Below are 56,732 nucleotides of genomic sequence, written 5' to 3' on the forward strand. Positions count from 1 at the left end.
CGCACAATCCAGACTCTTCTCGGCCATAGCGACGTAAGGACAACTATGATTTATACTCACTGCATTCCGAGCAGGACGTTAAAAGAGGCAAAAAGTCCGCTGGATTTCTAAAATAGATATCTCAATGTTTCTCCGTAATTTTCTTTGCGTCGGGCACCTTGTTCGTAGAGGTTTGTACTGCAATTATTCCCTAAAGAAATTATTACAGCTTACACAAAATTTTCCGGTGTTGACTTTAGGGAGACATAAAGACGAGTATTTTTCTTGCTCTAAATCTCTCTTTCTCTATGAAAAACACGTTCAGAATAACTATTTTAAAATTAACCTTGTCTTTTTCCACCACAATATTGATAATAAAGACATGAAAGTGGTGGAAAAAGACAAAGTCATCAGTGGAATGCTTCAGGACGAATTAAAGCGTTGTCAGGAGATGCTTGATGGCCTTAAGAAAGCTGTGTCAGACCTTCCTAAGGGGGTTATAAATGAGAGGAAGAAGCGCTATAAGGACAAGGTATATTCTTACTATTACCTCAAGTACCGTGAAGGCGAGAAAGTCTTCAACAAACATATTGTTAAGAAGGAATTACAGGATATATTGCAAAAACTTGAACTGAGGAAAAAATACGAAAAGGAAATGCAGTCATATAAGAGAAAAATCGTTTATCTGAATAAGATCATACATGTCAGGTGAATAGAAAACGTGAAATTTTTTTATGAACAGTGATCAGCTCTTGATTCTGTTCGATGGACTTCTATAAGGAACAATTTCCCGCTGTAATGATCCATATCGGTGTTGACAGTTAGATAATTCAGCAGTCTTTGCATGAGTTGTGGAATTATCTCCGGGTGATTTCTTATCTGTAATGCAAAAATCCCTTTATAGTGAGAAGGGGGAAGATCGGGAGTCTTAAAGTACCAGAGAATGGAGGGATAAGCCTATATCAATATCTTATTATTTCTACAGACAACGATCCCTTCTTTTTTAATAATCCCGCCGACAAAATCTAATTTATTCTTTGAAGAGTATTCCTCTACAGGATAACCTACAGGCTGGATATCGGCTTTTATGCCCCACAAATATTTCTGCAGCATCACCTGTGCAGTATAGTGCGATTTATTTTTAAATTTATGAGAAAAAACTGCGATATCAATATCACTATTAGGCCGGGCTTGCCCTTTTGCCTGTGAACCGTACAATATCGCCAAATCAACAGGAATATCTCTCTGAACTTTAATAAGATAGTCTCTCAGGACTTTCTTTACTTCTTTTTTGATTTGAGCCATTTATAGGCACTCCTTGTTTTTTCCAATAAAACATGCGCTTTCTTTTTGCTTATCGCTTTTCCTAATTTTTCTTTCATCTCAGGATACCGGGCCTCTATGTTGAGAGGATTTAATTTAACAAGAAAATCCTGATGTTCTTCAGTAAGAACAAGATTCAAATCTGCACAGAGAGTGAAAAGATTATGTGTATATGGAGGAATTCTGTTATGCTGTTTTACATATAAGCCTTTTAATGCCTTTTCAATTACCTGATGACACATAAAGCCGACGTACAGGTATCGTCCGCCATCAAGCATTACTTGAGCGGTTTTCAGATCATAATCCGCCATATTGAACCAGTAATTGATAGCTTTTTCTTTATTCATAGCTGTGTAACTGGTCCGCGAACCGCAAACTCATACCGCTACAGCTTCAAATTCTGATAAATCACGGGCAAAATCGAGACATGCAGAAATTTGCTCCCTGTTAAGATCCGGGAATTCCTGAATAATTTTTTCGAAGGTATTGCCAGCAGCAAAATATCCGAGAATCAAACTGACTGGTATCCTTGTGCCCTTAATCCGTGGCTTACCTCGAAGCACATCAGGAGTGCTTTCTATATATTCTCTCCAATTCATATGCTATGCCTCCTATAACTGTCTTTAGGAAATTATACCAAATATGACAGCTTTTCATAAAAATGCGACCATAAATACTGTAGTAAAATTGTCGTAGTCTTCTGCGTTTTATGCAGAATCGACAGCATCAGCCGGAATATATAGAAATGCCTTTTCTGCTTCATAATCAAGACGTTACGCTGAAACTGTTGCCAGGAGCCACTTTGTGAAAATTACTCTTTTAAAATCCTAAGTCCAGCGCGTCTGCCAGTTCCGCCACTCTCGCATGTTTGAGTTTAAAGGATATTTCGGCATTTCTGCAATTATTTTCCCCGAGTTGGTGAAAAGTCGGGTTCGCAGAAATATTCTGTGCTCAAGACCGGCTTGTTCACTCTTAATATCAAACCCTCAGGATTTACAAATTTGACCATGACATCTCTGTAGCTTCGAGAATACGCTCATTTGACGTCTGATACAACCTCAGACTTAATCCATTTCGGATAGTTCCTTCGAAAATCTTGAGATCTGTTGGGTCAAAAACTGCGGCTGTCCATATTAATTACAACAGTAAATACAATTGGATACGATCAGTCCTTAATAGCTCAGATAACGTTTATTGCATATGATGAGAACTCACCTGAAGTCATGACTTCAGTGGAAAGCGGTTCATCGCTATCGCATGTCATTCAATCGTGACAAAGCACTTTCCAGCGCCGACCAGTGGCAGTATCATCTCAACAGTGAATATTACAAGGTGTTTTGGCCCTTTCTGCTGATCCTCCTCAGACGTAAGGCTCCGTCTGGTCATCTGCGCGATTATGTCAGGATCATTGTCTTCCCGAATCTTCCTGAGAAAAAGCCTTATTCCCTGATAGCCTGTGTTTTCTTCAATAAACATAAACGCGGCATGCGGATTGGTTTGAAGGTTATGATACGTCAGCCGCTCTCTCATGATAAACGCTATGGTACTGTTTTCCAATACGCGTGGCTTGGAATATATTGCCGTTGTTAATTTGCCATCGCTGCCGGCAGTTGAAAGTATGCTTATGCCTTGTTTCGTCTCAAGATATTCTTTTAGCGTCATAATCTTTTTCCTTTTCCTCGAATAGTGTCATAGAAGTACCTTGCGGAAAGCATTTCTCTGAAAAGCAGCATATTATAATCCTAAGGCCTGCCTGATTTCGTTTTCTTTAAACCCCACGATAACCTTATCGCCGATGATAATGGTGGGAAATGAGCATTCAGGATTTAACTTCTTCACATCCTCAAGAATGGCTGTCCTTTCTTCGCCTGTAAGCAAATCGACGTCTGTGAATTCATATTTTACGGCGCACTCATTCAGCAGCTTCTTGGTTGCCTTGCAGTGGCTGCAGGTACTTAGCGTATAAATTTTCACAGGCTTGTGCATAGTATCCTCCCCTTATTAATTTGGATATAGGAATATATTACCTTTATGCTCGTGGAATTGCTCCATGAAAAGAGCATTCGTGTCATCCCCCTGGTACGCAATATAGTGTACAGTATATATATTTTGAGATACGCCTGTCTCTGTATGCCTGCATGGATGCCCTTCTGTTCCTGGTATTCAGCCAGAACTTCTTTCGTAATCTTCATGATTCCATTTATACACAGCGAAAAGATGCATTCTCATTATCATATTACCAAGCCAACGGGTTATTTTATCTATCATATTATCAATGCGCTGCGTTTTGCTGATACGGTGCCCTGAACCGTTTGTGATCTTGCTTCCTTCGTCATTTTCAAAAGTCTCTGCACTGTCAGATAGCCATATCACCCGGAAGAGGATATAATGAAAGAAAACGCCGTGAATCCGATCACACCAAAGCAAAGGAGGAGAGTATGCAGGAAATCGTTGCAAAAGGCATTTCTCATGGAGTGTATATCGTCACCACAAGGACAAAGGAAAAAATCAACGGGATGACCGCTGCGTGGGTAGCGCAGGTCTCGATGCAGCCCATTCTGCTCATGGTATCTGTCGCTCCTGCCAGGTATACTCACGGGCTCATCAAGGAATCGGGATACTTCGCGCTTAATGTCCTGGAAGAAGGACAGGAAAACATTGCGCAGATTTTTGGTTTCAGGTCAGGCAGGAAATTCGACAAATTCAAGGATATACCGTTTTTTGATGCACCCCACGGCTCGCCCGTGCTCAGCGATGCCATGGCATATTTCGAATGCAAATTGACAGACACCTTTACGGCAGGCGATCACTCTCTCTTTGTCGGAAGTATTGCAGATGCGAAGTTGATAAAAAGTGATCGAACCCCCCTGATTTTCCGCTGGGAGGATTATTTTTAACCCAGATTTTTCATGAAGTGTGGAATAGCAGAACAGATGCAGTTTCAGCGCGGATTTACAGAGTGTTCTTCGCTTTATGGCATCGAACACTCTGTACCTCGCTGGTCTGCAAAGCAGACCGAGAATGAGCGCAGATACCGCAGACACGTGCGGGGTCCATAGAACACGATAAGGAATAGCATGCATACACTCCTTGCTTCCATGCAGTCATAACAAAAAGATGCGTTTGTCATGGCAGTGCTTTTTGCCCTTGGCTGCCGAATAGCACAAAAAACCCTTCTGAGACAGCCTTTCCTCTTTAATATGCAACCATAAATATAAAGTATTACATTCTATTATTAGCATATCTTATTGTTATTAAAACTTAAACCATGTTTTTCGACTGCACCAGCAATGCTTTGTCAGGGCAATACCCCCTCAGATCATTTTTTCTGCGACAAGGCATCAGCAAGCATATCCGCGCTGTAGTAATGACCGTGTCCGGGGAAAATGGTCATCTGCCTGGCGGAACGTTTCAGACCCTGATCGAGATTCGTGATGAGTTCCCTGAGGGAATTCGTTTCATTTCTGAATACCTGGCTGTCGCTGTTCGGGTTCGTCAGAAGGTACCGGTACACACTCAGCACCGCCTTGTCTTCAGAGGAGAGGCTCTGCACATTGATCAGGAAATCAGAGGTAAATATGAGGCCATGTTCCCTGTTCAGAAAAAACACGTGTCCGGGAATATGTCCCCCGTGGCTTTCGAGCACATCAAACCTGAGGGAGCCTATCCTGAAGGTATCGATGATCCTGAACGCGCCTTCGTTCCCTAAATCAGAAATGCTGAAAAAAGTTATCTTCCGCGGGAACCGGCTCTCGGTAAACTTGTTGATCAGCCTTGTATAATACTTGTTCAGATTCGCCATCCTCCCGGTCGTTCCAAAGGCCCTGTTGCTATGCACGATTACATCCCTGCTGCCGGGATGCATGAATACTTCGGAAGAATATTCTTCGGCAAAAAAACCTGATGTTCCTGCATGGTCTGCATCAGGATGGGTGAGATAGATCCTCCTCACCCTTGAAGGGTCAAGCGACTTTGCCTCCATCAGCTTTTTTATATCCTGATAATATATGCCATACCCCGCATCGATCATCACAACCTCTTCTCCGCTTTCAAACAGGTAGATGTTTTCTGATGTCGGCAGTCTGAAACTGTGAAGAGTAACATCCGGGCCGAACTTTAAAAGCGGCATTTCCGCGACGGTAAAACGTGCACCCACCCGCGTTCTTGATTTCGATGCAAGCGTGAGTATCTTTTCGAAGACATCACCTGCTTCAAGATAGTTGCCTGCCTCTTCATAAAAATGGACAAGATCGGCAAACAGGTCCTGTGAAGAATCGACAATCGACTTTATTTCATCGAACTCTTTGTCCGGCAGCAGCCTGCGGATCTTCAGAAAGAATTTCTCAACAAGCTTCAGACCTATCATGTGCTCTGCTTCCCTGGCGTCAGCCCCTCTGTAGAGAACCCGGTAGTAATATCCGGATTTGTTGACGACATCGAGCAGACGGTCGATCTCTTTCAGGTCTTTGGTTGCAAGCGCAATATCCGAGGCTTCGGGATCGATATCTTCATCGTAGAGCATGTAAATCACATTGGCTCCGTGAGACTTCAGCAGGTTTGCAAAGGCAGCAAGTGTTCCGGGCTCGTTTTTCAGCCTCACCTTGATCTCAAGGACACTGTCAAGGCTGGTAATCTGAATGTCATCCCTAGAAGAAGGGCTCTCCTCAGGCATATATTGATTCTCCTGCAGGGATTGAAGCAGCGTGTCAATCGCTTCCTTCGTAGACATCTGCACTTCAGCCACCACCCTGTTGCTGTGAAGTGAACGGTCGTAGTGAAAAAAACTTATATTGCCGCCGCAGCCTGCGATCAGGGACGCAAAGTCTGCGAGTGAACCAGGACGGTCCTGAAGAAAAACTCTGAATTTTGCGATGAATTCCGCATATGCATGAACATGAGCGCCCGCTATCCGCCTGTATATTTTTACCGGCAGGACCGTATCATCCGGGATCGGAAGATCTTTTCTTTCGTTCACCATACAGGAAATCCAGGCACCTCTGCTTCTGAATTTATTACGCTATGCATCGGGGCATTATAACGACAACTCGACGAGGGACAAGGGGTTTACGTTTATCCCCTGCACTTTCACTCCGAAATGCAGATGTGGTCCTGTCGACCTTCCGGACGAGCCGACCAGCCCGATGATATCTCCCCCGGCAACCACATCTCCCGGCTTCACGCGCATTTGTGACAGATGCATGTAAATAGTATAGATGCCAAGCCCGTGATCTACAATAACCGTATTCCCCCCGAAGAACAGTTCCTCTGCCAGCACTATGCTCCCGTTGTTCGATGCCATTACCTCTTCTCCTTCCTGTCCCCTGATATCTGTTCCTTTGTGGACGCTTGTCCAACTGCTGTTCATGATGCGCCTTGTACCGAATTCAGTTGATACGTCATTTTCGAGTGGCAGGATAAATTCACCTTCCCATTGCTTCTCGGAATTTACCGCAAATACTCTTTGCAACCGCTCCTTTTCAGCATGAACGGTTTCAAGGTCATCCGGGCTGAGAAAGACCTTTTCGTCAGGCAGTTCAAGCCTGATTTCAGGAAAAGAGGCGCTCTTGACACGCAGCTTCAGATTTTTTCTGTTTTTTCCTGCCTTCACCTGAATCCTGTAAACCCCGGGGTCTGTCCCGATATCAACCGCACCTATTGCGAGAAAGCATTTTTTCCCGCACCCTGTGAAAAACAATTCTCTCCCTTCGAATACTGCAGAAGGCGGAGAAGAGGTCTTTGCACCTGTCACGCGGATAAAAAATGCGTCTCCCTGCAGTATATTTTTATGAGACAGCCTGACTTTGAAAGATGCTGCAGACGCACTGCTGAGGAAAGCAAAAAAAATCAGAAGCAGAAGCGAAAATACCGCAAAGGTTTTACTCTCGCATTTTTGTTTCATGTCATTATCCTGATGCAGAAAGGATAGTCTATCCTCAAATAGAGATGCATGTTCGCAAAGAATAACATACTATTTCCGGCTTGCGCCTCACAGTGGTGCCCCCGGTCTGAAGAGCAGGGAAAAAATCACTCTGTCTACTTCCGGAATTGTTTGCTGGAGAAATACCGCCCTGAGATCTATGTTAAGAGAAATTCCAAAAGCGCCTTTTGTGAATGCAGCCTGTTTTCTGCCTGGTCAAATACCGCGCTCTGGGGACCGTCGATCACCTCATCGGTTATCTCCTCTCCCCTGTGTGCCGGCAGACAATGAAGCACTATGGCATCCTTTTTTGCATGTGAAAGGAGCTGCCTGTTCAGTTGAAACCCTCTGAAAGCCCGCTTCTTCTTCTCTGCATCCTTTTCCTGCCCCATGCTGACCCACACATCCGTATAGACCACATCAGCCTGAGAGACGGCTTTTTCCGGATTGTCCGTGATTGAGATGCGGTTTTTTGCAGAGGCACGCGCATTTCCGAGAATCCCCGGTTCCGGTTCATATCCTCTGGGGCATGCCAGCGCAAGTGTCATCTCCATCATACCGGCAGCCTCAATCAGTGAGTGCGCCACATTATTCCCGTCGCCGACATATGCAAGGCGGACCTCCTTAATACGCCCCTTTCTCTCAAGGATAGTCATTAAATCCCCCAGAGCCTGACACGGGTGGTGCAGGTCACTCAGCCCGTTGATTACCGGTATCGAGGCATGAGAGGCGAATTCAGCAAGCGTATCATGACTGTATGTCCTGATAACAACCGCATCAAGATATCGCGAAAGGACCTTTGCGGTATCATGAATGGTCTCGCCTCTTCCGATCTGAATCTCCTTTGGATTCATATAGATAGCCTGGGCACCGAGCTGATAAATACCTGCCTCGAATGAAACTCTCGTCCTTGTTGATGCCTTTTCAAAAAGAAGCGCGACACTTCTGCCGATAAGAGGACACGCATTCGCATCCTTGCCTGCTTTTAGTTCCGAAGCCCTTTTCAGGAGTTTTTTTATCTCCTGTGCCGAGAGATCGTGTAATGTCAGAAAATCCCGTTTCATATGCATGCAGTGTAAACCGGCTCTCTATGGCAGCCGCGAAAAAACCCCGTACAGAATATCGGCAAGCTGATCAATCTCCTTCTGCTGTATGATGAGAGGGGGAACAAAACGCAGAACGTTTCCGGCAGTACAGTTAATGAGCACCCCTTTCTCAAGGCATGCCCTCACGATGCCGTCTCCCTCCCTTGTTAGTTCCATGCCCAGCAATAATCCCCTGCCCCTGACCTCCTTAATGATGTCCGGGAACTTGCTCTTCAGATGTTCGAGTCTTTCGATAAAATACGCGCTCATCCTGTTACACTGATCGAGCACAAATCCGTCTTCCAGTAACGTCTCGATCGTTGCAATAGCGGCAGCACAGACGAGAGGGTTTCCCCCGAACGTAGAGGCATGGTTTCCGGGCTGGAATGCAGATGCAACCCTGTCTGTCGCAAGCATCGCCCCTATCGGCACGCCGCCTCCAAGCCCTTTTGCGACCGTCATGATATCAGGCGAAATCCCGTAATGCTCATATGCAAAGAGCTTTCCTGTCCTTCCCATACCGGTCTGGACTTCGTCAAGGATGAGAAGCATTTTCATCTCATCGCACATCGCCCTTACTTCTTTGAGGTAATTCTGATCCGGCAGCCTGACACCTCCTTCTCCCTGAATCGGTTCAAGGAGAACGGCGCATGTGCGCTCTGTTACCGCGTTTTTGAGTGCGCTGATATCGTTGAACGGGACACGCGTAAAACCCGGCAGGAGGGGTTCGAACCCTTTATGGAATTTCTCCTGTCCTGTTGCCGTTAAGGCTCCGAATGTCCTTCCATGAAAAGAGTTCTCTGCGGTGATGATCTCGAAAAGCTCGGGGTTGATGGTGTCTTTCGCGTATTTCCGTGCCAGTTTTATTGCCGCTTCCACCGCTTCAGCCCCGGAATTGCAGAAAAAAACCTTGTCTGCAAAAGAATGTTTGACAAGAAGTTTGGCAAGCTTTATTTGGGGCTCTATGTGAAAATAATTCGATACATGGATCAGCCTTTGCGCCTGTTTCTGGATGGCAACGACAATCTTGGGATGACAGTGCCCGAGCACATTGACTGCAACACCACTTACAAAATCGAGGTATTCCTTGCCGTCCGCATTCCAGACCTTTACACCCCGCCCCTTCCTGAAGACAACGGGGTATCTGCTGTAGGTATTCATGATGTAACGGCTTGACTCTTCGAAATATTTCTTTATATCCATAAGTGTTGATAATAACGGAAAATCAGACCAAAAATCAAACATACCACTGGGTCCCCAAAAAGTCCTGCAGCCCGTGTGTCCTCGTCAAAAAAGCCGGGGTAATAATTGCACCTCTTGCTCCCCGGGAGCTTTTCGGACAGGGTTTACTTTACATTCGTGAATATATTAGAATTATAGACTTTTTAAGGAGGTGATGTTTTGGTCAAGATAAGACTCACAAGAATGGGAGCGCACAAAAGTCCTTTCTACAGGGTAGTGGTTGCCGATTCCAGGTCAAGAAGGGACGGCCCCTTTATAGAGATTCTCGGGACATATGATCCCCTGAAAAATCCTGCGGATGTGAAACTCGATCTGGAAAAGGCAAAACTATGGTTGCAGCGAGGAGCACAACCTACTGATATCGTCAAGAAGCTAATGCAAAGGGCTGGGATATAATCAGTTCATAACTCGCATGGAGGTAGAATGATGAAAGACTTAATCGAAAAGATGGCGAAAGCTCTGGTGGACAGACCTGAAGAGGTTAATGTAACAGAGGTTGATGGGGAGAAAACCACTGTTTTTGAACTCAGGGTTGCGCCAAGCGATCTCGGGAAGGTTATCGGAAAACAGGGAAAAACCGCTCGTGCCATGAGAACGATACTCAGTGCTTCAGGGACAAAAATAGGAAAACGCTGCGTGCTTGAAATCCTGGAATAATAGATATATGTGTGTGCATGACAGGCATGCATATTGAGCTTTTCTGATCTGCATTCCTGATACTTGCAGCTACAGAATAAAACAGGGGTAAGAGGAAAAGAAGGAACCTTTTACCCCTTATTGTTTTAATGGAACCAGTAGAAACAGTTTTTCACGGAATTCATCAATGAAATGCGACATAGTCACCATCTTTCCCGGCATCTTTGATGCATACCTGCACGAAGGAATGCTGAAAAGGGCTCTGCAGAAGAGTCTCGTTGAGATAGCAGTTCACAATCTCCGGGACTTTACCCGGGACAGGCACAGGACCGTTGATGACTATCCCTATGGAGGCGGCTCAGGCATGGTCATGAAACCCGAGCCTTTCTTCGCGGCTGTTGAGACAGTCTGCCCTGAACCGCACAACAGACGGGTAATCCTGCTCTCTCCCGCGGGCAGGAAGTTTGACCATGCGATGGCGCAGGAGTTTGCACAGGAAGAACGCCGTCTCGTATTTCTGTGCGGAAGATACGAAGCGATCGATGACAGGGTGAGAACCGCTCTTGCCAATGATGAAGTCTCGATCGGAGATTATGTGCTGACTGGCGGAGAACTGCCTGCTTTGGTTATAATAGACGCTGTTGCCAGATTGCTGCCCGGTGTTCTCGGTGATGAGCATTCTGCCGAAGAGGAATCTTTCTCGTGGGGGATACTTGATTATCCGCATTTCACAAGACCCCCCGTCTTCAGAGGATTGCCGGTTCCCGAGGTGCTGCTCTCCGGCAATCACGGGGAGATACTGAAATGGAGGCGCAAGGAAGCACTGCGGCGGACAATGCAGAGAAGACCGGAACTGATCGGTAAATCCGTGCTCAGCGACGAAGACCATACACTGATGAATGAAATAAAGGAGGAATTGCCATGAGTTTTATCCGTGCTGTTGAGGAAGGCTTCAGGAAGGACACAACCGACTTCAATGTCGGAGACACCATAAGGATTTCAGTGAAAGTTGTCGAGGGGGACAAGGAAAGGATACAGCCGTTCGACGGAGTGGTAATCGCTCGTCGCGGAGGATCCACAAGAGAGACGTTTACCGTACGCAAAATCTCCTTTGGTGTAGGAGTGGAAAGGATTTTTCCTCTCCTGTCACCCAATATCGACAAGATACAGGTGCTGAAAAGGGGAAGCGTAAGAAGGGCAAAGCTCTATTATCTGAGAGGCAAGAAGGGCAAGGCTGCCAAAATCAAAGAAAAAGAGAGAGTATTTGCCACTAAGCCGGCTGAAAGCAAAACGGCTGCTGCGGCAGAAGAATAAGACAGGCCGATTCATCTCATTTACCCCCTCATGATATTTGAGGGGGTAAACAGACTCTCCCTGCATGCTCCGAAGTAATCGCCCTATCCCCGTCCCGGATCTTTTTCCCTGATATTGTTTGATTTTCCCATGGCAAGCTTCAGAACATGATTGCCGCCGTCATTTCTCACCAAAGACCAGATATCCTGAATTCGGGGACGGCTTTCCGCATTCTCTGTCATCACTGGTTCCTGCTGCGCAGGGCGTCCCAGCAGAACTTTTGCAAGAATACTGTTTCTGGCCTCTCTCTGCATCTGTGCCGCACCTGTCCTCGCACTGCTCTTTAAATATTGGTACGCATCTTGGTAGTGGCTCTGCTCGCTTTCCTGCAGCAATTTCTCCATATTGTCCGCTTTTGACAATGCAGTAACCTTTTCCATAAATGCAGAATATCTTTCGGCAGTTTTTTCCGGGAGGTCTGCGCTCTTCCGATTCAGTGCAACAAATGCCCACAGGCTGTAAAAATTTCCGAACCCTTTCGCATGGTTCGTAATCGCTGCATTGTGTGCCTCCATCCGCAGAATATAGTCTTTTGTAAACGCCAGATCTTTCCTGAAATCTTCCTCCTGAAAATCCGGCAATGTCTCGTGCGGCGAATCATACTCTGCATATATGTCATCGAGTCTGTCCTGATCATAGCCAAGGACGCGATTTTTCAGAAAGACGATCAGAATCTCTGATATGCACTGCACGTCTTTCATTCTTCTCATTCTTGACTTGGTAACCACCCCTAAACGCTCCCATTCATCCTTTTCTGCCTCTGCCTCGGCAGTTCTGATAAACCAGCCGTCGTATTTGGCATGCCGCAATTCCTGCCTTTCGAGTTTCCGCGAAGTCCTGTTGAGACGCTCGAATACTTCATTGATAACGATACTGTCATCCGTGCCAATGAATTCAACCGGCACTACATAGTTATAAAAATGCTCCTTCAGATCCGGCTCATTCTCTATGCCGCTCCATTTCTTGCCATTCAACCGTGTGTCTCCGTAATCCCTGTCAATCGCGATATGATCATGCGCAAAGAGAAAAATGGTTTCGAGCCGCTGCTTTCCGTCAATTACATGATATTGCATCTTCACGGATTCCCTATCCAGCTCTTTATGGATAAACACCGCGGGAGAGGGATAATTCCTGAATATTGTATCAAGAAAATATTTTCTGTCTTTCAGTGTCCAGACGCTTCTTCGCTGATACGAAGGATCCAGATCCAGCTGACCGCCATCATAGAGATTAAGAAACCACCTGATACTCTGCTTCATCTTGCCCCCCTTAATGAATTATTTTTTTTAGAAAGAATTGCACTATATTAAATATCCGTTCAGGTATAGTCAATGTTTCCCAGGACACCTGCGATACAGGATTCCGCGTTATTGATCGCGGGATGACGCTGCACATGCACAGGGAATGGCAGATTTTCAGATTTTGGTTTATACTTTCTCAATGGCAAAACTGTGTTCAGTGCCGTCCGCACTGCTCCCGGAAAAATGGAAAATGGGGAAGACAGATGATCGTTGAATGCGGATGTGACGAGGCAGGCAGGGGATCAGGCGCTGCTGAAGTCTATGCGGGTGCAGTCATCCTGAATCCCGAGCATACGATCAAAGGGCTGGCTGATTCAAAGAAACTGACGGCGCGCAGGCGTGAGACCTTGAGCGATGAAATACAGCGGCATGCGCTCTGCTGGTGCGTTGCAAAGGCCACTCTGGAAGAGGTTGAAACATTCAATGTGCTTCAGGCGAGCCTTCTTGCGATGAAGCGCGCGGTGGAAGGCCTCGGGATAATGCCTGATAAGGTCTATGTGGACGGCAATCATGCGCCCAATCTCGATATCCCTGTCGAGGCAGTCGTGAGGGGAGATGACAGGATCCCTGCAATAAGCGCAGCATCAATACTCGCAAAGGTTGCCAGGGACGCGGCGATGACCGAATACCACCGGATATATCCTGAATACGGGTTCGATATGCATAAGGGGTATCTGACGAAGAGGCATATCAGAGCGCTTCTCAAATATGGCCCATGCCCTATCCACAGAAAGAGTTTTTGCAGGGTCATGTCGCCCGGACTTCCTTTTTGACTTTTGGCCGTTTATATAGTTAAATGTAACTATGGACAAGGAAAGAATAGATGAGGCTCTTGAGCTGATTTGGGTCCTTCACGAGGACGGGCATGAGGATCTGAACCGTTTCAGGCTGAGTTCAGAGGATGACGAAGTTGACGCGCTCATTCAATCCCTGAAAAAAGAAGGCCTTATTGCAGTAGAGGAAGACCGTGTCCGGTTCAGTGAAGAAGGCCGCACTATGGCGAAAGGCTTGATACGAAGACTGCGCCTTGCGGAACGTCTCTTTACCGATGTCTTCGAAATGCGGGAAGATACTGTCATAGCCGATGCGTGCAAAATGGAACATATCCTGAGCCAGGAACTTACAGACAGTGTCTGCACATTCCTGGGACATCCCCAGACCTGTCCCCATGGAAAGCCTATTCCGAGGGGGGAGTGCTGCAAGAAATACCGCATTGAAGTGGAACCGGTAGTCACCAGGTTATCTGATTTCGAAGTCGGCTCAAAGGGCAGAATCACCTTTATCGTGCCGACAAAGTCTTCGCGGTTGAGCAAACTGAACTCACTGGGAATCGCTGCCGGCAGTGTGCTCAGGCTTCTCCAGCGAAATCCCTCCTATGTGATTCAGGTGGATGAAACAACAGTGGCCATTGATCCGGAGATCGCAAAAGAGATATACGTCAAAAAGGCCCTTTAGTACTTCTGTGCTGCCTTGAAAGGGGCAGTTCAAGGCTGTTTTCCTGCAGCAAATCCTCATTCAGGAGTATCTCTTCCGAACGTCCGTCTGCGACAACCTTTCCGTCCCTGATAATAATGCATCTTTCGCAGACATCGAGTATTAAGTCAAGGTCATGAGATGCGATGATTTTGGTATGCCCGAAACCTTTCAGAAGCTCGATAAGCTGTCTTCTCGATTTCGGATCAAGGTTCGATGCCGGTTCGTCCATGATGAGGATATCAGGGTCCATCGCCATAACCGTTGCTATTGCGACCGATCTCTTCTGGCCTTCCGAAAGCCTGTGCGGTGGCCTGCTTTTGAGATGATAACACCCTACCATGTCAAGCGCGCTTTTCACCCGCTCATCGACTTTTGGCCCGCTTAATCCCAGGTTAATCGGGCCAAATGCAACATCCTCGTAGACTGTCGGCATAAAAAGCTGGTCGTCGGTCCTCTGAAAAACCACCCCGACTTTTTTCCTTATTTCCTGCTTCGTCTGCTTGCTGAGTGTCACTTCCCCTATCGATATCGTTCCCTTCACGGGAATAAGCTGTCCGCTCATGTTCAGGAGAAGTGTTGTCTTGCCCATACCGTTTGCGCCGGCAATCCCGACAGCTTCTCCGTGGAGTATCCTGAACGATACCCCTTTCAGTGCCTCTGTTCCATCCGGATAACTGAAGCAGACATCGATGAGGTCGACGATATGATGACTCATCTGATATGCCTGCTCACTGTTTCCCCGACGTAATACACGATGTTCACTTTCCTGAACAGCACAAAAAGTGCAACAGCGGTGACTGCGAAGAGGAAATCAGCAATCCCGGGCCTGTGACGTTTTGCAACGCGTATCTCTCCCCTGAACCCTCGGGAAAGCATCGCCTGGTAGATTCTCTCCGCCCTCTCAACACTCCGCACGAGTAAGACCGAAATAAGCTTTGTAAACGTCTTTATCTCCTTTCCTTTTTTCCCGAATGACCGTGCCTCCCGTGCACGCAGCATCTTTAATGCCACCTCAAGAAGCACAAAAATATACCTGTACAGGAACAGCAATTGAAGAACAAAAATTTTCGGCAATTTCATCCGTTCGAGTGCTTCGCATATCCCCGGGAACGAGGTAACGGCTATCAGGAGAAGCGCCGTGCTTACTGTCAAAATGAATTTCATGAGGATCGAGAGAAATGAAATCCACCCACCGGTGACAGGAATGCCAAAAGGGGTAACGAGAATATCTGTATCAAGCAGGGGATTGAATATCCCTATGAATACGGCAAAGGGCGATACAAAAAGTATTTTCTTGGATATCGCATGCAAAGGGATATTTCCCGCCGCGAGAAGAAACACGGGGTAGAAAAAAAAAGGCACAAGCGCCGAGAGTTCATATTTTGGAAAAGAGACCACTAATATGATAAAGAGAAACGAGACCGTTATCTTTATCCTCGGATCAAGTCTGTGGACCAGGGTATCTCTGTACGAAAGTGTATCGAGATAGCCTATGTTGAAGAATTCCGTTTCGAATTTCACATCTTTGACTTATGTCTGCTTATGAATTTAACCCCGAAACCGAACAGCACGACGATTGCAAGAACCATGAGGCTTCCCACAATACCCGAGAGCGAAGTGCGTGGGTCAATTGCAGGCCAGGGAGACGCATCGGTCTCCGCACTCTCTTCGCCACCTTTTGAAGGGAGTGAATAGTCGGGAAGTATCGCGGTTTTTTCCTGAAGTCTGGCAAGGTTTTCACCCACAGTACTCTGCTGGCCGGGCACTTCGGGTTTTCCGTATATTTTTTCGATCGACCATTCCAACCCGTCCGGATTCGTCGAAGCAAACCATGAAAACGCGCCTCCGGTAAGCAATGCGAGAACCGACATGATCATCACAAGCTTCCTCAGTGAACCTCCCGCTGACATGCTCTTAACTCCCTCGAGATTATCTACAATATCGGGACGCAGGCTTCTCACATAGACAACGATTCCTGCGGTCGCGAACCCCTCAATGAGGCCGATTGCCAGATGAATGGGCTGCATCATCAGGAGGAATGTGCTGAACGGCAGTTCGGTAATACCGGAAAGTTTTGTCTCGAGGACTACGGAAAGCGCCCCAAGCTGCAGACCTGCTACCACACCGAGGACCGAGGCGACAGTGATGGCTTTATTGGAAGCATTTTTCTTTGCAATAGCCCGGTAAATAATCGGGTACCCGATAAATGCCGGATAGATCCCGAGATTCCAGATATTTGCGCCGAGCGCAAGGAGCCCTCCGTCAGCAAAAAAAAGCGCCTGTATCACAAGAACGGACGCGATAACGAGAAACGCCGCATAGGGGCCGAGGAGAATTGCAAGGAGCAGCCCTCCCCCGATATGGCCGCTTGATCCCGTCATCGGAATGGTAAAATTTATCATCTGACCAGCGAAAATGAATGCACCAAGCACCCCCATCAGGGGTATAAGCCTGTCATCCATTTTCTCTTTCAGTTTCCTTGCACAGATGATGAGAGCGCCGAGGGATCCCGCCCACAGCGCACCTCCCACCGCAGGAGAAAGTAATGCATCTGCCATATGCATAGCTGCCTCCCTAAAAATTCATCACGATTCCGGCGAGGATTGTATAGTCAGCTTCAGCTTTATTGAGGCCAGTCTTTACGCCGAAATCGATATTGAAATTCTCTGTAATACTGTAAATCACTCCGCCCAGCAGGAAAAGAGGATGGACACCGGATTCCCTGTCCGGGTTTGTTTCGCCGCCTATATTGGCGACCAGCAAAAGAGGATTTGAAACGGCATATTCTCCAGCGAGTGAATAGTGCCAGATATCCCTGAGTTCCTTCCTGTTCCTGATATACCCGATATCAAGATGGACAGCGAAAGGTTCAATTTCCTTTGTGCCAAGGAAGTGGAGGCTATAGGCTGCCTTACCGTCGCTAAGGCATTTATCCTCATCTCCTGCAGGAAGAGTAACTCCCGGTTTTACCGCGAAGCTGAGGCCTTCCTTTTCATATATCCTCCATTTCAGCTCAACGAGGATATCTGATATGCCGTCATCCTCTGTGATTCCTCCCGGGTCCTCCTCGGTCCTGAGAAACTGATACGGTGCGCTTACCACAAGATCGATATTTTCACCTACCCCCGCGGAAAGCGTCACACCGAGCTGGGTTACGGAACTGCCGTTGTCATTTTCGTATTCCACGTTTGCTTCAAGCTCGAACTTTCCAGACCCCACGGTCCCTGCGTCATCAGAAATCAGAGGATGCGCTGCGAAGGTGTTACCGGCTGAGAAAATGCCGGCAAAGAAGGCTGCTGCGAGCACAATTGAAATAAAAGGAGAGATGCTGTTTTTTTTCACGGGATTCCCTTTCCCGCGGCAAATAAAAAAAGCCGCGAATGCTTTTCAACCTGCTGGTCGTTTGTTAAGCCTTCGTGGCTTGCTTCTACTGAAAACTTATCACAGGCGTGAAACGAATGTCAAGCTGTTTCCGGTTATTTTCTGAGTTCTCCGCCTGTCTGCTGAATGATGTAGGCTACGATTGAAGCATGCAGTTCCTCGATTTCTTCATCCCTGAGTGTTCGTTCCTTCGACCGGTAAATGATATTGTATGCGAGACTCTTTTTCCCCTCGGGGATATTTCCTCCCCTGAAATAATCGAACACGGACACGTCTGCGATAAAATGCGAGGGGTACGTCCTGATCAGGTCCTGAATCCTTGAGGAGGGGATCGCCTCGTCGACGACAACGGCGACGTCGCGCTCAACAGAGGGATATCTGGGGATTTCAGCATACTGCACCACATCGGAACTTCCCAGTAAGATCGGTTCAAGGTTAATTTCAAATACGACAATTTCTGGCTTCTGTTTTTTGAGATCGAGCTTTTCGACCATATCAGGCCCCAGTACCCCAAGATAACCGATACGGGAACCCTGCACAAGGATGTCCGCAGACTGGCCGGCATGCAGATAGGATTCAGTACACGGCACAAACGTATACTGGCCCGTCCTGACCTCGCAGAAAAGCGACTCGATCGCGCCTTTTGCGATGAAGAAGCCCCGCACATCCTCTTTCCACAAAGAGGGGGATCTGCCTGTATAAAAAACCCCTGCAAGCCGGACCTCTTCTTTTGGAAGCCTCTCCTCAGTATTTTCGAAAACCCTCGCCACTTCGAACAGGCGGACATCCGTCATTCCCCTGTCCAGATTATATTTCAGGTTTGCAATCAGCGAAGGCACGAGGGTAGTCCTGAGGAGGCACCCGTCCTGGCTCAAGGGATTGCTGAGCGCCATGACTTTTCTCCTTTGGTCAGCTTCAGGGACCTTGATCATGTCGAGATCCGACATCCCCATAAAGCTGAAATTGATCGCTTCCGTAAACCCGGCCTTCATCATTGTCCCGCGGATTCTGTGCATGGTAAAAAACTTCTGGTTGAGGTGTCCTGAAGGAAGCGGACTTCTGGGGTTCGTGGTAGGGATATTCTCATACCCGAAGATCCGTGCAATCTCCTCAGCGACATCGCTTTCGCTGACAATGTCACGCCTCCCTGAAGGAGGCAACACCACAAAATCCTCTCCCCTGTCCTCCGAAGGGATGTCCAGTCTTTTCAGTATCCCGAGCATTTCCGTATTCGTGAGTGCAATGCCCAATGCCTTCCTGATCCTTTCATATTTCACTTCTACAGGGACTGCTCTGTACCTGACAGGATAGGCATCGATGATCTTATGAACCGTACCCCCTGCGATTTCCTGTATAAGAAGTGCAGCGCGGTCAAGCGCCTTTTCGAGAAACTCAATATCAGTCCCCCGTTCAAACCGGTACGACGATTCACTTGAGAGACCCAGACCCTTTGATGTCTTCCTGACCGAGGAAGGGTCAAAATACGCGCTTTCAAGAAAAATGTTCCCCGTGTGCCCCGTCACCTCTGATTCTGCACCTCCCATGACTCCGGCGACAGCAACAGGGTTCTCCGCATCCCAAATTAATAGAGAATCCCGGGGCATTATGCGTTCCGTTCCGTCGAGTGTCCTGATTCTTGCTTCTGTCCCGGAATCCGCTCTATCAGCTGCCTTTTCGTGCATGAAACTGTTCAAGGTTTTCCTGAACGAATCCGGCGTGGCCACAACAACTTTCTTCCCCTTCAACAAATCTGCATCAAACGCATGCAGGGGGTGTCCGAATTCCAGAAGCACATAATTGGTTATATCAACGACATTGTTCACAGACCGGATGCCGCATTTTTCCAGCTTTTTTCTGATCCATTCAGGAGACCCGGCAATCCTGACTCCTGCGATTACCCTCCCTGTATATCTGTTGCAAAGGTCATGGTCCAGGATGTCTACGGTGAAATCGGAGTCCGGTTGTCCTCCGCTTACCGAATGCGGCGGAATCCGCAGGGAGACATCGAAAGCAGCAGACAGTTCCCGTGCGATCCCGATAATGCTGAGACAGTCCGGTCTGTTCGGGGTCACATTCACTTCGAACACCACATCCCCGTCGACTGACGCGGTGCCCTCGACCTCCAACCCGATCATTGTAAGCCTCCGGGAGACTTCATTAGGGTCTGCCGGGATATCGACAAACTCCCGGATCCATTCATATGGTACAAGCATAGTGATTATTATATCCCTGTAATACACGGATTGACAAGAAGGGATTTCCCTGACCCTGTCTTCCTGCTATAATTGGCAAAGAAAGGGTGAGAATTCAACTGAGAGGAAGGGCATATGAAAGACAGCAGCAAGAGGAAATCTCAGCTCATCAGTGAAATCGAGGAACTCCGCAAACGAATCAGTGCCTGCGAACATACCGGGTCATCCCTGCAGGAAAATAAAAAAAGGTACCACTCCCTTTTTGAGGACTCAAGAGATGCGATATTTATCAGTACGAAAGAGGGACGATTCATTGACGTTAATCATTCAATGACAGATCTTTTCGGATTCACAAAAGAAGAGATGCTCAACCTCACTGCACAGGATATTTTTTCGGGTCCCGATGAATGGAATAATTTCCGGGAGGAAATCGACAGAAAGGAATCCGTCAGGAATTTCGAGATCCGTATTCAGAAAAAAGACGAAACAGAGATAGACTGTATTCTCTCTGCTTCCGTTCGGCGCGAGGGCAACAAGGTACTCGGGTATCAGGGCATTCTCCATGACATCACCATGCGGAAAAAACTTGAAGCTCAGCTCCTGCAGGCCCAGAAGATGGAAGCGATCGGGCAGCTTGCAGGCGGAATCGCACACGATTTCAACAACCTGCTTACCGCCATCATCGGGTTTGGCAACCTGCTGAAGGCAGATGTCAGCCAGGATCCTCGCCTTGATTCCTATCTGCGACAGATTCTTAATGCTGCGGACAGGGCTGCATATCTCACCAATGAATTACTCACGTTCAGCAGGAAACAGACTATCAGTCCCAGACCTGTTGACCTGAATGCTGTTATCCGTGAAGTACATTTGCTCCTGTCGAGAATAATCGGCGAAGATGTGGAGTTCTCGACAAGCCTTCATGATTCTGAACTGTTTGTGATGGCTGACAGTATCCAGATAGAGCAGGTGCTCATGAATCTCGCGACAAACTCAAGAGATGCGATGCCTGAAGGCGGGAAACTGACGATCACCACTGAACGCATTGAACTGGACAGTTCTTTCACAAAAGCGCATGGGTACGGAATACCCGGCGCGTATGCCCTGCTCACGTTCCAGGACTCCGGGACCGGGTTCGATGAAAGGACAAAGGAGAGGATCTTTGAGCCGTTCTTCACAACCAAGGTCGTCGGCAAAGGCACCGGTCTTGGCCTTGCGATGGTATATGGCATCGTGAAACAGCACAGGGGGTTCATCAATGTGTATAGCGAGCCCGGCGACGGTGCGGTGTTCAGGATATATTTTCCCCTGATCAATGCCGCAGCACACGAGATGCAGCCCCGTTCGCCTGTCCTTTTCAGGCAGGGGACCGAGACAATCCTCGTGGGAGAAGATGACATCCAGGTGAGAACCCTCATTAAGGAAGTGCTTCTGAAATCAGGCTATGAGATACTGGAGGCAGTTGACGGTGACGATACGCTGCGGGTCTTCCGGGACCACAGTGACAGCATTCATCTCGTTATCCTTGATGTGGTCATGCCGAAAATCGGCGCAAAAGATGTATTCAATGAAATCAGGAAGATCAAGCCTGATATGCAGGTACTTTTTATGAGCGGCTACAGCTCTGATATCATCCTGAAAAAAGGAATCTCCAAAAAACAGGTGAACTTCATTACCAAACCTGTATTGCCCGACGCTCTCCTGGCAAAGGTCAGGGAAATGCTTGACAGATGACCCCTGCGATACCCACGGCAGTTCCATAAGAGCCGGCATACCTTTTTCGGACTATCCTTATACGAAAAGGACAGTATGAGTTCAAGAGAACACGCCTCATTCAAATAATATATTTCACGACTACCAACTTCATAAACAATTCGTTTCTCATCCCCATAACAATAAAGGAGGGAGTCAGGCAACAATCGGTAATAATAATTACCTACGCAGGTAGGATTGACTATTCTTTTCAAATGCTTCATTTTATGATCAAAGGAAAAGACCGTTTTGGGTATTACAACACCGTGAGAAAACATGGGCACACCTTCCCCACTAATGGAGGATACCTTTTGCACGGGAAGAAGTAAATAGTAATGGTATTAAGGGATAATTTCAATGAAAAAAGAATCTGATTGTGCCCTGAATCTTGCCATGTCAGAAATGATGCGAGCCTCACTTGATTCTCTGCCTATCGGGGTTACCATAACTGACACAGAGGGAAAGATTATATATACAAACAATGCTGAAGCAGCAATGCACGGATACTCTGTTGAAGAAATCATCGGAAAGGATGCCCGGATATTTGCTCCTTTCCATCTGTGGAAGCGTCTGCAGTTTGAGGAATTGTATGAAATGGGGGCATGGAAGCGGGAAACGGTTAATGTCAAAAAGAATGGCGAGTTATTTCATGTCCAGTTAACGTCTATCGCAATAAGAAATGCAGGCGGTGTACCGCTTGGCATAATTACGGTTTGCGAAGACATACACGAACAAAAAAAATCTGATGCAATGCTAAGGGAAGTCGAAGAACGTTATACAAGCCTGTTCGAAAATACCCATGACATGATTCAGAGCGTTTCCCCGGATGGTCGTTTCATTTTCGTAAACCCGGCATGGTTGAAGACAATGGGCTATACATGGGATGAACTTAAGAACATAACTGTTTTTGACATCCTGCATCCAAGCTGTATACCGCATTGTACCGAAGCTTTCAAGAAGGTGATGTCAGGTGAATCAATTGATAGTGTAGAAGCAATATTCATCGCAAAGGACGGAAGGCAAATCCTCGTTGAGGGGGCAGTGAATGCACGTTCAATCGGGCAGAAAATCATCGCCTCCCAGGGGATATTCCGGGACATCACAGAGCGCAAACAGGCGGAAGAAAATCTGTTCAGAAGCGAAGAAAAACTGAGGAAGCAGGTACAGGAGCTTGAAGATTTTTACAATATCGCAATTGGCAGGGAACTCAGGATGAAGCAGCTCAAGGAAGAAAATGAAAAATTGCAGGAAGAATTGGGAAAAATGAAAAATCAGTAAAAATCAAGGCCCCTCAGAGTTTTTCTCCCACAGATTCACTAATCTGCTTTTTTCCGGTAGCAGAAGTCTTATAACAATCATTGCAGACCATTTTGCATTTAACAAAACAATCAAACATTGACAATTCTCATAAAAGATATTTTCTGGCTCATCCGGGTTCTTCATGGGTCTACACAAGATATAATTGAGAAATCCATCGCTGAAACCGGCATCTATCCAAGCTTGTTGGGTTTGAGATCACGGAGAGCATTTTCATGCAGGATATTGAACATACAAAAACAGTTCTTGAACAATTCAAGCAGAGTAGGATTCCTGTAAACATAGACGACTTCGGAACCGGGTATTCGTCATTGAGCACCCTGAAGCGGCTCCCTGTCAACAGTCTGAAAATAGATCTTTCTTTCATCCGTGAGATAACAATCAATCCTGATGACGCCTCAAGAGTGATAACCATCATTTCAATGGCGCATAACCTTAATCTCAAAACTATCGCAGAAGGAGTTGAAACAGAAGAGCAATGGAAATTTCTACGCATTATAAAGTGCGATATGGTGCAGGGGTATTATTTCAGCAAACCTCTCCCTGCAGCGGATATTGAGAATATTTTTTTGGTGGCACAACTGGATAATAAACGAACTCACAGACAACGGAGCCGGTAGACATACAAGGGAATTAAAACTGCTTCAGGAACCTGAGGTCATTCTCGAAGAACAGCCTGATATCGTCAATGGAATACTTGAGCATGGTAATGCGTTCCACACCCATCCCGAAGGCAAAACCCGAATAGACCTCCGGATCATACCCGACCATTTCAAATACCCTCGGATTGATCATTCCTGCTCCGAGTATCTCGAGCCACCCCGTATGCTTGCATACCCGGCACCCCTTTCCCCCGCAGAAGATGCATCCGATATCGACCTCTGCACTTGGTTCGGTAAACGGGAAGAAGCTCGGACGGAAACGCAACGGTGTCGCCTCGCTGAACATGCTGTGGATAAACAGTTCGAGGACCCCTTTCAGGTCGCTGAAGGCGATGTCGGTGTCGACCATGAATCCTTCGACCTGGTGGAACATCGGCGTATGTGATATGTCAGCGTCGCAGCGGTAGACCTTGCCGGGAGCGATTACCTTAAGAGGCGGCTTTCTTTTTTCCATAACCCGTACCTGCACCGGCGAGGTATGGGTCCTGAGGACAACGTCGTCAGAAATGAAAAACGTGTCCTGCATATCCCGTGCAGGGTGGTTTTTCGGAAAATTCAGCGCCTCAAAATTATAATAATCGAGTTCAACTTCAGGCCCTTCTTCGACTTCGAATCCCATCGAAATAAAGATACTGGTGATTTCGGACAGGATATTCGAAAGAGGATGCTCCCTGCCGAAAGGCGTAAACTTTCCCGGAAGTGTTACATCGATAACTTCTGTGAGGACGCGTTTCTGATGTTCGGCCTGTTTGAGGCGCGATTCCACCCTTGCGAGTTCTTCTTCAATATATCCCTTTATGACATTGACCGCCTGGCCGTATGCAGGCCGTGACTCAGGGGCGATTGAGGCAATAGCCTTGAGCTTTGAGGTCACAAGACCCTTTTTGCCCAGGTATTTTATTCTGAGTTGCTGGACTGCGGAAAGGGAAGCAGCAGACGCTGACTCTTCCTGAAACGAATCTCTGAGTGAAAGAAGATCCTCCACTTCCTGTTCAGTTTTTCACTTTTTCTACAAGCTGACTGAAAGCTGTCGGATCATTGTATGCCATATCAGCCAGAGATTTCCTGTTCAGGGTGATATTCGCCTTTTTCAGCCGTGACATAAACTGGCTGTAGCTCATTCCAAATGCACGAACCGCGGCATTGATTCTGATGATCCAGAGTGACCTGAACTCGCGTTTCTTTGCTTTGCGGTCCCTGTATGCGTATACGAGCGCCTTGTCCACCGCCTCAGTGGCAATACGGTAGAGGCGGCTTTTCGCTCCGTAATACCCTTTTGCTTTCTCCAGAATCCTTTTTCTTCTTCTTTTTGTCTTGAATCCACCTTTTGCCCTTGGCATCTGTTCCTCCCAACAAAAGCTATAAAACAGAAATCTCAGTGCAGAATGAATAGTGCTGAAACTGTTCCCGAGCTTCTATTTTATAACGTTATTCTCCTGACTTTTTATAGATATGGCAACAGCCGCTTCATTCTCACGTAGTCGGTCTCTGCAACCAAAGAAGCCTTCCTCAGCCTTCTTGTCCTCTTCGCCGGCTTTCCCGTAAGAAGGTGACTTTTGAAACCACTCCGCCTCTTTATCTTGCCGGTACCGGTAACCTTTAATCTCTTGGCAGCCCCTCTGTGGGTCTTGATCTTCGGCATCTCGTCCTCCATCGATATAAATACCTGTCTGCAAATTTAGACAGCCGTATATTATACCCTTTTGTTCAAAAAAATGCTGTGTTTTTTGAGAATGCGCCTATTTCGGTGTAACCACCATGGTGATATGATTGCCTTCAAGCTTGGGGACCTGCTCCACATTGAATTTGCCCGTGAGCAGTTGCGTCATCTTCTCAAACACCTTCATGCCGAGTTCCGGCCTGATGACTTCCCGTCCCTTAAAGAACATCGTGATCTTGGCCTTGTTTCCGCCGTCAAGGAAACGACGTATGCTCTTGACCTTAAGACCAAGGTCATGCTCGGTTATCTGGGGCCTTATCTTAATCTCCTTCACACCCATCGCCTTCTTCTGGGTCTGCTTTTTGCTTAATGAGTACCGGTATTTTCCGAAATCAAGTATTTTGCAGACAGGGGGAACCACGTTCGGCGCAACTTCCACAAGATCCAAGTTCCTGTCATCAGCGATCCTCAACGCTTCACTTATCGGCACAATGCCGAGCTGTTCACCGTTCACATCTATCAGACGTACTTCTCTTGCCCTTATGTAGTCGTTGATTTTAATATCCCTTGTTATACTCTCACCTCCTGTGTTCAGAATTCCAGACTTTTGGTCTTTATTTTTTCCTCTATCATCCCGAGAAACTCATCTGGCGTGAACGGCCCTGTGCTTTCGCCGGTACGTTTCCTTATCGCTATCTTTTTCTCGGTCACTTCTTTATCGCCTATTATAACCAAATAAGGGACTTTCTTAATAGTAGCATTTCTTATTTTATACCCGATCTTTTCGTTCTCAAGGTCCAGTTCGGTCCGTATGCCTGCGGACCGCAAAATTACCGACAACTCCTGCGCGTAATCAGCATGCCTTTCCGCTATTGTGAGAATCTGGACCTGAACAGGTGCAAGCCACACGGGAAACACCCCTGCATAATGCTCGATCAATATCCCGAAGAACCTCTCAAGAGACCCCATCAGGGCACGGTGGATCATGATCGGCCGGTGTTCTCTCCCGTCGCTTCCCCTGTATGTCATATCGAATCGTTCAGGGTTGTTGAAATCTACCTGTATCGTGCTGCACTGCCAGGGACGGTTGAGTGAATCCTTGACCTTAATGTCAATCTTGGGCCCGTAAAAAACTCCTTCTCCGGGATCTATCTCGAATGCGAGTCCCTTAATCTCAAGCGCCCTTCTCAGTGCACTCGTTGCCCTCTCCCAGTTTTCCGGTGTGCCGACAAACTTTTCAGGTCTGGTCGAAAGGTAGACATCATAATGCGCAAACCCGAATGTCTTCAGGATGAACAGGGTAAAATCAAGGACATTCAGTATCTCGTCCTCGATCTGGTCTTCCCTGCAGAATATGTGTGCGTCGTCCTGAGTAAATCCCCTCACACGCAGAAGGCCGTGCAGCACGCCAGAACGCTCATATCGGTACACCGTTCCCAGTTCTGCGTACCTGACGGGAAGTTCCTTGTAGCTTTTGAGTGAATTCCTGAACACCTGGATATGGAAAGGACAGTTCATCGGTTTGATCTCGTAATCAATGCCCTCTATTTGCATGGGTGAATACATGTTTTCTCTGTAAAAGTCCAGATGGCCGCTCTTCTGCCAGAGATTGAGTTTCGCGATGTGGGGTGAATAGAGAACTTTGTATCCTGCCCGGTAATGTTCCTGAAGCCAGAAATCTTCTATCGCCCTTCTGATCAGCGCACCGTTCGGATGCCAGATAATAAGTCCGGCCCCGATTTCATCACTGGTACTGAACAGGTCAAGTTCCCTGCCGAGTTTTCTATGATCCCTCTTTTTTACCTCCTCGAGAAAATCAAGGTATTTTTTCAGTTCTTTCCTGTCAGCGAATGCGGTTCCGTAAATCCGCTGGAGCATCTTGTTCTTTTCGTCCCCGCGCCAGTATGCACCTGCCACACTCAGGAGCTTGTATGCCGATACCTGACCTGTGGAATCGATGTGCGGCCCTCTGCACAGGTCGGTAAACCCACCCTCCTCATAGAGGGAAACCTCCTCGTCCGCAATCTCTTCAAGCAGTTCAATCTTGTAATCCTCTCCCAGTTTCCTGAAAAAATCGATCGCCTCCAGCCTCGGAACCGTCCTTTTCACAAAGAGATTGTTCTTCTTAATGATCTCCGACATCTTTTTTTCTATCGCAGTAAGGTCTTCGGGTGTAAACGGCCTTTCAATGTCAAAGTCATAATAGAAGCCGTCTTCTATGGCAGGACCAATGGCAATTTTTGCTTCGGGGAAAAGCTCCTTCACCGCATGCGCCATGATATGGGAAGCGCTGTGCCGGTAAATCTCTCTGTCTTCCTTTGAATTGAAGTTAATCTCCTTGATACGAACCCCCTTGGGCAAATAGTAGTACGGAATACCGTACTGCAAATCTCATCTATAATACATATTTTATTCTGAGATTTCAAAACCTTTGCATCTGTACAGGGATCAAAAACCCAGTCCTGAAAGGATGTTAATTTTACACTGCAGTACGGGAATCAGTCAACCGTTCCACACTTGTCCGCCGGATATATCCCATGAAAATGTTTTATAATAACTGCATGGCGCTGCTCGAAATAAAGACATATCCCGAAAAGATTCTCAGGGAAAAAACCACCGAGATAACAGATCTCGATGCTGCGACACAGGATCTCATCAATAACATGATCGATACCATGCACTTTGCGAGAGGTATCGGGCTTGCCGCAAATCAGGTCGGTGTTTCCCGGAGATTATGCGTGATCGATCTGAGCATGAAAGACTCTGACATACCGCTGCTCGTCCTGGTAAATCCGATAATCTCCGCAAAAGAAGGGTTAATAGAGGGCGAGGAAGGATGTCTGAGCATCCCCGGCTATATGACAAAACTGAAAAGGGCCGAGAAGATTTTTGTGAAGGCATTCGACAGGGAGGGAAAGGATTTCGAGATAGAGGCAGATGGCATCCTCGCAAGAGTTCTCCAGCATGAGATCGACCATCTCGACGGGTTTCTGTTCATTGACAGGATGAGTCCGATCAGGCGAGAATTTTTCAAGCGGCGCTACAGAAAGTCCCAGCAGGAAAAAAAATAGCCATGACCTTTCGTGCCCTTTTTCATGCCGGCATGTCGGGAACTTTTCATATCGCGAAAAGACAGAACTCCCGGTGCGTGTCTTCCGCTCAGGAGATATCTTAGATGCGTATTGTGTTTTTCGGCACACCCCTCTTTGCTGTTCCTTCACTCAGGGCGCTCCTCCATTCTGACGATGAAGTTGCGGCTGTTGTCACACAGCCGGACAAAAGAAGGGGAAGGGGCAGCGCTGTCTTACCCTCGCCGGTAAAGGAAATTGCCGCCGGAAGCGGTATCAGGATTCTGCAGCCATCATTCCTGAAAGAACCCTTTTTCCTTGATACCCTTGCGCATCTGCACCCTGAACTGGTTGTGGTCGTCGCTTACGGAAAAATCCTCCCCCCCCAGGTCCTTCAGATTCCCCGGTATGGCTGCATCAATGTGCACGCTTCGCTGCTTCCCCAATACCGGGGAGCCGCACCAGTACAGTGGGCGCTGATACACGGAGAAAAGAAGACCGGAATAACCACGATGCGCATGGATGAAGGGCTTGACACCGGAGACATGCTGCTGCAGGAGGAGGTCATGATTTCCGCTGACGATACTGCGACCACACTTGGAGAACGTCTCGCCGAAACAGGGGCTTCTGTCCTTATGCGGACCATTGCGGATTTAAAGGACGGCTCGCTGCACCCGGTTCCCCAGAAAGGCAGTCCGAGCTATGCACCCCCGCTCAGAAAGGAAGACGGAAAGATCGTCTGGACGAAAACAGCACCTGAGATCTTCAACCTTGTCCGCGGAACCTATCCATGGCCCGGCGCATATTGTCATTTGAACGCCGAAAGGATTAAAATTACCAGAGTCGGGGTGCTCGAAGGCCACGGCATGCCCGGAAGGATTGAAGAAACTGGAGAAGCACTTGTAGTCGGCACCGGTAAGGGACGTATTTCGCTCATGGAACTTCAGCCTGAAGGAAAACGCCTGATGAGCGGAAAAGACTTCCTTCAGGGAAGAAGATTGAAAAAAGGTGCCTTTTTCGATGAGTCATAAACTGGTGAGAGGCATTACGCTGAAAATTCTGTTTCCGCTTCTGATGGTTGCCGGATCGTTTGCAAAAAGCCGGAAAGAGTCGTATCAGAGATTCGTGATAAACCTGAACAACACCCTAATAAGAAAGGAAAACCTGAAACCGAAAAAGATCCTCCTCCTTCTCCCTCACTGCCTGCAGATAAACGAGTGTGACGTGAGGCTCACGTATAATATTTACAACTGCAAACGGTGCGGCAAATGCGAAATCAGGGATCTCATCCAGATAGCTGAAGACAACAACCTGACGCTTTTTGTCGCCACCGGAGGGTCTCTTGCAAGGAGGGTTGTCAATGAAACAAGGCCTGATGCGGTAGTCGCCGTTGCCTGCGAGAACGACCTTTCAAGCGGGATTGCCGATACCTATCCTCTCCCGATCTTCGGTATCCCCAATGAAAGGCCGCATGGCCCGTGTGTGAATACCAGCGTAGATCTGGAAAAAATAAAGGAGGCGATAAGACTTTTTGGTGCGGGACAGGGCAGTGTATAAGGATCTGAACAGATTCATAAAAATCCCTCTCTACTTTTTTGCCTTTGTTCTCCTCGGGCTGTTCTTCGGATATCTTACCTTCAAGATTCTCAGCTTCAGCCGCACAGTCGAAGTGCCGAACATCGTGGGGAAAAACCTTCTTGAATCGAACAGGCTTCTCTCGGAAAAAGGACTCTATCTCAAAATCGAGGGTGAAGATTTTGATCCTGCTGTTCCTGCAGGGAATGTCATCAGGCAGGACATCCCTGCCGGCAACAAAATCAAGGAGCGCAGGGGAATTAAGGTTGTCATCAGCAAGGGACCGAGGGTGAAGTCAGTTCCTTTGATTGTCAACGAATCGATCACCAGCGCCGAATCCATGCTGCTGCAGAAAGGCCTGAAAATAGCGAGGGTAATCGCAGTTCACTCTGATATTGTGGAAAAGGACAGGATTATTGCCCAGAGACCCGGTCCTGAAGAACAGGTGAGCGACACGTTTACCGTACTCGTAAGTCTCGGTCCGTATGAAAGAATATTTTACTGCCCTGATTTCAAAGGCATGCCGTTGGATCAGGCAGACGTCCTCATCAGGAATATGAACCTGAAGCCTGTAACCGAGGGAGAGGGCCAGACAATCCTGTCACAAAAGCCGGAACCGGGGAAGCATATCAGGACCGGAGACACAATTTACTTGAAGCTGTTCTGAGTTTCTATTTATTATAGGTATTATCTGTCTGAATTCATTCATGAAGAACATGGTCAAAATAGCACCTTCGATACTCTCTGCAGATTTTCTGAAGCTTGGCGAAGAGATACACGCTGCTGAAGCAGCAGGCGCAGATCTCCTGCATATCGATATCATGGACGGCCATTTCGTGCCGAATATTACCATAGGGCCTTTTATTGTTGAGGCTATCCGCACAATCACTTCCCTTCCCATGGATGTTCACCTTATGATTGAAGAACCTGACCGGTACATGATGGATTTCATCAAAGCCGGCGCGGATTACCTGACAGTTCATTACGAGGCTTCCCCGCACCTGCACCGGACAGTGCAATCGATTAAGGAAAACGGGACAAAGGCGGGTGTGTCTCTCAACCCTGCCACCCCTGTATGGAACCTTGAACACATACTGACAGACACAGACATGGTGCTGATCATGTCGGTGAACCCGGGGTTTGGCGGGCAGCAATTCATTCCGGGGGCATTGGAAAAGATACGGGCACTGAAACAGCTCATTGATGAAAAAGGGCTCCAGACTATCATAGAAGTTGATGGCGGGATAAAGCTTGATAATGCGCTCGACGTCATATCTGCAGGAGCAGATATCCTGGTCATGGGGTCCGGGTTCTTTCATTCTGAGGATTATGGGACAATCGTTAAAAAATTCAGAGAAATCGTCACACGCAAATAGCATATTTACCCGGGCAGAAAAGCTCAGAGAAAAATCAGACTACCATCAGGCGCTCAGGCTCTTCAGGAAGGCGTTCAGTGAATATGAAGCTCTTTCAGACCGCACTGGTGTCCTCCAGTGCATGCTTTCTCTCGGCGACACATACCGCATGGTAGGCAATTTTGACCTCGCGGAAAAGAGCTACCGGAATGCGCTGGAACTTCTCCGGACATTACAATCGGCAGCGGAAACTGCTGACGCGCATGTCGGGCTTGGATTGTCCCTGAGAGCACAGGGCAGGTGGAAAGAGGCAATTCCACTGATACGAAAAGCGAAAAACATCTATAAAAGGCTGGATGACAGGCAGGGACTCGCCTTTGCCTCATGGGCAGAGGCAGGGGCATTCAGAATAAAGGGAGATATTCACGGAGCGCTCAGGGCATACAGGGAATCCCGGAAACTGTTCACGTCTCTGAAAGATCTCCATGGCGTCGGATACTGTCTCTGCGGCCTCGGCGGCGCATCACGTGTCGCAGGGTTGTCCAGGAATTCGCTTCAATACTATACCGCTGCAAACAGGCTGTTTACTGAATTGCGCGATACATTCGGCAGGGCGTATTCCTTTTGCGGCATCGGAAATGCGTTCAGGATGAAGGGGGATTATCGCAGCGCCCTGAGCAATTTCCGCAAGGCGGTAAGTCTCTACAGAAAGATCGGTGACAGGGTAAGCTATGCCTATACTGTCTGGGGGCTGGGGACTGCCCGAAAAATGACCGGAAATTACGGGAGCGCACGCGACTATTTCGCAGAGGCAATGGCCCTTTTCAGGAGCACAAAAGATCCCAGGGGTATTATTTACTGCAAGATGGGATTCGGCGAGATCGCTTTCCTGAAGGGCAGAAAGGCTGCTGCGAAACGTTATATATCGGATGCGCTGGAAAACGCACACACACACGGCTTCGCTCTTGAGAAATGTCATGCGACAGCACTGTTGTCATGCATAACCGGGAAAATACAGAATGCATGTTATAATCAGCTTGGGCTGAAGCTCCGGTTTCGAGATTTGCCGATGAACATTCCTTAGAGCAATTCGCCTTCCTGCACTTCTCTTATCGGGAAGTACGTAGCAGGCGAAGGGTTCAGGGGAATTTGCAGGGAACACTGCACGGACCGGACTTCCGGACTATTCTTCCGGAACAGCATAGCCGGCACTTTGTTACAGGGGGAACTCATGGGGGTATTCAATATACCCAATACACTTACAATTATACGGATAGTCATCATTCCCGTCTTCATAACCTCAATTATTTACAAGCGGTATGATTATGCGCTTTCCCTGTTCATCATCGCTGCCCTTACTGACATATTCGACGGGCTTTTTGCGCGGCTGAAAAACCAGAAAACCGTGCTTGGGACATTTCTCGACCCCCTCGCGGACAAATTTCTGCACGTTACCGCGTTTATCATTTTTTCTGTCTATGGCTGGATACCCAAGTGGCTTACCATCACTGTCATAAGCAGGGATATCATCATAGTCACCGGCTGGTTTCTCCTGTATTTTATCGCAGGGTCTTCCAAAGTAGAACCGTCGCTGCTCGGCAAGATTACTGTGTGGGTGCAAAGCCTGCTCGTCGCATATATACTCATTGACATAAATCTCCTGGTGCTGCCGGATATCCCCGGGTTTGTGTTCCAGCTGACCGCTGCGGTTACCATACTTTCAGGACTTCACTATGTATACAGGGGGCTGAATGTGACGCATGCAGGCTGAACACGGAATAAAAATAGATACCGTCAACACGGGAAGCCCTGCTGAACTGTCCGGCCTTCTCCCTGAAGATGTGCTTCTCACCGTAAACGGAATGCAGATGAGGGATCCGATCGACTTCATGTTCAACAGTGCATCGCACGATATCAACATCACGTTCAGGCGTGGAGGAAAAACGCTCGAAACCCGGATCTCAAGGGAAGGCAGCAACGAATTGGGCATATGCTTCAAGCCGTTCAAGATAGCAACCTGCAGAAACAACTGCATATTCTGTTTCGTAAAACAGCTTCCGCGGGGTCTCAGAAAGACATTATACGTAAAAGACGAGGATTACCGGATGTCTTTCCTCTATGGCAATTATATCACCCTCACGAACCTCTCCAGGGAAGACAAAAAGCGTATTGTCGACCAGAGACTAAGCCCCCTTTACATTTCCGTGCATTCAACAAACAGGTCGGTAAGAAGCAAGCTGCTGGGCAATACAAAGGCCCCTGACATCCTGAAGGAACTGAAATTCCTGACAGAAAACAAGCTGCGTCTCAACGTGCAGATCGTCCTGTGTCCCGGCTATAATGACGGCAGGGAATTAAGGCAAACTCTGAGCGATCTCTACAAGTTTTATCCCTATATCCTTTCCGTTGCGGTTGTTCCTGTCGGCCTCACGATGCACAGGAAACAGCCCGTTCAGCCTGTGCTCAGGGAAGATGCAGAAGCAGCCCTCAAGATCATTGAGTCGTTTCAGAAAAGGCTTCTCAAAAAGCATGGCAACCCTGTCATTTACGGGGCTGATGAGCTCTACCTGAAGGCCGGACGTCCTTTTCCTCCGCTCAGGGAATACGGGGAACTGCACCAGATAGAAAACGGCGTCGGGATGGTCCCTCTCTTTCTGAACCAGGCAAAAAAACTGAAAATATCCAGACCGTTGCCTCCCAAAAAGAGATTTCTCACTTTCACCGGAATTTCGTTCTATCCCTTTCTGAAAAAACTCACTGAGAGGCTCTCCGAAAAAGAAGACTTTTCGATCGAGGTTTTGCCGGTCGAGAACAATTTCTTCGGCTCATCCGTCACCGTCGCAGGCCTTCTGACAGGCAGAGATGTGATCAAAGCAGTACTGGACCATACGGGACCCGGTGAGATAATCCTGATTCCTGACGTCGTCCTGAACGGAGAAGGCAGGTTTCTCGATGAGGTGACGCTTGAGGATATTCAGGAGGCGCTCCACATCCCTGCAAAAAAAATCAGTTCGACTCCCGAAGGTCTTGTCAGAGGCATTGCAGAGGCAGCATAAAAACAATGCTCATCGCCCTGCAGGCTGCCGGACATCCCTCTGATTTGCAGCGAAAAAGTCCTTGACAAAGACCCCTTTTTTTGATAAATATTTACTACAGAGTAATAATATGTTTAATTAGTAAGACATATATATGGAAAAAAGTGACACCGGGAGGAAACCGAGAAAAAAGAAGGAGTTCAGGTATGCCACTTCCTTCACAATGAGGATTGATTCATTTACCCTTGAGATGCTTGACAGAATGGCATATGACGAGGACAAGATGAGACCTGAGATTATCCGTTCTGGTGTCAAGTTTCTTTTTATTAAAAAATACGGGCAGAAGGAGATTGACAAGCTGAGGCAGAAGCACAGAAAAGACTTGCCCGGCAAGGAATCACTCTAACATGACAACGAAAACCGATATTCTTCGATACCGCTGCACGTGTGACATTGACAGACAACCATGGGAATGATAGTATTTACAATGAAATATTTTTTTGCATTGTTGGCCGTTTTCTTTCTGCTTGCCGCTCCTGCTTATGCTGACATTTACAAATATACGGATGAAAACGGCGTAATATGTTACACCGATACTCCGCTTGGTAAAAAGGCTGACAGACTCCTGAAGGAAAAGTCCGTCGCCCCCCTTGAGGCAAAAAAAGGTTCCTCAAAACGTTCAGGAGATGTCACGGACTATCACAGCATCGTTTACGACAAGGCCTCGGTGTATGATATTGACCCTTCTCTGATCAAAGCGGTCATTAAGACGGAATCAAACTGGAACAGCAGGGCGATATCAAGGAAAGGCGCAATCGGGCTCATGCAACTTATGCCCGGCACGGCAGTTGATATGAACGTGAGGAACCCTTTCGATCCGGAGGAAAATATCGAGGGTGGCACGAGATACCTGAGATACCTTCTTGAACGCTTTAACGGAGACCTCACGCTTGCCCTTGCAGCATACAATGCAGGGCCGAAGACCGTCGAAAAATTCGGGTATGTGCCGCCGATTACGGAAACCCGCCAGTATGTAAATAAGGTGCTTTCCCTTTACAACGGAAAGATGACCTATCCCGCTGCAGCCGTCGACAAACAGAAACCCATCGAACGAATCTATAAAATTGTCATGGAAGACGGCACTGTACTCTTCACTAATTCCTCTCTTGTCTCGAACAGACCTGTCAGGTTTTAAATGACTCCTGAAGAATCCCGTATCCGGGAAGAAATTCTTGCATGGAAGACCCGGAGACGGGCAATTATTCTCGCCCACAATTATCAGAGGGACGAGGTTCAGGAAGTTGCCGATTTCACCGGTGACTCTCTCGAGCTTTCGAGAACCGCTTCGTCGATGGATTGCGATGTGATCGTCTTTGCGGGCGTCAATTTCATGGCAGAGAGCGCCTCGATCCTCTGTCCTGACAAAACAGTGCTTCTTACCGAGATTGATGCAGGTTGCCCGATGGCTGACATGATCCATGTGGATACCCCGAGATGGGAGAGAAAAAGCTTTCCCGGCTTCAAAACTCCGCCCCCCTACCTGTATCCGACATCGTTCACCCTACGTGACATGAAGGCGCAGAATCCCGGCGTCCCTGTTGTCGCCTATGTCAATACGACCGCCGACGTGAAGGCTGAAAGCGATATCTGCTGCACTTCCGCAAATATCGTAAAAGTCATAGAATCCATTCCCGATGATACTGTGATATCCGTCCCTGACAGAAACCTGTCGATGTGGGCCCAGAAAAATACAAAAAAGCGGGTCATCTCATGGGACGGGTTCTGCCATGTACACGAAAGGGTGACCCGTGACGATGTGACAAAGGCAAGAAAGGATCACCCGGCGGCACTTCTTATGGCACATCCGGAATGCAGGCTGGATGTGCTGGATTTGGCTGACCATGTGACCAGCACGTCCGGCATGCTGAGGTTTGCCAAAGCGTCTTCTGCAAAGGAGTTCATCGTCGGAACGGAGATAGGTCTCATGCACAGATTGCGGAAAGAAAATCCTGACAAGGTCTTTTATCCGCTGAGGAAGGACATGATCTGTCCTAACATGAAGCTCACCACGCTGCACAGCGTGCTCAGGGCCCTGAAGGAGAACGCGTACGTGATTAAAGTCCCCGAAGAGATACGGATACCCGCAAAAAAGGCCCTGGACAGGATGCTTTCAATCCCGTAGGACATCCATGGATTTCTTTTCCAGAATCGCTGAAAGACGGATCATCGAAGCCATGCAGAACGGCGAGTTCGATAACCTTGAAGGTAAAGGGAAGCCGATACTCTTTGAGGATGAGACATGGATTCCGGAAGACCTGAGACTGGCATACAAGTTCCTGAAAAATGCGGGTTGCATCCCCCGTGAGCTGGAAATGAGAAATGAAATCATCAATATGTGTTCACTGATGAACACTCTCGATGATGACAAGGAACGGCTCAAAAAAATACGTGAATTGAATTTCAAGCTCCTGAAGCTGAATCTGGGCAGGAAAAGACCTCTCAGCTTCGAAGACTTTCCTGAATACGAAGCAAAGATAACTGACAGACTGATCGAACAACAGCGGTAGATTCCATCATACAGTACACTCCGGAGCAGGCAGCCTCATTTCTTCAGATTTTTGCTGATGCAGACCCGCAGCGGGCACTGGCAGAAAAACAATCCTCCGAAATGTATCGAGAACTTGCATTCCATCGGTATGGATACCATGCAGGCCACAAAAGCGTCCAGCCCGACATCTTTTGCACTGCAGAGTTTCCTGAAGCCCGATGTATAGCAGACAAACCCCTTCGGGCATTTCATGGTCTTCATGATATCTTCCATGTTCTTTCTGACATGCTGATCCACTTTTTTCTCTTTCTGCGGCATCACATCAGACCCTCCAGCCCCGCAAGGACTGGGTTCCGGGAAATGCATGCCTGGAAACGACCATCTCTCCTATACCCCCCTGCCCTGATGTCCGGCCCACCACTGGCCGTTCTGCTTTTTTCCGGATTTCCTGAAGATATATTTCATCACGAGCAGAAATACTACCAGGCTGATGGGGTTCATAACCAGCGCAACAAGATTCGAGAAAAAGTCGAACATCGTTCAGCACTCCCCGACATGATGGACCGCATCTTCATGGAAGCTCCTGTTTCTTTCCAGATAGTCATCGAGGGTCTTCAGCATCGAAATGAGGATAGCCTTGAAAACCGTCATGACAGAAGGATCCGTAAAATACGAATATACTTTATAGTTGCCATCCGGCGTAAATCCGACGAGGGACCAGTCAGCAAAGCCGTATTTTCCCACAATTTCGCTTATGTCATTAAGGTCAGCCTGTTTCATCGAAGCACCTCCTTTTCACTGCACATCCGATAATTTTAATATTTATACTATCTTAATTATATAAATAGCATATATCATGCCAGCCTTCTTAATGAGCAAGTGACTGTCATTAAAGAATTATTTTTGTCATTCACTGCCTCTGTGGGTAAGAGATTACATAATTCGTCACAAAAAGTACTCAAATGGGGAAGAGTCTGCAGGTTCCCGAAGCACCGCTTCCAGGACATCAGCACATCCGGATTCTGTTATACTTATAATATGAAAATCATATCAAGATGAGGAGATACAATGGGTGAAATCGAAAACACGGCTATGAAGATCATTCATGCCTATGAGGATTATTATCTGGATAAGGAAAAAAGGAAGATCCTGGACAACCTGTTCGACAGGTTTCTGAGCATTGTTGATATTAACGGGCAGATGGATATATATGAAGCGACTGTTGCGCTCAGCAGGTCCCATCCAAAGGAATATGCCGAATTGCTGAAAGCATTGAAAGACGAATCTCTCATCTCTGACTGATTCTGTTTTCTGACGCAGACATTTCCCAATAAACGTTGCAAGGCACTGAATCCGCCGGATTCCTGTGCCTGATTGTCCTGCCGCACATAGTTCCCGAAAGGCCTGCAAGAAGGTTTGTCACATGCCCGTTGCAGACACCTGCAAGAATATGATATAACAATGTATTCATGTATCCTGTTGTAATGAAAGTACACGCAACAGGTCATGTCTCTGCTGGCTGGAAGTCAGGGAAGAGGAGTGAGCCGGTTACGGTGATTCTCCCGCTGCCCCGCAGCCGTGAAGGGAACGAAAGCCCGGAGCAAGCCACTGTCCCGTTTTGCCGGGGTGGGAAGGCAGGCAAGTAGGTCAATGTAGTACGCCCTGAGCCGGAATACCTGTCCAGACCGGAAAGACTCAGAGTGAACTGTGCAGGATAATGAGTCCTGTCATAATACTCTGAATCATCACTCTGATTTCCCGAGGGAGGAAAAGAATGAGAGCCAAAATGCTCTTCTGTGTTATTGTGCTGCTCACCTGTTGCTTCCCTTTTCCCGTTCCTGTGTTTGCTGAACCGCCAAAGCGCATCGTCTCTCTTGCGCCCAATATTACCGAAATACTTTTTGCGCTTGGGCTCGGTGAACACGTCGTTGGTGTCACTGGTTTCTGTGACTATCCCGAAGCAGCCAGAAAAAAGCAGCAAGTCGGCGGAATGTCCAACCCTTCATTGGAGGGAGTCGTCTTGTTAAAACCAGATATTGCAGTTATGACTACTGACGGCAATCCAAAAGAGTTTGAAGAGAGGTTGCACTCACTTAATATAAGGACATATGTATTTAAAGCGCGGCGGCTTTCAGAATTACCTCAGGCTATAAGAGAAATTGGTTTAGCACTTGACGCAAAAGATAATGCTCATTCCCTCGCCAGCAAGATAGAGACCGCAATCAATAGATTGAAAACCAAGAGGCAGGAGACAAGCATTATCAAGTCACAGAGAAAAAAGATCCTCTTCATCATCTGGCCTGAGCCGTTGATAGTTGCAGGACCTGGTACCGTCATGGACGATGCAATTATTCTTCTCGGCAATGAAAACATAGCATCGAAAGCAAAGACCTTATACCCCAAATACTCTATTGAGGAGATTATTCATCAAGCACCTGATACGATAATTATTGGTAAGGGGCACGCAAATATGCATGAGGTTTCAGCAACACTTCTTAAGAGATTAAAAAGTGTCCCTGCTGTAAAAAACAATAAAGTTTTTTATGTAAGTGATAGTCTCTACAGACTCGGGCCAAGGGTTATCGAAGGCATTGCGGAGATAGCGGATAACCTTGAATGAACAGTCCGGATAACTGATGCAGGATTCTGAAGTGTGCGCTTCCCTTATTGGAACAGTGGTGTCAGGAAAAGGAAAGAAGGAAAACATATCATGAAGAAATCCTTTGTCGTCTTGCATATTGTACCGGAAAGAGTGTAAACGTGACCGGGTCTGATATTACAAAAATCCCGACATTCTTTGTGCTGGTTGGCCTTGTACAGGGGGCTATCCTGCTGACAACAGATTATTGTGCCGGAATTGTTTTTCATCCTGATCTTGTACCAGGGATAATACTGCTTGTACATGTCGTATTAAACAGAGGGCGACAGCTCTGCGGACTTGCCGGCACCTTTGATGCAATAGCAGCAAAAAAACAGGGTGCCCAGGATGCAGAAACACAGACTCGCCCGCTGAGACTCAGCCATTCTGTGACCGGACCTGCAGGCGTCACGGCGATAGTTTTCGCGTTGGGGCTGAAATACCTCTCCCTGCTCAACCTCACCCATTTTTTGCCTTTCACCTATTACTCTTCCCTCATCCTGCTTCCGGTAATCCCGAAATGGACAATTGTCATAAGCATGTTTTATGGAAAGCCGGCAGTACAGGATGGAATGGAAAGGAGCTTCCTGCACAGAAAAGGAGTGAAGAAGACCGCTATTTCGACCCTGATACTTGTTCTTTTATTTATCCTGCCCGGGCTGCTCTTCAGGGATTCCATGCCGGGCAATCAGCACATCTTTTTTGCTGCCCTCCTTATAACGTTGTATGGTCTGTGCCGGGTATTGGCACATTATTTTCATGCCCATTTAGGCGGACATAGAGGAGATACACTTGGTGCGACTGGTGAAATCGCAGAGATGAGCTTTTTGTTCATGGTAATTATATGGTCACGGTTATCTATTTAATACGGCATGGTGAGACAGAAGGTGCCGAGAAAAAACGGTACAAAGGGACGATAGATGTGCCTTTGTCGGGGCATGGTATCATGCAGATGGAACAGCTTTCGAGGTATATGGCAGGACTTTTTAAAAGCAGCACAAATTCTCACCCTGTAACGCAGAAGCCCCGATCCGCTGACGCCGGGGAGTTCCTGAGTGCAGTGTACTGCTCTGATCTGCAGCGGTCGATAAGGAGCGCCGAGATTATTGCAGGGCCTCACGCCCTCCGTCCTGTTCTTGTTCCGGCACTGAGAGAGAGAGACTTCGGCGTATGGGAAGGCATGTCGTTTGATGAAATTAAGGAGAAATACCCTGATGAATTCGATGCATGGGCAGACAATCCCCTGCAATTCAGCCCGGTGGGAGGAGAGAGTACCATTGAGGTACGTGAACGCGTAATGAATTCCCTCCAGGAAATTATTCACCGTCATCAGGGAGAACATGTCGCGGTAGTCGCCCACGGCGGGGTGAACAGGATAATCATCTGCCATTTGCTCGGAATACCGCTCGAAAACATCTTCAGGATCGAACAGGACTACAGTGCATTAAATATCTTTCAATACCATACAAACTGCCCTGTTGCACAACTCATCAACGGAACAGTGCACAGGCGGGAAAAAACGTAAATACCATATCTGCCATCGGCAGTGTCAGAGGTATGTGAGGGGAATCCCGTGCGAACCGGGAACTGCCCCGCAACTGTAAAGGGAACGAAAGCTCTCGGAAGCCACTGGCTATAACAGCCGGGAAGGCGGGTGAGTAGGAAGCCCTGAGTCAGGAGACCCGGAATACCTCACAACTCCCCCTTCGAGGGAAGAGGAGGTTAATTCATGAGACACGACACATCATGAGTAAGCAGGAGATTTTGCCGGTCGTTTCACAAAAAACTACCCAAGGAGAAACAAGTCATGCATATAGTATTTGCAATCTTTTTGCTCTTTCTGCTCATCTTCCCTGCATGGGCGGAAAATGCAATAAAACTGGAAGACGTGGTTGTCACTGCAACACGGATAGAGTCGCCGGTTGAAGATGTGCCGCAGGATGTGACGGTCATAACGAAACAGGAGATACAATCCGGCAGTTACCGGAATATCACAGAGATCATAAGAAATGTCACAGGCTTGAATGTGTTTGAATACGGCAGCACAGGATCCCCAGCTACACTCACCATAAGGGGTTCCACGGCAGAGCAGGTGCTGGTCATGGTTGACGGCAAACGGATCAATAAGCCGGGGGATGGCCTGGTCGATTTCAATTCGCTTTCCCTGCCGCTTGAATACATTGAGAGAATCGAAATACTCAGAGGTGCCTCATCTGCGTTGTACGGCGCAGAAGCGATGGGCGGCGTCATTAATATCATCACCCATGTTCCCGACGAACCCTGCACGAATCTCGCAGCATCATACGGCAGATTTGCGACGAGGGATATCCGGTTCAGCACTTCGGGAAAATTCGGGAGGCTGGGGTATTTTCTCTCCCTGTCAGAAGAAAACTCATCGGGGTTCAGGACTAATTCGGAGTATACAAGCGATGCGGTAAACGCCAAGCTCACCTTTGACATTGCCAAAAACATACGTGCTGATGTCACGGTCGACTACACCCACAAAGAGGCGGGGGCACCGGGGTCTCTGACATGGCTGACTCCTTTTGCTGAACAGACGGATGAGACATTCAATGCAGGTCTGACGCTTGCATATAAAGAGACTCTCGCACGGCTTTACAGCCATAATGCAAGGATCCGCTATCTCAATCCCGGGAGTGAAGACAATACCCACAGAAATCATGTCAAAGGAATCGATCTGCAGCACAGCATCGCCCTCGGGTCGTCGAACCTGCTCACAGGAGGGGTAGAGCTTCTCGAAGAAGATATCGACAGCAGTGACAATATCAATGCTGCCGGTTCCATAGGCAGGCGCAGCAGGACAAGAAAGGGAATATTCATCCAGAATGAATCAGCGGTGACAGAAAAACTCCTCTTCATACTCGGGGCAAGATACGACGACATCGGCTCTCACCGCAGAATCAGTCCAAAGGCATCTTTTCTGATAAAACTGCCTTATCAGTCAAGCCTCTCCATGTCCGCAGGAAAAGGGTTCCGTGTCCCGGCCATGAATGCCCTTTACTGGCCTGACACCGGCTGGGCTGCAGGGAATCCCGACCTCAGGCCCGAACAGTCAACTGAATATGAATGCAGCATCCGGAAGGCGTTCGACACCACCGGCAATCTCAGGATTGTCGCATTCGAAAAAAGATCGAAAGACCTCATCCAGTGGCAGGAGACCAGTCCGGGAAGATGGTCGCCGGAAAATGTTTCCAGGGCACGGGTACAAGGCTTTGAGGCAGACGGAGAAGTCCGTATCAGCATAGTGCGTTTGGGTCTTAATTACACGTTCATGGATCCGGAAGACAGGACGACAGGCAAAAAAATACGGTTTGGCACACGGCACCAGATAAAGGGAACTGTTTCTCTGCATCCCGCAAAAGGCACAACACTTTCAGCAGAGTGGATGTATGTATCACACTATGTGGTCCAGCCTGGAGACCCCCGCTGTTATTTCCTTCTGAATGGAAAACTCAGCCAGAAGATCCCATTTTCCGGAGGAACAGCCGAGATTTTCATCACGGGGAAAAATATTCTGGACAGGGACTTTCAGACAATCGTGGGATATCCGATGCCACCTGTGCAATTGTTTGGAGGAATGAGTATCAGTTTCTGATGCTGAAAGAGAGGTGCCGAACGCGGTAATGTGGTGTCCCCGCCCTGCCTTCCGTGAGGAGGAACAGGGTGGGGATAGCAGATATGGAAACACACAATATCAGAATGCCTCCTCTATTTTTTTGCACAGCAACTTCCTTACCTCAGGATCAAACAGAATAGATGCATGGTTGTGATCAAAGATAAAATGCTCATCAGCCCATGAAAGCCGTGAACTCTCCAAAGACACAAGGCCATCTCCCCTTCCCTTTTTCATCTCATCGGGATAATACTTTTCCGGGATAACCCGCTCGAACACATTGGGGAAAGAAAAATTCCGGATGCGGAAAAGCGTCGGGTTAGTGCCTCCAAGAGAGATATACCATACACCGTTCAATCGTCTGTCATGCAGGGTCCTGAAAAAATTGGAGCCGGGAAGCAGTTCTTTCAGGGACCTGCTTTTCAGAAACTCCGATACCCGCTTCACAGCAAAGGCAAGAGACCCCTTTTCTCCGGACGGGAACAACGGATCCAGTGCCCTTGCAAGCGGCGTTACATATGCAGCGACGCGGGCGACGGAACTGCCATAATGAGGAGTAGAGATCGTAATAATCCCCTTCACCGAACTGTCTTCTTCGGTCAGATACTTCCGCGCGACAAGACCTCCCCTGCTGTGGCCGACGAGGATAAGGCCAGACCTTGTCATTGTGCGTGCGATTTTGGCGATCTCCCTCAACTCCTGGACTGCAGACTCGATGGGACCGGCCGGTCTCCGCTGACTCCACGTAACCATATTGTAATCCCTGGATTGCAGATCATCAAAAAGCGTGGAAATCCTTTCCGTTCGCTTTTTCCTGTTCCCGCCGAGCAGAATGCTGAGAGGACACAACCCTCCCAAGATGCGTGAAGCAGAGGGATCTACCCAGATATTCCTGTCCATGCCGAGGCCGTGGATGAAGATCACAGCAGGTTTATCATCACTTCCCTTGCAGGATATCTCTTCGAGTTTCATTCCCTTCAAAGACCAAGGTCAACAGGAACAATGCCACTGAACTCACTGCGCCCTTCAAGACACTTCATTACCGCATCCTGAGCCTGTTCCGTTGCCTCATAGGCGGCTATGAGAACCCGGGCGTCCCTGAAATGACGCAGGACATAGGGGCTTCCGAACGATATGACGACCGAACATCCTGCCTGCTGTATGAGCCGCAGGATTTTTTCCTTCTCCGCATCGCTGATTCCGGAACTCCCTTTCCATGCAGCAACGCTGGTAAATACCGCAAATACAGGACAGCGGTTTTCAAGTGATATCTCTTCATCGATCGTCGAAATGCGGGGAAAATATTTCCGGACAGACGATAGTGCGTACAGTTCAGGGTCACCCGCCAGTACCAGATGAAGCCTGCGTTTATCAGCAGCAGGAACTTCCCCTATGGTGCCCTGCACAAGACTGATTGACTTCTGCACAATCTGTGCAGAGATTTCCATATTTTTCCGGTAGTCGACTTCGCGTCCGGCAGCATCATGAAGACGGGTCTTTATTGCTGCAATACGGGCATACGCGGCTTCTGTCTTTTGCCGGAGTCTTCCCTCAGCAGCGACCGCCGCGAGCAATTCCTTCGCCGTTGCATCAGGATCAGCAGGATGAAGGAGGATATCAGCACCCGCCTCTATACAACGCGCCGGAACATTTGCGATGTCATTCAGGGCACTCATGATCAGGGCATCTGTCAGGATAAGTCCCTCAAACCCGAGTTCGTTCCGCAGGAGGTCCGTGAGTATTTTTCCGGACAGACTCGCAGGGTTGGCATCAATGGATGGGATGCTTAAATGCCCGACCATGATACTGCCCGCCCCTGTCCTGATCGCCTCCCTGAAGGGGGCGATATCCGTATCCATTAAATCCTCCCTGGATTTCCTGATGACAGGAAGACGGATATGGGAATCTGTGGAGGTATCGCCGTGACCGGGAAAATGCTTGGCAGAAGTAATGAGCCCTGCTCTCTCCAGAATCCTGATATACTCCGACCCGAACCATGCCACGCGTTCCGGATCATCTGAAAAGGCCCTCGTACAGATAATGGGGTTATCCGGGTCTCTGTTGACGTCAAGAACCGGGATGAGCGGCATGTTGATCCCCATATCCCCGGCTTCTTCGGCAAGCACCCTGAGTGATTCCCTGAGCAGAAAGACATCATCCGGCCTGCTAACGTCAACGGCAGCGGAAACCGCCATCTGACAGGGCAGCGGTGTAGTCCCCTGTATCTGCTGGCAAATCCCCCGTTCGACGTCGGATGCAATAAACAGGGGAACCTCTGCTGATGCCTGCAAATCACGGATAAAGGATTTTACTTCCTCTTTCCAGCCGCCGAAGAGAATAAACCCACCGATTCCTCTTTTCACGAGCCCCAATATCTTCTCCCGGTAAAAGGCCTCCCGTATTCTTTCCCCGTCAAGCCTGCTGATGATCAGCTGATATATTTTTTTTTCTGCTGGTAACTGTCCGGCGTTCTTGTGAGTCGGCATAATGCAGTTTATCAGATCGGTGCAGTCAGGAACAATAACCCTGATGTCTTATCATCAATGACCTTACCCCGCGCGCCGGAAAGGATGTGCCGGGGATTGCACAAAAATACCTATTTGAAAATAGGTCTAAATCTGATAGAATTACTCAAAATTCAAACTTGAGGAACATAAATGGCACTGGCGAAGATCCTGCTCGTTGAGGACGACAAGATGCAGGCAAAATTCGCAAAGGAATTCCTGGAGACAAACGGGTACCAGGTTATTCTGGCAGAAAACGGTAAATCCGCAATCAAGTTCGCAAAGACAGAGAATGTGGATATCATACTGCTCGACCTCATGCTGCCGGACATGAACGGCAATGAAGTGTGCCGGTGGCTGAAACTGAATCAGGATACCAAAGGAATACCCATCATCATGCTGACGGTAAAAAACTCCACGATGGAAAAGGTCGAAGGACTGAAGGCAGGTGCTGACGATTATCTCTCAAAGCCCTATAAAGAAGTCGAACTCAACGCCCGCATATACGCCTCCCTGAGAACAAAGGCGTTGCAGGATGAACTGAGGAAGAAAAACCGCGAACTTGAGGAAATCCTCTCGAAGGTGGAATTCCTTGCGATCACCGACCCCCTCACGGAACTCTTCAACAGGAGGCACTTTGAAACCATTATTGACAATGAATTCAACAGGTCAGAGAGATATAAAACCCCGCTTTCCTGCCTCATGATAGACGTTGATCACTTTAAAAGCATCAATGATGCGTTTGGCCACCGTGCAGGCGACTCGGTTCTGAAAGAAATCGCGGAAATCATCAAAAGCTGTCTGAGAAAAGTCGACACGCTGGCACGATGGGGTGGCGAGGAGTTTGTTGTCCTGCTCCCGAAAACAGACAAGGAACACTCTCTTCATGCTGCCTCCAGGATTCTCTCATCCATCTCGAATCATCAATTCCCCGGTATTGACAGAAAGATTACTGTCAGTATTGGCATTGCAAGCATCCCCTCTTCTTCGCTGGACACTTCCGAGAAACTTGTGGATGCTTCAGATGCGGCACTCTATCACGCCAAAGCAGGGGGAAGAAACCGGATAGAAATGTCTTAATGATCGCTATTGTTAAGCAATCATTAAAATAAAACTTTTTTATTAACTTTATTTACAAAAAACAGTTTTTATGCTATTTTAGGGTATGTGGTCTGTGCTGAATGAAAATCCTACCCGGGAAAAGATCATTATTCTTCTGAAAAAAAGAGGGTCTACATCAATCGACGACCTCAGCAGGGAACTGAATATCACCTCCATGGGCATCAGGCAGCATCTCCTTTCTCTGGAAAGAAGGGGCCTTATCGATTATGTGGCAAAACGACAGGGGATCGGCAGACCTGCCTTTCTCTACAGGCTTACCGACAAGGCAGATGAACTCTTTACCAAGGCATATGACAGCTTCCTTGTAAACGTATTCAAGGATATCGAAAAACACGATGGCCGTGAAAAGATAGACGAGATATTCAAATGGCGTAAGAACAGGATATTCAAGGAAGCAAGAGAAGCCCTTGCGGAAAAAAAGACCGTTCAGGAACGGATCAACGGCATGAAAGATATCCTTGAATCAGAGGGGTACCTGGCCGAACTCGATGACAGCAGCAACTCCTTTATCATGCGTCTTTACAACTGCCCGATCTTTAAACTTGCACACGAATTCAGAGAGGCCTGCCGGTACGACCTCCAGATGTTCCGCGAACTCCTCGGGAAAGACGTCAATCGTGAATCTTGCATAACCGACGGCGACACTTCCTGCACCTATACCATACCCAAACACATCCCGAAAACCTGAAGATCCGCCGATAACTTCACCCCATCAGGTTCTCTCTTTCCCTTCATAACAATCGTCACCTTGCATTTTGAGACGACAATCCCGGTATTCCGGCAGCATATCCAAAATATCCTTTTTTTAAGAATATTTATATAATTAATACTAATAAACCGCATGAGAAATTTTCCCTTGCCATAAGGTACCGTTTTATTTTATCTTAAAGTTATAAAAAAATAACAATAACAAGGAGGGATTGTTACAGTTATTGTGCAATTGCCTGCCCTGTTGGTGATAAGGTGAACATGTTGATCCGGCAAGTTAGATCTTTTGGGAGCTTACGTAAAGAGTTGGTGTGCATGTCTCCCTTGGGGAGAAAGCCTGAAGACTCTTTCAGGGCACCCACCTATTTTATAGGCGGATCTAATTTCTCCTTACACGGCAGGGTGGGTTTATTCAACCAGACTGGGTTCGTACGGCTAAGACCTTTTTGGAGGATTTTACATAAATGTATCATAGAGAGCAAATGGAAATTTGTATGCAAAATCAACAATTTCTCACCTCCAAAAATGCTTTCCGCCTTCTAATCCAGCCTGACAGGTAATCTTCAGAAAAAAGACAAAAGAAAGTCTTTGCGTCATCAGGATTCCCTCAACTGATGAAAAAGATTGAGGAAGGGGGTTTTGCATACATGGAACTCTATTTGTTGATTGGCATACTTGCTGGTGTTGCAGTTGGTTTGGCTATTACTCTTGTATCGCAGGCGCAGCTGAAAACAAAGCGGGCAGCTCTCGAGCAGGAAAGGGCAAAAGCACTTGAAAATGCACAGAAGGAAGCTGAAAGCATCAGGAAAGAGGCGCAAGTTGAGGCCAAAGATATGGTTTATCAGGCAAAGTCCGAAGTTGACAAGGAACTCCGCGAACGACGCTCTGAACTGAACCATCTCGACAAAAGATTACGGCAGAAAGAGGAAGTGCTTGACAGGAAATTTGAACAGATCGAAAAAAGAGATCAGGAATTAAACAAAAGGGAAAAAGACTACGTTGCAAAGGAACGGACCATCCAGGACAGGGAAAATACCTACAACAAGTTAATCAGGGAACAGACAGAACTTCTTGAAAAGATATCCGGCCTGAGTTCCGACGATGCAAAGAAAGAGCTTCTCAGAAAAATCGAAGAGGAATCACAGTTTGAATCAGCAAAACTCGCCAAGAAAATCGAGGACGAGGCAAGGGAACATGCAGAGAAAAAGGCAAAGGAAATAATAGGTTTCTCGATACAGCGATATTCAAGCGATTATGTGACTGATACGACGGTATCCTCGGTGAGCCTTCCGAATGACGAGATGAAAGGAAGAATAATCGGCAGGGAGGGACGCAATATTCGGGCATTGGAGGCTGCAACCGGGGTCGACCTGATCGTTGACGATACCCCGGAGACAGTAACCCTGTCTGCCTTTGATCCGGTCAGGCGGGAAATCGCAAGGATTTCCCTTGAGCGCCTGATAACCGATGGAAGGATTCACCCCACAAGGATTGAAGAGATTGTCGAAAAAGTCAAAAAGGAAATCGAAACCCATATACGGGAGGAAGGCGAAAAGGCTGTCTTCGACTTCGGATTGTCCGGCATCCATCCTGAACTTATCAAACTGATCGGGAGGCTGAAATACAGAACCTCATACGGCCAGAATGTCCTCCAGCACTCGAGGGAGGTCGCGTATCTGGCCGGCATGATGGCCGGAGAATTGCGGGTGGACATGAAACTTGCAAAACGGGCAGGCATTCTCCACGACATCGGAAAGGCAGTCGATCATGAAATCGAGGGCTCCCACCAGGAAATCGGTTCGAACATCGCCAGAAAATATGGAGAAAACCACAAAGTAAGCAATGCCATACTGGTCCACCATGGCGAAGGAGACCCCATGACCGTTGAGGCTGCGCTTGTTGCCGCGGCAGATGCGCTGTCAGCAGCCCGCCCGGGTGTCAGAAAAGAGAGCATAGAGAATTACCTGAAGCGTCTTGAGAAGCTCGAACAGATGGCCCTTTCCTATAAAGGGGTCGATAAATGTTACGCAATACAGGCAGGACGTGAAATCCGGATTATCGTGAAACCTGAAGACGTCAGCGACGAAATATCCTCGATGATTTCAAGAGAACTTGCCAGGAAAATTGAGTCCGAAATGACGTATCCCGGACAGATAAAGGTAACGGTCATCAGAGAGTCCAGGTACGTGGAATATGCAAAGTAATGCTTTTGCCGGCACATTCCCCATAGTTTCAGAATCCCAGCGTTACGGGGATGCGCAAAAGAACAGCAGCAGGCAGAGAAGCTGTTCACAGTGAAGATACTCTTTATCGGTGATATTGTCGGCAAGACCGGCAGAAATGCGACAAAGACCTTGCTCCCTGCTGTTGTCAGCAGGTACAAGATAGACCTTGTGATCGCAAACGGTGAAAATGCCGCAGGCGGTTTCGGCATAACCGATAAAATAGTCGCTGAGATCCTTCATTCCGGAGTCCATGTAATCACCACGGGAAACCATGTCTGGGACAAGAAGGAGTTTATCCCCCAGATTGCGAAAGAGAACAGGGTCCTCAGACCGCTGAATTATCCTCCAGGAGTACCGGGGTACGGCAGTATTCTGCTGACCCTGCAAGACGGCACTAAAGCAGCGGTCATCAATCTCTCCGGGCGTGTCTTCATGTCGAACATGGACTGTCCTTTCAGAGTTGGAAAAGCAGAGGTCGAGAGGCTTGCTGATTTGACGAGAATCATCATCATTGACTTTCACGCAGAGGCAACCTCAGAAAAAATCGCGTTCGGGCATTTCATGGACAGCAAGGTGAGCGCTGTCATCGGAACCCATACCCATGTGCAGACCGCCGATGAGAAGATATTGCCGGGAGGCACCGCCTATATTACCGATGTCGGCATGACAGGGCCTGACGATTCGGTCATCGGCATTGAAAAACAACAGATCATAGAACGGTTCCTGACAAATATGCCGATGCGGTTCGAAACGGCAAGGGGAGAGGGCATTTTTTCTGCGGCGGTCGTCGAAATCGATCAGGAATCAGGGAAGTCCTCTGCCATCCAGAGGCTGCAGCTCAGATATCCCTGACCCTCACTGTGTAATTCCGAACGTATCCCTGATATTTATTTTGCAGGTGTTTGTTGCGGCTTTGGAGTCGTCTGCTGCGGAGGCTGTTCCGTTTTCTGCGGTGTTACCGTAACCGCAGTATTCCCCTGAACTCCCTGAACCGGCCCGGTCGGAGGCGGTGTTGCCTGCTGCTGGGTTGCAGGAACTGACTTAACGACCGACCCGCTTTTAGAGGTAACGACCGCCAAAGTAAGCGACGTAATCATGAACACAACCGCCGCAACAGTCGTCATCTTGCTCATAAAAGATGCGGCACCGCGGCTTCCGAAAAGCGTCTGGCTGGAACCTCCAAAAGCAGCTCCGATTTCCGCTCCCTTCCCGCTCTGCAGGAGGACTACCGCAATAAGAAAAAAACAGACCAAAACATGCAAAATAATCAATAGAACCGTCATTCTTATCTCCTGAATTTTACTATTCTGGCAAAGCTGTCAGCCTTGAGACTTGCACCACCCACCAGGGCGCCGTCAACATCCCTGCAGGCCATCAGAGAATCCACATTCTCCGGAGTTACACTGCCACCGTATAGTATACATAATTCTTCCGCGCTATTTCCATACAATACCGCGAGCCGTTCCCTGATATAGGCATGCGCCTCCTGTGCCTGTTCAGGAGTTGCGGTCTTTCCGGTACCAATCGCCCATACGGGTTCATATGCGATTACTATACCGGAATGACCGATCCCTTCAAGTCCCTTTGCGATCTGTTCCTGAAGGACTGCAAAAGTCTTTTCATCCTCCCTCTCCTGCAGGGATTCACCAATACAGACGATAACATCGAGCCCATGCCTTTTGGCAGCCTTTATTTTTTTGTTTACTGTCTCATTATTCTCAAAAAAATATTGCCGCCTTTCAGAATGTCCGACAATCACATACCTGCACCCCGTATCACGCAGCATTAAAGGAGATATTTCACCGGTATATGCGCCTTTTTCTTCAAAAAACATGTTCTGTGCAGCAAGCCTGATATTTGAGCCTTTCAGCAGCTCCTCCGCCAGTGAGAGGTATGTAAACGGAGGTGCAATCACAATCACTACCCCATTCTCGTCTCTTACGGCAGGGATCAGCTGTGCGACAAACTCCCGTACCTCGGAAGTGTTCTTGTTCATCTTCCAGTTTGCAGCAATAATCGGCGTTCGCATGCTGATAATTTAAAAGAAGCACTGCATATTGTCAAGGAGATACCATGAAAGTACTTTAAAAAAAATCCTTTTATCAGTAAAATATCACCTGTTATTTAACCTGAAATCAATCAAAGGGGGTCAACGTGAACAGACAGATACTACTGAACGAAAAAGATATCCCGGTGCAATGGTATAACATCCAGGCAGACTTGCCGAATCCTTTGCCGCCGCCGCTCAATCCGGGGACAGGACAGCCGATAACACCTGATATGCTCGCTCCGGTATTTCCGATGAACCTTATAGAGCAGGAAGTCAGCACAGAGAGATGGATAAATATCCCGGATGAAGTGCTCGAAAAATATCTTATCTGGAGGCCCACGCCTCTGCACAGGGCCCATTTTCTCGAGAAGGCGCTCGGGACCCCTGCAAAGATATATTTTAAGAACGAGGGTGTGAGCCCTCCGGGAAGCCACAAACCGAATACTGCAATCGCACAGGCGTATTACAATAAAGTATTCGGCATTAAGAGGCTTGCCACCGAGACAGGTGCGGGCCAGTGGGGAAGCGCTCTCTCTTTTGCATGCAACCAGTTCGGCCTTGAATTGAAAGTCTACATGGTCAGGATCAGCTACAATCAGAAACCTTACAGAAGGCTCATGATGGAAACGTGGGGCGCGAAATGCGTGCCCAGCCCGAGTCCTGATACGAATGCAGGAAGGAAGTTCCTTGAACAGAATCCCGAGCACCCCGGAAGCCTGGGCATCTCCATCAGTGAAGCGATCGAGGATGCAGTCACCACACAGGACTCAAGATATTCACTCGGAAGCGTGCTGAACCATGTGCTGCTGCACCAAACGATCATTGGGCTTGAAGCGCATAAACAGCTCGCATCCATCGGAAAATATCCTGACGTCGTCATAGGATGCGCCGGCGGCGGAAGCAATTTTGCAGGGATAGCTCTGCCGTTCGTGAGAGACAAGATACACGGGAAACAGGTACATATCATCGCCGCAGAGCCCAATTCCTGCCCTACCATGACAAAAGGCACCTATACCTATGACTTTGGAGATACTGCCGAGACTACTCCTTTGCTAGCGATGCATTCACTCGGCCATGGCTTTGTGCCTGCCCCTATCCATGCAGGAGGTCTCAGATACCACGGGATGGCACCCATTATAAGCAGACTGGTTGTGGACAAACTGATTGAGCCCAGAGCCTATTCCCAGCTGGATACCTTTGCGGCGGGAGTAATGTTCGCAAGGACAGAAGGGTTCATCCCTGCCCCTGAAACAAACCATGCAATCGCATGCACGATCGAAGAGGCGCGGAAGGCAAAAGAAGAAGGCAAGGAGAAAGTGATCCTCATGAACTGGAGCGGACACGGCATCGTCGATCTCGCTGCATATGACGCATATCTTTCAGGCAAACTCGAAGATTATGTACTGCCGGATGAAGATATCAAAAACCTTCTGAAGGACCTCGAAAAGTTTCCAAAACCTTAAAATGCAGAGAAGGGGGGATCTAATTCCCCCCTTCTCTGCATGTTCTTCCGCCTCACCTGGCCTGTATTTTTCATAAATATCTTCCTCAATACAGATGAGATGCGGTATCAGCGAGGATTTACAGAGTGTTCGATACCTTAAAGCGAAGAATATTCTGTACCTCGGAGGTCTGCAGAGCAGACCGAGAATGAGCGATGATCCTGCATCTCATCTGCTATTCAACGCTCTATGAATAATCTGGGCTGATATTATTCTGTCCTTCATAAAGGTACCAGGCACCCTCTTTGTGCACACACCTGTGGTATCCTATGGGTATGAACATGTATTGCAGCCAGCTGGGCATGCTGATTGAGTTCACTTACTGTTCGTCGATGAATGATGGGCTTCCCTGCAGGAATATCATCGGATGCTGGAAGGAAAAAACGAATATCATTGCATTCCTCCGGGGAAATTTTTCTGATGAAGAATTGCGGAAAGTCTTTTCCAAACCGCCGAAATCACGCATAGACCGCATCGTAGAATCAATCAAACCGCAGGAGTAAAGGAACACCTTCGTTTTTGAGCGGATTCCGTATCCGGCGCTCGGCATACTTCTCGCGCCGGAGGATATTCTTTATCACAGCCCCCCCTACCTGGGTAGTATTGATTTAGAGCTCCCGACCTCCCATAATTATATTATACATAGTGTTTTGTTGATTTAATAACATTTCTCACTAAATCAATAACTTGCAAGGATTTTGCGCATGAAAAACAGGGAAGAAACATCACGGGCAGCAGAGAGGATCAGGCATCTTTTGGCGGTGATTGCGGTTATCGTCACGCTCTACTATCTTTACTGGAGGGTTACTGAAACCTTTAATCCCAATGCCATGTTCTTTTCATGGGCCCTTTTCGGTGCCGAGGTTTTTGGTGCCGTCACGACCTTTCTTTTTTATTTTGTGGTATGGAACCCGCTTAAACGTAAAGCCCCGCCTCCCGTCACCGGTGCAACTGTTGACATCATGATACCGACAAAAAATGAGTCTGTAGATCTGCTGCGGAAAACTCTTCTCGCATGCAATGATCTGAAATATCCTCACCGCACTATTGTCCTGGATGACGGAAAGCGTCCTGAAGTAAAAACGCTCTGTGAAGAACTGGGCTGCGTCTATCTCGCAAGGGAAACCCATGAACATGCGAAGGCCGGGAACCTCAACTTCGGACTGCAGCATTCGACTGCTCAATATGTCGCCATCTTCGATGCAGATCATGTTCCCCTTCCCCATTTCATCGACCGGCTCATCGGGTATTTCAGGGATGAAAAGGTCGGGTTTGTCCAAGCACCCCAGGAGTTCTATAACATCGATTCGTTCCAGCACAGGACCGATCCCAAAAAGAAAATGATATGGGGAGAGCAATACCTGTTCTTCTCCCTTATCCAGCCGGGAAGGGACCGATGGAATGCCGCCTATTTTGTCGGCAGCTGCGCGGTCATCCGAAGAAATGCCCTCGATGACATCGGGGGTTTTGCCACAGGTTCGATCACAGAAGACATGCTCACCTCCATAAAGCTCCATGCAAAAGGCTGGTCATCCGTCTATCATAATGAGAACCTCGCGTATGGCATCGCTGCCGAAACTCTCAAGCCCTTTCACATTCAGAGGCAGCGGTGGGGTGTGGGAAGCTGGCAGGTATTCGTAAAGGCAAATCCCCTTCTGCTCAAGGGACTGAGTTTCCGTCAGAGTCTCTGCTACCTCTCCTCAATGATCTACCCTCTGGAAAGCATCCAGAAGATCATCTTCTACCTTACGCCGCCGGTAGCCCTTTTCACCGGCGTGCTTCCGATGAAGGCGCTCGACGTCAATTATCTCATGCACTTCATTCCTTATTTCATAATCTCTATCCTCGGGTTCAATGAAATGGCGAGGGGGTTTGGCGGCCAGATCATGCTTGAGCAGTTCAGCATGGGAAAATTCTTCACCTATTTCAAGACGATGATAATCCCCTTTCTCCCGAAGAAGAGCAAGGAATTCAAGGTCACGCCAAAGTCGGAACTCGGGCATGCCCCGGTTACCCTTATCATGCCCCAAATGCTCATACTGCTTGCAAGTCTCGTCGCGATCTGCTGGGCGCTCGTCGAACTGCTCATCGGGCGGCGCAATGACAGCTTTATCGTCGCGGTCAACTGTTTCTGGGCGCTCTATAACAGCGGACTTGCGCTGGCCATTATTCAGTACGACTACAAAAAACTTGTTCAGCGCAGGGAGCGGTTCAGGATGCCCGATACGCTCCCTGTGTATTTCCAGTCAAGGAATGGAACACGGTCTCCCCGAAGCCTCGCGGTTGCCGACAACATCACTGAAGACGGTCTTTCCATTCTGACAATAGGACAGGTTCCGGCAGGACAGCACGTGAATATCGATTTACTGCTTCCGAACTCTGTACTCAGCCTGCAGGGGAAGGTAGTGCAGGAGAAGAGCATATCAGCGGAACAGCACAAGGTCTCTCATCTCGGCGTGCATTTCAACAATATGCCGCAGCAGACAAAGGATATGCTTTCGCGCTATCTCCATGAATCGGCAATCACGAAGTACATGAAAGAATACTCAACCAGATATAAAACGTATCTGGAGATGCGGCTGATGGGCAGGAAGCATTTCCGCGACCGTGCATACAGGGCGATTGCATACCTTCCGGTTGTCCTCAGCACCGGTGAAGGACATGAGACATATGCGGTGATGAAAGATATCTCTGAATCCGGAATTCTGCTTGCTTCACGGGTATTGATTCCCCCGGGAAGCAGGGTCTCCATGCATGTCATGCTCGGGGAAGAAATTCTCGAACTCGGGGGGACGGCAGTGAGGGATTTGCCATACGGAAGCGAGGATTATCCTGAATATCTCGTCGGTATTCATTTCACTCCTGATTCCCAGAAGAAAGTGCACAGCCTCCTCACAATCGCCGACAGGATAGGAAACTTCATATTCCCATGACCGCACAAGACAAATACTCCAGATACACCATCTGGTGCATCCTGATGTATGCGCTCATTATCACAGGCTGGCACCTGACCTACGGTTCCGTTTCATATATGGAAGCAATGAATATCTTCACGGGGAGACAGGTCCTCTCCGGGAATTTCGGATTTGAACCCCTTATGAACCTCGGATCATCACTCATACAGCCTCCCCTTGCAGCCATAGGCGATGCCGCAGGAGGCCTCTATGGCGCACGGGCTGTCAGCATGCTTTTCGGTATTGCCCTGACATGGATCATATATCTGACCGCAGGAATTCTGTTCACCGAAAAAAAGGGGCGGCTTTCCGCCCTGCTGTTCCTGTTCACCGGAACAGCGGTATTCGTTTCGGTGTCCGCAACAGGTGACATCATCGCAGCGTTCTTTCTCGGGATTTCGTTTTATCTCATCCTGTTGTCCGAGAAGAAACAGTCGGCGATTCTTTTGCTGGCCGGGGCGTCAGCCCTGTTTCTGGCCTCTGTCACGAAATATATCGCCGTCATTTATCTGCTTTCTTTCCTGGTCTTTGTTTTCTGGAG

At 48.0% G+C, this 56,732-nt stretch carries 63 protein-coding genes, 1 other RNA gene, 1 pseudogene and 2 riboswitches (1 of these 67 running past the window's edge); of the genes and pseudogenes, 38 read left to right on the top strand and 27 right to left on the bottom strand.

Annotation, left to right across the window (positions count from 1 at the left end):
* Both AB1552_07050 and AB1552_07055 read left to right on the top strand, forming a co-directional pair.
* A partial coding sequence (locus tag AB1552_07050; GenBank protein ID MEW6053528.1) for an integron integrase occupies positions 1 to 111 on the top strand: 111 nt, incomplete at its 5' end.
* A gap of 250 nt (positions 112 to 361) precedes the next feature.
* Positions 362 to 691, top strand: coding sequence for a hypothetical protein (locus AB1552_07055; protein ID MEW6053529.1), 330 nt, complete (start codon positions 362 to 364; stop codon positions 689 to 691).
* Between the two features lie 245 nt (positions 692 to 936).
* Here AB1552_07055 and AB1552_07060 read toward each other — a convergent pair whose 3' ends face one another.
* From AB1552_07060 to AB1552_07080, 5 genes are all read right to left on the bottom strand, one after another.
* Complete coding sequence (locus tag AB1552_07060; protein MEW6053530.1) at positions 937 to 1,284, bottom strand: nucleotidyltransferase domain-containing protein; 348 nt, start codon at positions 1,282 to 1,284, stop codon at positions 937 to 939.
* Complete coding sequence (locus AB1552_07065) at positions 1,260 to 1,649, bottom strand: HEPN domain-containing protein (protein MEW6053531.1); 390 nt, start codon at positions 1,647 to 1,649, stop codon at positions 1,260 to 1,262. The genes AB1552_07060 and AB1552_07065 overlap by 25 nt, the downstream gene beginning before the upstream one ends.
* Before the next feature lie 30 nt (positions 1,650 to 1,679).
* Positions 1,680 to 1,901, bottom strand: coding sequence for a DUF433 domain-containing protein (locus AB1552_07070; protein MEW6053532.1), 222 nt, complete (start codon positions 1,899 to 1,901; stop codon positions 1,680 to 1,682).
* A 661-nt stretch (positions 1,902 to 2,562) separates the two neighbouring features.
* Entirely contained in the window at positions 2,563 to 2,964 is a 402-nt protein-coding gene (locus tag AB1552_07075) for a pyridoxamine 5'-phosphate oxidase family protein (GenBank protein ID MEW6053533.1), read from the bottom strand.
* A gap of 72 nt (positions 2,965 to 3,036) precedes the next feature.
* Positions 3,037 to 3,288, bottom strand: a complete 252-nt coding sequence (locus AB1552_07080) for a glutaredoxin family protein (protein ID MEW6053534.1) — start codon at positions 3,286 to 3,288, stop codon at positions 3,037 to 3,039.
* 452 nt (positions 3,289 to 3,740) lie between these two features.
* Between AB1552_07080 and AB1552_07085 the strand changes: the two genes are divergently transcribed.
* Entirely contained in the window at positions 3,741 to 4,199 is a 459-nt protein-coding gene (locus AB1552_07085) for a flavin reductase family protein (GenBank protein MEW6053535.1), read from the top strand.
* Between the two features lie 422 nt (positions 4,200 to 4,621).
* Here AB1552_07085 and AB1552_07090 read toward each other — a convergent pair whose 3' ends face one another.
* The 4 genes from AB1552_07090 to AB1552_07105 all read right to left on the bottom strand — a co-directional run bounded on the left by AB1552_07090 (position 4,622) and on the right by AB1552_07105 (position 9,507).
* Positions 4,622 to 6,280: an MBL fold metallo-hydrolase gene (locus AB1552_07090; GenBank protein MEW6053536.1), complete on the bottom strand. Its 1,659-nt coding sequence runs from the start codon at positions 6,278 to 6,280 to the stop codon at positions 4,622 to 4,624.
* A 54-nt stretch (positions 6,281 to 6,334) separates the two neighbouring features.
* A complete protein-coding gene (locus AB1552_07095; protein MEW6053537.1) occupies positions 6,335 to 7,201 on the bottom strand; it encodes a M23 family metallopeptidase in 867 nt (288 codons plus the stop codon).
* 176 nt (positions 7,202 to 7,377) lie between these two features.
* A complete protein-coding gene (argF, locus tag AB1552_07100; protein MEW6053538.1) occupies positions 7,378 to 8,283 on the bottom strand; it encodes an ornithine carbamoyltransferase in 906 nt (301 codons plus the stop codon).
* 24 nt (positions 8,284 to 8,307) lie between these two features.
* The gene (locus AB1552_07105; protein MEW6053539.1) at positions 8,308 to 9,507 is read right to left on the bottom strand and encodes an acetylornithine transaminase; all 1,200 of its coding nucleotides are present in this window, start codon (positions 9,505 to 9,507) and stop codon (positions 8,308 to 8,310) included.
* A gap of 198 nt (positions 9,508 to 9,705) precedes the next feature.
* Here AB1552_07105 and rpsP point away from each other — a divergent pair, with 198 nt between their 5' ends.
* From rpsP to rplS, 4 genes are all read left to right on the top strand, one after another.
* Positions 9,706 to 9,942 carry a 30S ribosomal protein S16 gene (gene rpsP / locus AB1552_07110; GenBank protein MEW6053540.1) on the top strand — a complete coding sequence of 79 codons (237 nt, stop codon included), beginning with the start codon at positions 9,706 to 9,708 and terminating at the stop codon, positions 9,940 to 9,942.
* Between the two features lie 27 nt (positions 9,943 to 9,969).
* Complete coding sequence (locus AB1552_07115) at positions 9,970 to 10,203, top strand: KH domain-containing protein (GenBank protein ID MEW6053541.1); 234 nt, start codon at positions 9,970 to 9,972, stop codon at positions 10,201 to 10,203.
* A 166-nt stretch (positions 10,204 to 10,369) separates the two neighbouring features.
* Positions 10,370 to 11,107: a tRNA (guanosine(37)-N1)-methyltransferase TrmD gene (gene trmD, locus AB1552_07120; protein MEW6053542.1), complete on the top strand. Its 738-nt coding sequence runs from the start codon at positions 10,370 to 10,372 to the stop codon at positions 11,105 to 11,107.
* Complete coding sequence (gene rplS, locus AB1552_07125) at positions 11,104 to 11,496, top strand: 50S ribosomal protein L19 (GenBank protein MEW6053543.1); 393 nt, start codon at positions 11,104 to 11,106, stop codon at positions 11,494 to 11,496. Before trmD ends, rplS begins: the two co-directional genes overlap by 4 nt.
* 83 nt (positions 11,497 to 11,579) lie before the next feature.
* On the opposite strand, the gene AB1552_07130 is transcribed toward rplS, so the two are convergent.
* Positions 11,580 to 12,794: a DUF262 domain-containing protein gene (locus AB1552_07130; protein MEW6053544.1), complete on the bottom strand. Its 1,215-nt coding sequence runs from the start codon at positions 12,792 to 12,794 to the stop codon at positions 11,580 to 11,582.
* Positions 12,795 to 13,039: 245 nt separating this feature from the next.
* Here AB1552_07130 and rnhB point away from each other — a divergent pair, with 245 nt between their 5' ends.
* Complete coding sequence (gene rnhB / locus AB1552_07135; protein MEW6053545.1) at positions 13,040 to 13,609, top strand: ribonuclease HII; 570 nt, start codon at positions 13,040 to 13,042, stop codon at positions 13,607 to 13,609.
* A gap of 31 nt (positions 13,610 to 13,640) precedes the next feature.
* Positions 13,641 to 14,291: a metal-dependent transcriptional regulator gene (locus AB1552_07140; GenBank protein ID MEW6053546.1), complete on the top strand. Its 651-nt coding sequence runs from the start codon at positions 13,641 to 13,643 to the stop codon at positions 14,289 to 14,291.
* Here the strand turns inward: AB1552_07140 and AB1552_07145 are convergent.
* The 5 genes from AB1552_07145 to pheT all read right to left on the bottom strand — a co-directional run bounded on the left by AB1552_07145 (position 14,275) and on the right by pheT (position 19,906).
* Complete coding sequence (locus AB1552_07145) at positions 14,275 to 15,027, bottom strand: ABC transporter ATP-binding protein (protein MEW6053547.1); 753 nt, start codon at positions 15,025 to 15,027, stop codon at positions 14,275 to 14,277. The two genes, AB1552_07140 and AB1552_07145, sit on opposite strands and share 17 nt — an antisense overlap.
* Positions 15,024 to 15,833, bottom strand: coding sequence for a cobalt ECF transporter T component CbiQ (gene cbiQ, locus AB1552_07150; protein MEW6053548.1), 810 nt, complete (start codon positions 15,831 to 15,833; stop codon positions 15,024 to 15,026). Before cbiQ ends, AB1552_07145 begins: the two co-directional genes overlap by 4 nt.
* Complete coding sequence (locus AB1552_07155) at positions 15,830 to 16,876, bottom strand: energy-coupling factor ABC transporter permease (GenBank protein ID MEW6053549.1); 1,047 nt, start codon at positions 16,874 to 16,876, stop codon at positions 15,830 to 15,832. The genes cbiQ and AB1552_07155 overlap by 4 nt, the downstream gene beginning before the upstream one ends.
* Before the next feature lie 10 nt (positions 16,877 to 16,886).
* Positions 16,887 to 17,654, bottom strand: a complete 768-nt coding sequence (locus AB1552_07160) for a transporter (protein MEW6053550.1) — start codon at positions 17,652 to 17,654, stop codon at positions 16,887 to 16,889.
* Positions 17,655 to 17,788: 134 nt separating this feature from the next.
* Positions 17,789 to 19,906: a phenylalanine--tRNA ligase subunit beta gene (gene pheT, locus AB1552_07165; GenBank protein MEW6053551.1), complete on the bottom strand. Its 2,118-nt coding sequence runs from the start codon at positions 19,904 to 19,906 to the stop codon at positions 17,789 to 17,791.
* 114 nt (positions 19,907 to 20,020) lie between these two features.
* Between pheT and AB1552_07170 the strand changes: the two genes are divergently transcribed.
* The 3 genes and pseudogenes from AB1552_07170 (at position 20,021) to AB1552_07180 (ending at position 23,571) form a co-directional block, all read left to right on the top strand.
* Positions 20,021 to 21,616 (top strand): PAS domain S-box protein, encoded by a 1,596-nt coding sequence (locus tag AB1552_07170; GenBank protein MEW6053552.1) that lies wholly within the window; start codon positions 20,021 to 20,023, stop codon positions 21,614 to 21,616.
* 375 nt (positions 21,617 to 21,991) lie between these two features.
* On the top strand, positions 21,992 to 22,912 hold the full coding sequence (locus tag AB1552_07175; GenBank protein MEW6053553.1) for a PAS domain S-box protein: 921 nt from the start codon (positions 21,992 to 21,994) through the stop codon (positions 22,910 to 22,912).
* 233 nt (positions 22,913 to 23,145) lie between these two features.
* Positions 23,146 to 23,571 (top strand): annotated as a pseudogene (locus AB1552_07180) (EAL domain-containing protein).
* A gap of 13 nt (positions 23,572 to 23,584) precedes the next feature.
* Here AB1552_07180 and pheS read toward each other — a convergent pair.
* The 5 genes from pheS to thrS all read right to left on the bottom strand — a co-directional run bounded on the left by pheS (position 23,585) and on the right by thrS (position 27,661).
* Positions 23,585 to 24,598, bottom strand: coding sequence for a phenylalanine--tRNA ligase subunit alpha (pheS, locus tag AB1552_07185; GenBank protein ID MEW6053554.1), 1,014 nt, complete (start codon positions 24,596 to 24,598; stop codon positions 23,585 to 23,587).
* Positions 24,599 to 24,605: 7 nt separating this feature from the next.
* Positions 24,606 to 24,953 (bottom strand): 50S ribosomal protein L20, encoded by a 348-nt coding sequence (rplT, locus tag AB1552_07190; GenBank protein MEW6053555.1) that lies wholly within the window; start codon positions 24,951 to 24,953, stop codon positions 24,606 to 24,608.
* 104 nt (positions 24,954 to 25,057) lie between these two features.
* The gene (rpmI, locus tag AB1552_07195) at positions 25,058 to 25,255 is read right to left on the bottom strand and encodes a 50S ribosomal protein L35 (GenBank protein MEW6053556.1); all 198 of its coding nucleotides are present in this window, start codon (positions 25,253 to 25,255) and stop codon (positions 25,058 to 25,060) included.
* A 97-nt stretch (positions 25,256 to 25,352) separates the two neighbouring features.
* The gene (infC, locus tag AB1552_07200) at positions 25,353 to 25,871 is read right to left on the bottom strand and encodes a translation initiation factor IF-3 (GenBank protein ID MEW6053557.1); all 519 of its coding nucleotides are present in this window, start codon (positions 25,869 to 25,871) and stop codon (positions 25,353 to 25,355) included.
* Entirely contained in the window at positions 25,865 to 27,661 is a 1,797-nt protein-coding gene (gene thrS, locus AB1552_07205) for a threonine--tRNA ligase (protein ID MEW6053558.1), read from the bottom strand. Before thrS ends, infC begins: the two co-directional genes overlap by 7 nt.
* Before the next feature lie 149 nt (positions 27,662 to 27,810).
* Between thrS and def the strand changes: the two genes are divergently transcribed.
* From def to AB1552_07265, 12 genes are all read left to right on the top strand, one after another.
* Positions 27,811 to 28,344 carry a peptide deformylase gene (def, locus tag AB1552_07210; protein ID MEW6053559.1) on the top strand — a complete coding sequence of 178 codons (534 nt, stop codon included), beginning with the start codon at positions 27,811 to 27,813 and terminating at the stop codon, positions 28,342 to 28,344.
* 104 nt (positions 28,345 to 28,448) lie between these two features.
* A complete protein-coding gene (fmt, locus tag AB1552_07215) occupies positions 28,449 to 29,372 on the top strand; it encodes a methionyl-tRNA formyltransferase (GenBank protein MEW6053560.1) in 924 nt (307 codons plus the stop codon).
* The gene (locus AB1552_07220) at positions 29,362 to 29,898 is read left to right on the top strand and encodes a DUF116 domain-containing protein (GenBank protein ID MEW6053561.1); all 537 of its coding nucleotides are present in this window, start codon (positions 29,362 to 29,364) and stop codon (positions 29,896 to 29,898) included. Before fmt ends, AB1552_07220 begins: the two co-directional genes overlap by 11 nt.
* The gene (locus tag AB1552_07225) at positions 29,876 to 30,583 is read left to right on the top strand and encodes a PASTA domain-containing protein (protein MEW6053562.1); all 708 of its coding nucleotides are present in this window, start codon (positions 29,876 to 29,878) and stop codon (positions 30,581 to 30,583) included. The genes AB1552_07220 and AB1552_07225 overlap by 23 nt, the downstream gene beginning before the upstream one ends.
* 49 nt (positions 30,584 to 30,632) lie before the next feature.
* Complete coding sequence (rpe, locus tag AB1552_07230; GenBank protein ID MEW6053563.1) at positions 30,633 to 31,292, top strand: ribulose-phosphate 3-epimerase; 660 nt, start codon at positions 30,633 to 30,635, stop codon at positions 31,290 to 31,292.
* Positions 31,246 to 32,355: a tetratricopeptide repeat protein gene (locus tag AB1552_07235; GenBank protein ID MEW6053564.1), complete on the top strand. Its 1,110-nt coding sequence runs from the start codon at positions 31,246 to 31,248 to the stop codon at positions 32,353 to 32,355. The genes rpe and AB1552_07235 overlap by 47 nt, the downstream gene beginning before the upstream one ends.
* Before the next feature lie 147 nt (positions 32,356 to 32,502).
* Positions 32,503 to 33,042 (top strand): CDP-alcohol phosphatidyltransferase family protein, encoded by a 540-nt coding sequence (locus AB1552_07240; GenBank protein MEW6053565.1) that lies wholly within the window; start codon positions 32,503 to 32,505, stop codon positions 33,040 to 33,042.
* Entirely contained in the window at positions 33,032 to 34,327 is a 1,296-nt protein-coding gene (locus tag AB1552_07245; protein MEW6053566.1) for a DUF512 domain-containing protein, read from the top strand. Before AB1552_07240 ends, AB1552_07245 begins: the two co-directional genes overlap by 11 nt.
* A gap of 133 nt (positions 34,328 to 34,460) precedes the next feature.
* Entirely contained in the window at positions 34,461 to 34,712 is a 252-nt protein-coding gene (locus AB1552_07250; GenBank protein MEW6053567.1) for a hypothetical protein, read from the top strand.
* 81 nt (positions 34,713 to 34,793) lie between these two features.
* Complete coding sequence (locus AB1552_07255; protein ID MEW6053568.1) at positions 34,794 to 35,501, top strand: lytic transglycosylase domain-containing protein; 708 nt, start codon at positions 34,794 to 34,796, stop codon at positions 35,499 to 35,501.
* On the top strand, positions 35,502 to 36,488 hold the full coding sequence (gene nadA, locus AB1552_07260) for a quinolinate synthase (protein MEW6053569.1): 987 nt from the start codon (positions 35,502 to 35,504) through the stop codon (positions 36,486 to 36,488).
* Positions 36,489 to 36,495: 7 nt separating this feature from the next.
* On the top strand, positions 36,496 to 36,873 hold the full coding sequence (locus tag AB1552_07265; protein ID MEW6053570.1) for a DnaJ family domain-containing protein: 378 nt from the start codon (positions 36,496 to 36,498) through the stop codon (positions 36,871 to 36,873).
* A 35-nt stretch (positions 36,874 to 36,908) separates the two neighbouring features.
* On the opposite strand, the gene AB1552_07270 is transcribed toward AB1552_07265, so the two are convergent.
* The 3 genes from AB1552_07270 to AB1552_07280 all read right to left on the bottom strand — a co-directional run bounded on the left by AB1552_07270 (position 36,909) and on the right by AB1552_07280 (position 37,634).
* Positions 36,909 to 37,172 (bottom strand): hypothetical protein, encoded by a 264-nt coding sequence (locus AB1552_07270; GenBank protein MEW6053571.1) that lies wholly within the window; start codon positions 37,170 to 37,172, stop codon positions 36,909 to 36,911.
* Between the two features lie 69 nt (positions 37,173 to 37,241).
* Entirely contained in the window at positions 37,242 to 37,391 is a 150-nt protein-coding gene (locus tag AB1552_07275; protein MEW6053572.1) for a hypothetical protein, read from the bottom strand.
* A gap of 3 nt (positions 37,392 to 37,394) precedes the next feature.
* Positions 37,395 to 37,634, bottom strand: coding sequence for a hypothetical protein (locus AB1552_07280; GenBank protein MEW6053573.1), 240 nt, complete (start codon positions 37,632 to 37,634; stop codon positions 37,395 to 37,397).
* Positions 37,635 to 37,922: 288 nt separating this feature from the next.
* Between AB1552_07280 and AB1552_07285 the strand changes: the two genes are divergently transcribed.
* From AB1552_07285 to AB1552_07305, 5 genes are all read left to right on the top strand, one after another.
* Entirely contained in the window at positions 37,923 to 38,156 is a 234-nt protein-coding gene (locus AB1552_07285; GenBank protein ID MEW6053574.1) for a hypothetical protein, read from the top strand.
* 183 nt (positions 38,157 to 38,339) lie between these two features.
* A riboswitch (cobalamin riboswitch) is annotated at positions 38,340 to 38,553 on the top strand.
* Between the two features lie 75 nt (positions 38,554 to 38,628).
* A complete protein-coding gene (locus AB1552_07290; GenBank protein MEW6053575.1) occupies positions 38,629 to 39,474 on the top strand; it encodes a helical backbone metal receptor in 846 nt (281 codons plus the stop codon).
* A 140-nt stretch (positions 39,475 to 39,614) separates the two neighbouring features.
* Complete coding sequence (locus AB1552_07295) at positions 39,615 to 40,358, top strand: adenosylcobinamide-GDP ribazoletransferase (GenBank protein ID MEW6053576.1); 744 nt, start codon at positions 39,615 to 39,617, stop codon at positions 40,356 to 40,358.
* Positions 40,337 to 41,017 carry an alpha-ribazole phosphatase gene (cobC, locus tag AB1552_07300; GenBank protein MEW6053577.1) on the top strand — a complete coding sequence of 227 codons (681 nt, stop codon included), beginning with the start codon at positions 40,337 to 40,339 and terminating at the stop codon, positions 41,015 to 41,017. Before AB1552_07295 ends, cobC begins: the two co-directional genes overlap by 22 nt.
* Positions 41,011 to 41,197, top strand: a riboswitch (cobalamin riboswitch). It overlaps the preceding gene by 7 nt.
* Positions 41,198 to 41,299: 102 nt before the next feature.
* Positions 41,300 to 43,108, top strand: coding sequence for a TonB-dependent receptor (locus AB1552_07305; protein ID MEW6053578.1), 1,809 nt, complete (start codon positions 41,300 to 41,302; stop codon positions 43,106 to 43,108).
* Between the two features lie 99 nt (positions 43,109 to 43,207).
* On the opposite strand, the gene AB1552_07310 is transcribed toward AB1552_07305, so the two are convergent.
* Complete coding sequence (locus AB1552_07310; protein MEW6053579.1) at positions 43,208 to 44,098, bottom strand: alpha/beta hydrolase; 891 nt, start codon at positions 44,096 to 44,098, stop codon at positions 43,208 to 43,210.
* 5 nt (positions 44,099 to 44,103) lie between these two features.
* Positions 44,104 to 45,612, bottom strand: coding sequence for a glycoside hydrolase family 3 N-terminal domain-containing protein (locus AB1552_07315; GenBank protein ID MEW6053580.1), 1,509 nt, complete (start codon positions 45,610 to 45,612; stop codon positions 44,104 to 44,106).
* 171 nt (positions 45,613 to 45,783) lie between these two features.
* Between AB1552_07315 and AB1552_07320 the strand changes: the two genes are divergently transcribed.
* From AB1552_07320 to AB1552_07340, 5 genes are all read left to right on the top strand, one after another.
* Positions 45,784 to 46,710: a diguanylate cyclase gene (locus AB1552_07320; GenBank protein ID MEW6053581.1), complete on the top strand. Its 927-nt coding sequence runs from the start codon at positions 45,784 to 45,786 to the stop codon at positions 46,708 to 46,710.
* A gap of 94 nt (positions 46,711 to 46,804) precedes the next feature.
* Complete coding sequence (locus AB1552_07325; protein MEW6053582.1) at positions 46,805 to 47,440, top strand: metalloregulator ArsR/SmtB family transcription factor; 636 nt, start codon at positions 46,805 to 46,807, stop codon at positions 47,438 to 47,440.
* Between the two features lie 250 nt (positions 47,441 to 47,690).
* A non-coding RNA gene (gene ssrS, locus AB1552_07330) (6S RNA) lies at positions 47,691 to 47,873 on the top strand.
* A 234-nt stretch (positions 47,874 to 48,107) separates the two neighbouring features.
* The gene (rny, locus tag AB1552_07335) at positions 48,108 to 49,664 is read left to right on the top strand and encodes a ribonuclease Y (protein ID MEW6053583.1); all 1,557 of its coding nucleotides are present in this window, start codon (positions 48,108 to 48,110) and stop codon (positions 49,662 to 49,664) included.
* 90 nt (positions 49,665 to 49,754) lie between these two features.
* Positions 49,755 to 50,537 carry a TIGR00282 family metallophosphoesterase gene (locus AB1552_07340; protein MEW6053584.1) on the top strand — a complete coding sequence of 261 codons (783 nt, stop codon included), beginning with the start codon at positions 49,755 to 49,757 and terminating at the stop codon, positions 50,535 to 50,537.
* 35 nt (positions 50,538 to 50,572) lie between these two features.
* Here the strand turns inward: AB1552_07340 and secG are convergent, their stop codons facing one another.
* Both secG and tpiA read right to left on the bottom strand, forming a co-directional pair.
* Positions 50,573 to 50,968 carry a preprotein translocase subunit SecG gene (gene secG, locus AB1552_07345; GenBank protein MEW6053585.1) on the bottom strand — a complete coding sequence of 132 codons (396 nt, stop codon included), beginning with the start codon at positions 50,966 to 50,968 and terminating at the stop codon, positions 50,573 to 50,575.
* A gap of 2 nt (positions 50,969 to 50,970) precedes the next feature.
* Complete coding sequence (gene tpiA, locus AB1552_07350; GenBank protein ID MEW6053586.1) at positions 50,971 to 51,714, bottom strand: triose-phosphate isomerase; 744 nt, start codon at positions 51,712 to 51,714, stop codon at positions 50,971 to 50,973.
* Positions 51,715 to 51,839: 125 nt separating this feature from the next.
* Between tpiA and AB1552_07355 the strand changes: the two genes are divergently transcribed.
* The 4 genes from AB1552_07355 to AB1552_07370 form a co-directional block, all read left to right on the top strand.
* Positions 51,840 to 53,198, top strand: coding sequence for a TrpB-like pyridoxal phosphate-dependent enzyme (locus AB1552_07355; GenBank protein ID MEW6053587.1), 1,359 nt, complete (start codon positions 51,840 to 51,842; stop codon positions 53,196 to 53,198).
* Between the two features lie 341 nt (positions 53,199 to 53,539).
* Positions 53,540 to 53,740 (top strand): hypothetical protein, encoded by a 201-nt coding sequence (locus tag AB1552_07360; GenBank protein MEW6053588.1) that lies wholly within the window; start codon positions 53,540 to 53,542, stop codon positions 53,738 to 53,740.
* Positions 53,741 to 53,941: 201 nt separating this feature from the next.
* Complete coding sequence (locus AB1552_07365; protein MEW6053589.1) at positions 53,942 to 56,170, top strand: glycosyltransferase; 2,229 nt, start codon at positions 53,942 to 53,944, stop codon at positions 56,168 to 56,170.
* A protein-coding gene (locus tag AB1552_07370; protein MEW6053590.1) for a glycosyltransferase family 39 protein crosses the window boundary here: on the top strand, positions 56,167 to 56,732 show its start. Its footprint extends 847 nt past the window's final position; only the first 566 of its 1,413 coding nucleotides appear in the window; the start codon lies at positions 56,167 to 56,169; its stop codon lies off the right edge, out of view. The genes AB1552_07365 and AB1552_07370 overlap by 4 nt, the downstream gene beginning before the upstream one ends.

This window comes from Nitrospirota bacterium, from assembly GCA_040754395.1.
Taxonomy (GTDB): Bacteria; Nitrospirota; Thermodesulfovibrionia; order Thermodesulfovibrionales; family SM23-35; genus JBFMCL01.

Coding starts and splice junctions, on each gene's coding strand:
- AB1552_07290 (MEW6053575.1), top strand. CDS start 38,629: ATGAGAGCCAAAATGCTCTTCTGTGTTATTGTGCTGCTCACCTGTTGC.
- rplT (MEW6053555.1), bottom strand. CDS start 24,953: ATGCCAAGGGCAAAAGGTGGATTCAAGACAAAAAGAAGAAGAAAAAGG.
- def (MEW6053559.1), top strand. CDS start 27,811: ATGAAAATGTTTTATAATAACTGCATGGCGCTGCTCGAAATAAAGACA.
- AB1552_07175 (MEW6053553.1), top strand. CDS start 21,992: ATGAAAAAAGAATCTGATTGTGCCCTGAATCTTGCCATGTCAGAAATG.
- AB1552_07250 (MEW6053567.1), top strand. CDS start 34,461: ATGGAAAAAAGTGACACCGGGAGGAAACCGAGAAAAAAGAAGGAGTTC.
- AB1552_07285 (MEW6053574.1), top strand. CDS start 37,923: ATGGGTGAAATCGAAAACACGGCTATGAAGATCATTCATGCCTATGAG.
- AB1552_07065 (MEW6053531.1), bottom strand. CDS start 1,649: ATGAATAAAGAAAAAGCTATCAATTACTGGTTCAATATGGCGGATTAT.
- AB1552_07170 (MEW6053552.1), top strand. CDS start 20,021: ATGAAAGACAGCAGCAAGAGGAAATCTCAGCTCATCAGTGAAATCGAG.
- AB1552_07280 (MEW6053573.1), bottom strand. CDS start 37,634: ATGAAACAGGCTGACCTTAATGACATAAGCGAAATTGTGGGAAAATAC.
- trmD (MEW6053542.1), top strand. CDS start 10,370: ATGAAATGCGACATAGTCACCATCTTTCCCGGCATCTTTGATGCATAC.
- AB1552_07105 (MEW6053539.1), bottom strand. CDS start 9,507: ATGGATATAAAGAAATATTTCGAAGAGTCAAGCCGTTACATCATGAAT.
- argF (MEW6053538.1), bottom strand. CDS start 8,283: ATGAAACGGGATTTTCTGACATTACACGATCTCTCGGCACAGGAGATA.
- nadA (MEW6053569.1), top strand. CDS start 35,502: ATGACTCCTGAAGAATCCCGTATCCGGGAAGAAATTCTTGCATGGAAG.
- rpe (MEW6053563.1), top strand. CDS start 30,633: ATGGTCAAAATAGCACCTTCGATACTCTCTGCAGATTTTCTGAAGCTT.
- AB1552_07235 (MEW6053564.1), top strand. CDS start 31,246: ATGGGACAATCGTTAAAAAATTCAGAGAAATCGTCACACGCAAATAGC.
- AB1552_07080 (MEW6053534.1), bottom strand. CDS start 3,288: ATGCACAAGCCTGTGAAAATTTATACGCTAAGTACCTGCAGCCACTGC.
- AB1552_07245 (MEW6053566.1), top strand. CDS start 33,032: ATGCAGGCTGAACACGGAATAAAAATAGATACCGTCAACACGGGAAGC.
- secG (MEW6053585.1), bottom strand. CDS start 50,968: ATGACGGTTCTATTGATTATTTTGCATGTTTTGGTCTGTTTTTTTCTT.
- AB1552_07320 (MEW6053581.1), top strand. CDS start 45,784: ATGGCACTGGCGAAGATCCTGCTCGTTGAGGACGACAAGATGCAGGCA.
- AB1552_07140 (MEW6053546.1), top strand. CDS start 13,641: ATGGACAAGGAAAGAATAGATGAGGCTCTTGAGCTGATTTGGGTCCTT.
- AB1552_07085 (MEW6053535.1), top strand. CDS start 3,741: ATGCAGGAAATCGTTGCAAAAGGCATTTCTCATGGAGTGTATATCGTC.
- AB1552_07315 (MEW6053580.1), bottom strand. CDS start 45,612: ATGCCGACTCACAAGAACGCCGGACAGTTACCAGCAGAAAAAAAAATA.
- AB1552_07115 (MEW6053541.1), top strand. CDS start 9,970: ATGATGAAAGACTTAATCGAAAAGATGGCGAAAGCTCTGGTGGACAGA.
- AB1552_07130 (MEW6053544.1), bottom strand. CDS start 12,794: ATGAAGCAGAGTATCAGGTGGTTTCTTAATCTCTATGATGGCGGTCAG.
- rnhB (MEW6053545.1), top strand. CDS start 13,040: ATGATCGTTGAATGCGGATGTGACGAGGCAGGCAGGGGATCAGGCGCT.
- AB1552_07220 (MEW6053561.1), top strand. CDS start 29,362: ATGAGTCATAAACTGGTGAGAGGCATTACGCTGAAAATTCTGTTTCCG.
- rplS (MEW6053543.1), top strand. CDS start 11,104: ATGAGTTTTATCCGTGCTGTTGAGGAAGGCTTCAGGAAGGACACAACC.
- AB1552_07310 (MEW6053579.1), bottom strand. CDS start 44,098: ATGAAACTCGAAGAGATATCCTGCAAGGGAAGTGATGATAAACCTGCT.
- AB1552_07365 (MEW6053589.1), top strand. CDS start 53,942: ATGAAAAACAGGGAAGAAACATCACGGGCAGCAGAGAGGATCAGGCAT.
- AB1552_07360 (MEW6053588.1), top strand. CDS start 53,540: ATGCTGATTGAGTTCACTTACTGTTCGTCGATGAATGATGGGCTTCCC.
- AB1552_07255 (MEW6053568.1), top strand. CDS start 34,794: ATGAAATATTTTTTTGCATTGTTGGCCGTTTTCTTTCTGCTTGCCGCT.
- rny (MEW6053583.1), top strand. CDS start 48,108: ATGGAACTCTATTTGTTGATTGGCATACTTGCTGGTGTTGCAGTTGGT.
- AB1552_07265 (MEW6053570.1), top strand. CDS start 36,496: ATGGATTTCTTTTCCAGAATCGCTGAAAGACGGATCATCGAAGCCATG.
- AB1552_07095 (MEW6053537.1), bottom strand. CDS start 7,201: ATGAAACAAAAATGCGAGAGTAAAACCTTTGCGGTATTTTCGCTTCTG.
- AB1552_07270 (MEW6053571.1), bottom strand. CDS start 37,172: ATGCCGCAGAAAGAGAAAAAAGTGGATCAGCATGTCAGAAAGAACATG.
- AB1552_07090 (MEW6053536.1), bottom strand. CDS start 6,280: ATGGTGAACGAAAGAAAAGATCTTCCGATCCCGGATGATACGGTCCTG.
- pheT (MEW6053551.1), bottom strand. CDS start 19,906: ATGCTTGTACCATATGAATGGATCCGGGAGTTTGTCGATATCCCGGCA.
- AB1552_07075 (MEW6053533.1), bottom strand. CDS start 2,964: ATGACGCTAAAAGAATATCTTGAGACGAAACAAGGCATAAGCATACTT.
- AB1552_07240 (MEW6053565.1), top strand. CDS start 32,503: ATGGGGGTATTCAATATACCCAATACACTTACAATTATACGGATAGTC.
- AB1552_07305 (MEW6053578.1), top strand. CDS start 41,300: ATGCATATAGTATTTGCAATCTTTTTGCTCTTTCTGCTCATCTTCCCT.
- AB1552_07055 (MEW6053529.1), top strand. CDS start 362: ATGAAAGTGGTGGAAAAAGACAAAGTCATCAGTGGAATGCTTCAGGAC.
- AB1552_07145 (MEW6053547.1), bottom strand. CDS start 15,027: ATGAGTCATCATATCGTCGACCTCATCGATGTCTGCTTCAGTTATCCG.
- cobC (MEW6053577.1), top strand. CDS start 40,337: ATGGTCACGGTTATCTATTTAATACGGCATGGTGAGACAGAAGGTGCC.
- rpmI (MEW6053556.1), bottom strand. CDS start 25,255: ATGCCGAAGATCAAGACCCACAGAGGGGCTGCCAAGAGATTAAAGGTT.
- AB1552_07275 (MEW6053572.1), bottom strand. CDS start 37,391: ATGTTCGACTTTTTCTCGAATCTTGTTGCGCTGGTTATGAACCCCATC.
- fmt (MEW6053560.1), top strand. CDS start 28,449: ATGCGTATTGTGTTTTTCGGCACACCCCTCTTTGCTGTTCCTTCACTC.
- AB1552_07155 (MEW6053549.1), bottom strand. CDS start 16,876: ATGCATATGGCAGATGCATTACTTTCTCCTGCGGTGGGAGGTGCGCTG.
- AB1552_07060 (MEW6053530.1), bottom strand. CDS start 1,284: ATGGCTCAAATCAAAAAAGAAGTAAAGAAAGTCCTGAGAGACTATCTT.
- tpiA (MEW6053586.1), bottom strand. CDS start 51,714: ATGCGAACGCCGATTATTGCTGCAAACTGGAAGATGAACAAGAACACT.
- AB1552_07070 (MEW6053532.1), bottom strand. CDS start 1,901: ATGAATTGGAGAGAATATATAGAAAGCACTCCTGATGTGCTTCGAGGT.